Origin of the sequence: Enterobacter sp. 22499 (assembly GCF_052044815.1) — a bacterium.
Taxonomy (GTDB): domain Bacteria; phylum Pseudomonadota; class Gammaproteobacteria; order Enterobacterales; family Enterobacteriaceae; genus Enterobacter; species Enterobacter bugandensis.
Window position 1 is genome coordinate 1 of sequence record NZ_JBQENR010000003.1, and the last position, 57,315, is coordinate 57,315.

Annotated in this window: 52 protein-coding genes (1 of these 52 only partly in view); 33 read left to right on the plus strand and 19 right to left on the minus strand. The window is 58.7% G+C overall.

What is annotated here, in order from left to right; all coding sequences use genetic code 11:
• Nucleotides 1-53: 53 nt before the first annotated feature.
• From ACTJI7_RS11185 to ompR, 3 genes are all read right to left on the minus strand, one after another.
• Entirely contained in the window at nt 54-1,196 is a 1,143-nt protein-coding gene (locus ACTJI7_RS11185) for an IS481 family transposase (RefSeq protein WP_028013617.1), read from the minus strand.
• A gap of 124 nt (nt 1,197-1,320) precedes the next feature.
• The gene (envZ, locus tag ACTJI7_RS11190; RefSeq protein WP_028014672.1) at nt 1,321-2,667 is read right to left on the minus strand and encodes a two-component system sensor histidine kinase EnvZ; all 1,347 of its coding nucleotides are present in this window, start codon (nt 2,665-2,667) and stop codon (nt 1,321-1,323) included.
• On the minus strand, nt 2,664-3,383 hold the full coding sequence (gene ompR, locus ACTJI7_RS11195; protein WP_001157751.1) for an osmolarity response regulator transcription factor OmpR: 720 nt from the start codon (nt 3,381-3,383) through the stop codon (nt 2,664-2,666). The genes envZ and ompR overlap by 4 nt, the downstream gene beginning before the upstream one ends.
• 228 nt (nt 3,384-3,611) lie before the next feature.
• On the opposite strand from ompR, the gene greB reads away from it, so the two are divergent.
• The 5 genes from greB to feoC all read left to right on the plus strand — a co-directional run bounded on the left by greB (nt 3,612) and on the right by feoC (nt 9,628).
• Complete coding sequence (greB, locus tag ACTJI7_RS11200; protein WP_014885539.1) at nt 3,612-4,085, plus strand: transcription elongation factor GreB; 474 nt, start codon at nt 3,612-3,614, stop codon at nt 4,083-4,085.
• 86 nt (nt 4,086-4,171) lie between these two features.
• Nucleotides 4,172-6,502, plus strand: a complete 2,331-nt coding sequence (locus ACTJI7_RS11205; protein ID WP_028014673.1) for a Tex family protein — start codon at nt 4,172-4,174, stop codon at nt 6,500-6,502.
• Nucleotides 6,503-6,802: 300 nt separating this feature from the next.
• The gene (gene feoA, locus ACTJI7_RS11210) at nt 6,803-7,030 is read left to right on the plus strand and encodes a ferrous iron transporter A (protein ID WP_006177893.1); all 228 of its coding nucleotides are present in this window, start codon (nt 6,803-6,805) and stop codon (nt 7,028-7,030) included.
• Nucleotides 7,031-7,060: 30 nt separating this feature from the next.
• A complete protein-coding gene (gene feoB / locus ACTJI7_RS11215) occupies nt 7,061-9,379 on the plus strand; it encodes a Fe(2+) transporter permease subunit FeoB (protein ID WP_440670428.1) in 2,319 nt (772 codons plus the stop codon).
• Between the two features lie 12 nt (nt 9,380-9,391).
• Nucleotides 9,392-9,628, plus strand: a complete 237-nt coding sequence (feoC, locus tag ACTJI7_RS11220) for a [Fe-S]-dependent transcriptional repressor FeoC (RefSeq protein WP_048960506.1) — start codon at nt 9,392-9,394, stop codon at nt 9,626-9,628.
• A gap of 33 nt (nt 9,629-9,661) precedes the next feature.
• Here feoC and ACTJI7_RS11225 read toward each other — a convergent pair whose 3' ends face one another.
• Nucleotides 9,662-9,931 carry a YdgH/BhsA/McbA-like domain containing protein gene (locus ACTJI7_RS11225; protein ID WP_028014676.1) on the minus strand — a complete coding sequence of 90 codons (270 nt, stop codon included), beginning with the start codon at nt 9,929-9,931 and terminating at the stop codon, nt 9,662-9,664.
• A gap of 111 nt (nt 9,932-10,042) precedes the next feature.
• A complete protein-coding gene (gene bioH, locus ACTJI7_RS11230; RefSeq protein WP_048960504.1) occupies nt 10,043-10,816 on the minus strand; it encodes a pimeloyl-ACP methyl ester esterase BioH in 774 nt (257 codons plus the stop codon).
• 36 nt (nt 10,817-10,852) lie between these two features.
• On the opposite strand from bioH, the gene gntX reads away from it, so the two are divergent.
• The 3 genes from gntX (at nt 10,853) to gntT (ending at nt 13,795) form a co-directional block, all read left to right on the plus strand.
• Nucleotides 10,853-11,536, plus strand: coding sequence for a DNA utilization protein GntX (gene gntX, locus ACTJI7_RS11235; RefSeq protein ID WP_063155499.1), 684 nt, complete (start codon nt 10,853-10,855; stop codon nt 11,534-11,536).
• 61 nt (nt 11,537-11,597) lie between these two features.
• Nucleotides 11,598-12,173, plus strand: a complete 576-nt coding sequence (gene nfuA, locus ACTJI7_RS11240; RefSeq protein ID WP_003861601.1) for a Fe-S biogenesis protein NfuA — start codon at nt 11,598-11,600, stop codon at nt 12,171-12,173.
• A gap of 305 nt (nt 12,174-12,478) precedes the next feature.
• Entirely contained in the window at nt 12,479-13,795 is a 1,317-nt protein-coding gene (gntT, locus tag ACTJI7_RS11245) for a gluconate transporter (protein ID WP_048960500.1), read from the plus strand.
• Between the two features lie 59 nt (nt 13,796-13,854).
• Here the strand turns inward: gntT and malQ are convergent, their stop codons facing one another.
• The gene (malQ, locus tag ACTJI7_RS11250; RefSeq protein ID WP_049138134.1) at nt 13,855-15,936 is read right to left on the minus strand and encodes a 4-alpha-glucanotransferase; all 2,082 of its coding nucleotides are present in this window, start codon (nt 15,934-15,936) and stop codon (nt 13,855-13,857) included.
• A 9-nt stretch (nt 15,937-15,945) separates the two neighbouring features.
• Entirely contained in the window at nt 15,946-18,339 is a 2,394-nt protein-coding gene (malP, locus tag ACTJI7_RS11255; protein WP_028014682.1) for a maltodextrin phosphorylase, read from the minus strand.
• A 585-nt stretch (nt 18,340-18,924) separates the two neighbouring features.
• Here malP and malT point away from each other — a divergent pair.
• Entirely contained in the window at nt 18,925-21,630 is a 2,706-nt protein-coding gene (malT, locus tag ACTJI7_RS11260) for an HTH-type transcriptional regulator MalT (RefSeq protein ID WP_047367202.1), read from the plus strand.
• A 61-nt stretch (nt 21,631-21,691) separates the two neighbouring features.
• On the opposite strand, the gene ACTJI7_RS11265 is transcribed toward malT, so the two are convergent.
• From ACTJI7_RS11265 to glpE, 3 genes are read right to left on the minus strand one after another with little or no spacing between them, the layout of a single operon-like run.
• Nucleotides 21,692-22,450 (minus strand): DeoR/GlpR family transcriptional regulator, encoded by a 759-nt coding sequence (locus ACTJI7_RS11265; RefSeq protein WP_063155498.1) that lies wholly within the window; start codon nt 22,448-22,450, stop codon nt 21,692-21,694.
• Nucleotides 22,451-22,466: 16 nt separating this feature from the next.
• Entirely contained in the window at nt 22,467-23,297 is an 831-nt protein-coding gene (gene glpG / locus ACTJI7_RS11270) for a rhomboid family intramembrane serine protease GlpG (protein WP_063155497.1), read from the minus strand.
• 47 nt (nt 23,298-23,344) lie between these two features.
• The gene (glpE, locus tag ACTJI7_RS11275) at nt 23,345-23,677 is read right to left on the minus strand and encodes a thiosulfate sulfurtransferase GlpE (protein ID WP_028014686.1); all 333 of its coding nucleotides are present in this window, start codon (nt 23,675-23,677) and stop codon (nt 23,345-23,347) included.
• Nucleotides 23,678-23,865: 188 nt separating this feature from the next.
• On the opposite strand from glpE, the gene glpD reads away from it, so the two are divergent.
• On the plus strand, nt 23,866-25,374 hold the full coding sequence (gene glpD / locus ACTJI7_RS11280) for a glycerol-3-phosphate dehydrogenase (protein WP_041911900.1): 1,509 nt from the start codon (nt 23,866-23,868) through the stop codon (nt 25,372-25,374).
• Between the two features lie 36 nt (nt 25,375-25,410).
• Here the strand turns inward: glpD and glgP are convergent, their stop codons facing one another.
• The 6 genes from glgP to asd all read right to left on the minus strand — a co-directional run bounded on the left by glgP (nt 25,411) and on the right by asd (nt 36,122).
• The gene (glgP, locus tag ACTJI7_RS11285) at nt 25,411-27,858 is read right to left on the minus strand and encodes a glycogen phosphorylase (protein ID WP_440670424.1); all 2,448 of its coding nucleotides are present in this window, start codon (nt 27,856-27,858) and stop codon (nt 25,411-25,413) included.
• A gap of 18 nt (nt 27,859-27,876) precedes the next feature.
• On the minus strand, nt 27,877-29,310 hold the full coding sequence (gene glgA / locus ACTJI7_RS11290) for a glycogen synthase GlgA (RefSeq protein ID WP_063155496.1): 1,434 nt from the start codon (nt 29,308-29,310) through the stop codon (nt 27,877-27,879).
• Nucleotides 29,310-30,605 (minus strand): glucose-1-phosphate adenylyltransferase, encoded by a 1,296-nt coding sequence (gene glgC, locus ACTJI7_RS11295; RefSeq protein WP_028014690.1) that lies wholly within the window; start codon nt 30,603-30,605, stop codon nt 29,310-29,312. The genes glgA and glgC overlap by 1 nt, the downstream gene beginning before the upstream one ends.
• A gap of 17 nt (nt 30,606-30,622) precedes the next feature.
• Nucleotides 30,623-32,596, minus strand: a complete 1,974-nt coding sequence (gene glgX, locus ACTJI7_RS11300) for a glycogen debranching protein GlgX (RefSeq protein WP_028014691.1) — start codon at nt 32,594-32,596, stop codon at nt 30,623-30,625.
• Nucleotides 32,593-34,779, minus strand: a complete 2,187-nt coding sequence (gene glgB / locus ACTJI7_RS11305) for a 1,4-alpha-glucan branching enzyme (protein ID WP_045259374.1) — start codon at nt 34,777-34,779, stop codon at nt 32,593-32,595. The genes glgX and glgB overlap by 4 nt, the downstream gene beginning before the upstream one ends.
• Nucleotides 34,780-35,018: 239 nt before the next feature.
• Nucleotides 35,019-36,122, minus strand: a complete 1,104-nt coding sequence (gene asd, locus ACTJI7_RS11310; RefSeq protein WP_022649649.1) for an aspartate-semialdehyde dehydrogenase — start codon at nt 36,120-36,122, stop codon at nt 35,019-35,021.
• Between the two features lie 177 nt (nt 36,123-36,299).
• Between asd and yhgN the strand changes: the two genes are divergently transcribed.
• Nucleotides 36,300-36,893 (plus strand): NAAT family transporter YhgN, encoded by a 594-nt coding sequence (gene yhgN / locus ACTJI7_RS11315; protein ID WP_003861574.1) that lies wholly within the window; start codon nt 36,300-36,302, stop codon nt 36,891-36,893.
• Between the two features lie 64 nt (nt 36,894-36,957).
• On the opposite strand, the gene tusA is transcribed toward yhgN, so the two are convergent.
• The gene (gene tusA / locus ACTJI7_RS11320) at nt 36,958-37,200 is read right to left on the minus strand and encodes a sulfurtransferase TusA (RefSeq protein ID WP_008503071.1); all 243 of its coding nucleotides are present in this window, start codon (nt 37,198-37,200) and stop codon (nt 36,958-36,960) included.
• Between the two features lie 167 nt (nt 37,201-37,367).
• On the opposite strand from tusA, the gene ACTJI7_RS11325 reads away from it, so the two are divergent.
• Both ACTJI7_RS11325 and ACTJI7_RS11330 read left to right on the plus strand, forming a co-directional pair.
• Complete coding sequence (locus ACTJI7_RS11325; RefSeq protein ID WP_028014693.1) at nt 37,368-38,033, plus strand: 7-cyano-7-deazaguanine/7-aminomethyl-7-deazaguanine transporter; 666 nt, start codon at nt 37,368-37,370, stop codon at nt 38,031-38,033.
• A gap of 72 nt (nt 38,034-38,105) precedes the next feature.
• Nucleotides 38,106-38,663 carry a DcrB family lipoprotein gene (locus tag ACTJI7_RS11330; RefSeq protein ID WP_028014694.1) on the plus strand — a complete coding sequence of 186 codons (558 nt, stop codon included), beginning with the start codon at nt 38,106-38,108 and terminating at the stop codon, nt 38,661-38,663.
• Between the two features lie 4 nt (nt 38,664-38,667).
• On the opposite strand, the gene ACTJI7_RS11335 is transcribed toward ACTJI7_RS11330, so the two are convergent.
• Nucleotides 38,668-39,885: an MFS transporter gene (locus tag ACTJI7_RS11335; RefSeq protein WP_041911894.1), complete on the minus strand. Its 1,218-nt coding sequence runs from the start codon at nt 39,883-39,885 to the stop codon at nt 38,668-38,670.
• A 145-nt stretch (nt 39,886-40,030) separates the two neighbouring features.
• On the opposite strand from ACTJI7_RS11335, the gene ACTJI7_RS11340 reads away from it, so the two are divergent.
• The 20 genes from ACTJI7_RS11340 to acpT all read left to right on the plus strand — a co-directional run bounded on the left by ACTJI7_RS11340 (nt 40,031) and on the right by acpT (nt 57,078).
• Nucleotides 40,031-41,080 carry an AI-2E family transporter gene (locus tag ACTJI7_RS11340; RefSeq protein WP_041911893.1) on the plus strand — a complete coding sequence of 350 codons (1,050 nt, stop codon included), beginning with the start codon at nt 40,031-40,033 and terminating at the stop codon, nt 41,078-41,080.
• Nucleotides 41,081-41,401: 321 nt separating this feature from the next.
• A complete protein-coding gene (locus ACTJI7_RS11345; RefSeq protein WP_028014697.1) occupies nt 41,402-41,791 on the plus strand; it encodes a hypothetical protein in 390 nt (129 codons plus the stop codon).
• 68 nt (nt 41,792-41,859) lie between these two features.
• Nucleotides 41,860-42,924 carry a class I SAM-dependent methyltransferase gene (locus ACTJI7_RS11350; RefSeq protein WP_048998999.1) on the plus strand — a complete coding sequence of 355 codons (1,065 nt, stop codon included), beginning with the start codon at nt 41,860-41,862 and terminating at the stop codon, nt 42,922-42,924.
• A 47-nt stretch (nt 42,925-42,971) separates the two neighbouring features.
• Nucleotides 42,972-43,694, plus strand: a complete 723-nt coding sequence (locus ACTJI7_RS11355) for a beta-ketoacyl synthase chain length factor (protein WP_063155495.1) — start codon at nt 42,972-42,974, stop codon at nt 43,692-43,694.
• Entirely contained in the window at nt 43,691-44,506 is an 816-nt protein-coding gene (locus ACTJI7_RS11360) for a lysophospholipid acyltransferase family protein (protein WP_063155494.1), read from the plus strand. The genes ACTJI7_RS11355 and ACTJI7_RS11360 overlap by 4 nt, the downstream gene beginning before the upstream one ends.
• Nucleotides 44,487-44,744 carry a phosphopantetheine-binding protein gene (locus tag ACTJI7_RS11365; protein ID WP_028014701.1) on the plus strand — a complete coding sequence of 86 codons (258 nt, stop codon included), beginning with the start codon at nt 44,487-44,489 and terminating at the stop codon, nt 44,742-44,744. The genes ACTJI7_RS11360 and ACTJI7_RS11365 overlap by 20 nt, the downstream gene beginning before the upstream one ends.
• Before the next feature lie 10 nt (nt 44,745-44,754).
• On the plus strand, nt 44,755-45,006 hold the full coding sequence (locus ACTJI7_RS11370) for an acyl carrier protein (RefSeq protein WP_024908875.1): 252 nt from the start codon (nt 44,755-44,757) through the stop codon (nt 45,004-45,006).
• Nucleotides 45,007-45,012: 6 nt separating this feature from the next.
• The gene (locus ACTJI7_RS11375) at nt 45,013-45,600 is read left to right on the plus strand and encodes a hypothetical protein (protein WP_063155493.1); all 588 of its coding nucleotides are present in this window, start codon (nt 45,013-45,015) and stop codon (nt 45,598-45,600) included.
• Nucleotides 45,593-46,954, plus strand: coding sequence for an acyl-CoA synthetase (locus tag ACTJI7_RS11380; RefSeq protein ID WP_059355347.1), 1,362 nt, complete (start codon nt 45,593-45,595; stop codon nt 46,952-46,954). The genes ACTJI7_RS11375 and ACTJI7_RS11380 overlap by 8 nt, the downstream gene beginning before the upstream one ends.
• Nucleotides 46,941-47,294, plus strand: a complete 354-nt coding sequence (locus tag ACTJI7_RS11385; protein ID WP_063155492.1) for an ApeI family dehydratase — start codon at nt 46,941-46,943, stop codon at nt 47,292-47,294. The genes ACTJI7_RS11380 and ACTJI7_RS11385 overlap by 14 nt, the downstream gene beginning before the upstream one ends.
• Nucleotides 47,285-48,976, plus strand: coding sequence for a glycosyltransferase family 2 protein (locus ACTJI7_RS11390; RefSeq protein WP_063155491.1), 1,692 nt, complete (start codon nt 47,285-47,287; stop codon nt 48,974-48,976). The genes ACTJI7_RS11385 and ACTJI7_RS11390 overlap by 10 nt, the downstream gene beginning before the upstream one ends.
• A 3-nt stretch (nt 48,977-48,979) precedes the next feature.
• The gene (locus tag ACTJI7_RS11395; protein ID WP_045259382.1) at nt 48,980-49,402 is read left to right on the plus strand and encodes an acyl-CoA thioesterase; all 423 of its coding nucleotides are present in this window, start codon (nt 48,980-48,982) and stop codon (nt 49,400-49,402) included.
• Nucleotides 49,399-50,004, plus strand: a complete 606-nt coding sequence (locus tag ACTJI7_RS11400; RefSeq protein ID WP_045631452.1) for an outer membrane lipoprotein carrier protein LolA — start codon at nt 49,399-49,401, stop codon at nt 50,002-50,004. The genes ACTJI7_RS11395 and ACTJI7_RS11400 overlap by 4 nt, the downstream gene beginning before the upstream one ends.
• Nucleotides 49,973-52,297, plus strand: a complete 2,325-nt coding sequence (locus tag ACTJI7_RS11405) for an MMPL family transporter (RefSeq protein WP_440670417.1) — start codon at nt 49,973-49,975, stop codon at nt 52,295-52,297. The genes ACTJI7_RS11400 and ACTJI7_RS11405 overlap by 32 nt, the downstream gene beginning before the upstream one ends.
• Nucleotides 52,294-52,872, plus strand: a complete 579-nt coding sequence (locus ACTJI7_RS11410) for a DUF3261 domain-containing protein (RefSeq protein WP_049138150.1) — start codon at nt 52,294-52,296, stop codon at nt 52,870-52,872. The genes ACTJI7_RS11405 and ACTJI7_RS11410 overlap by 4 nt, the downstream gene beginning before the upstream one ends.
• 1 nt (nt 52,873) lies before the next feature.
• Nucleotides 52,874-54,043 (plus strand): beta-ketoacyl-[acyl-carrier-protein] synthase family protein, encoded by a 1,170-nt coding sequence (locus ACTJI7_RS11415; RefSeq protein ID WP_063155489.1) that lies wholly within the window; start codon nt 52,874-52,876, stop codon nt 54,041-54,043.
• On the plus strand, nt 54,040-54,513 hold the full coding sequence (locus tag ACTJI7_RS11420) for an ApeP family dehydratase (RefSeq protein ID WP_045259387.1): 474 nt from the start codon (nt 54,040-54,042) through the stop codon (nt 54,511-54,513). The genes ACTJI7_RS11415 and ACTJI7_RS11420 overlap by 4 nt, the downstream gene beginning before the upstream one ends.
• On the plus strand, nt 54,510-55,241 hold the full coding sequence (locus ACTJI7_RS11425) for a 3-ketoacyl-ACP reductase FabG2 (protein ID WP_028014712.1): 732 nt from the start codon (nt 54,510-54,512) through the stop codon (nt 55,239-55,241). Before ACTJI7_RS11420 ends, ACTJI7_RS11425 begins: the two co-directional genes overlap by 4 nt.
• A complete protein-coding gene (locus tag ACTJI7_RS11430) occupies nt 55,238-56,467 on the plus strand; it encodes a beta-ketoacyl-ACP synthase (protein WP_048960810.1) in 1,230 nt (409 codons plus the stop codon). The genes ACTJI7_RS11425 and ACTJI7_RS11430 overlap by 4 nt, the downstream gene beginning before the upstream one ends.
• 2 nt (nt 56,468-56,469) lie before the next feature.
• Entirely contained in the window at nt 56,470-57,078 is a 609-nt protein-coding gene (gene acpT / locus ACTJI7_RS11435) for a 4'-phosphopantetheinyl transferase AcpT (RefSeq protein ID WP_028014714.1), read from the plus strand.
• Here acpT and arnF read toward each other — a convergent pair.
• Nucleotides 57,035-57,315: the 3' portion of a 4-amino-4-deoxy-L-arabinose-phosphoundecaprenol flippase subunit ArnF gene (arnF, locus tag ACTJI7_RS11440; protein ID WP_440670414.1), read on the minus strand. It continues 100 nt past the right edge of the window; the window shows 281 of its 381 coding nt (coding positions 101-381); its start codon lies beyond the right edge, outside the window; the stop codon is at nt 57,035-57,037. The genes acpT and arnF overlap by 44 nt on opposite strands.

A 57,315-nucleotide genomic window follows, 5' to 3' on the forward strand; every position in this document is an offset into this window, starting at 1 on the left:
TGTACAGTCCGGGGACATGGTAGACAGGTGTTCGGGGACATGGTGAACACTTTTTAACATCCTTTACCCATGGTGATCGACTTTTTCTTCAGGTCGATCACCCCCACTTTCGTGCTGTACCACCACACTTCATAGCAGCCGTCATCCTGCGTCTCCCTCAGCCCGACCCGTTCTCCCCTGAACGCCTTGCCTGCGCTCAGACTGACACCCTGTATGCTCAGCTTTCCGCTGACATCCACTTTCCTGACCTTCACCCCTTCATCGTACTCAGGTGGCGTTACGCTGCCGCTGTACTGCCGGGCAGACGGCTGATAACGCGAGGCCGGTACCGCCATATCCAGCGCCTCGTGCGGGCGTTCAAGGTTGTACACCGTGCGCCAGTGATCGAAAGCGCGTTGCAGCTCTCCGCTGTCCGCGAACCATTTTCCCTGCAGCACTTCCGCCTTCAGGCTGCGGTGAAAACGCTCCAGCTTGCCCTGCGTCTGCGGATGATAAGGCCGGGAGTGCCCCACCCGGATACCGTGGCGCATCAGCCACAGCTCCAGCGCCGTCCAGGTGCCGGTGGTGTCGCCCCACGGTGAGCCGTTGTCCATCGTCATCCTGTCCGGCAGGCCGTAGCGTTCAAACGCGCTGACCAGCTGCTGCTGCACGGTCTCGCGCCGTTCATCGGTACAGTGCGCCAGGCACAGGGAAAAACGGGAGTGGTCGTCCAGCAGGGTGAGCGGATGGCAGCGGCCACCGCCAAAGGGAAAGTGGCCCTTAAAATCCATCTGCCAGAGCCGGTTCGGCGCGTCATGTTCGAAGCGTCCCGTAGCCGGAACGCCCGGTGATGCGCCCGGCAGCAGACCGTGACGGGCCATCAGATTATGGACGGTGCTGAAGGCGGGCATACGGTGCCCCTGGTCTTCAAGCCAGCGCTTAATCTTGCGGGCGCCCCAGCGTTGATGACGGTCATGCGCCATGCGCAGCAGGGCCGTGATGTCGTCAGATGAGCGGTTCGGGGAATGATGAGGTGCGCGGGAGCGGTCCTGAAGACCGGAGGCACCTTCCTCAGCCCAGCGCTGAAGCCACTTGTAGCCGGTGGCAGGAGAAATGCCGAACTGACGGCAGAGGAAACGGATGTTCGCCCCGTCCTGCGAGGCGAACAGCACAAACTCGGTACGTAATGACATGGTATCTCTCGCATCCCAGGGCATAAGCGACTCCATAAACGGGTTCTTATGCCTCAGTTGTAAGTGTCTACCATGTCCCCGAACAAGTGTTCACTATGTCCCCGGACCGTACACAGGGAGAGGGCCGGGGTGAGGGCATCAGACCGCACTATCCCTCTTTCACCTGCCCTCGCGTCACCGGAACCGGCAACCAGGCGCGAATGCTCAACCCGCCCCGCTCGCTGGTACCAATCTCCAGCAATCCGTTATGGTTATCCACAATACGCTGCACAATCGCCAGGCCTAAGCCCGTACCGCTGGTGCTGCGCGCGCTATCGCCGCGCACAAATGGCTGGAACAGATGCTTACGCTGCTCGGGCTTAATGCCCGGGCCGTCGTCTTCCACCTGGAACCAGGCGCGGTTGAGTTCAGACCCGCTGCTAACCTTAATCCAGCCGTTACCGTAGCGCGCCGCGTTAACCACCATATTGGCCACCGCACGCTTAATGGAAAGCGGGTGCATACGAACCTGAATTTCACCGTCCTGAAGGTCAGTATCAATTTCACGCTCATAACCACTTTCTGCGGCCACCACTTCGCCCAGCACCGCGTTCAGATCGGCCATTTCCATCGGCATCTCCTGACCGGTGCGCAGGTAGTCGATGAACTGCTCGATGATGGCGTTACACTCTTCGATGTCCTTGTTAATAGACTCGGCGAGATAACCGTCCTCTTCACCCATCATCTCCGTCGCCAGACGAATACGCGTTAGCGGGGTGCGCAGGTCATGACTGACGCCGGCCATCAGCAGCGTACGGTCATCCGCCAGCTGCTTAACGCCTGCCGCCATGTGGTTAAACGCGCGCGTTACTGAACGCACTTCAGAGGCACCATATTCACGCAGTGGAGGAGGAATAATGCCTTTACCGACCTGCAGCGCAGCGTGCTCCAGGTCGACCAGCGGTCGGTTCTGGATACGGATAAACAGCCACGCGCCGCCTATCGCCAGCAGCATAATGGCAAGGGTGTAGCGGAACAGCGGCGAGAAATCGCCCTGATGGATTTCAGTCAGCGGAACGCGCACCCAGATGTTGGGTGACAGCCAGGTTTTCAGCCAGACGACTGGCGAGCTTTTGTTGACCTCAACGCGCACTTCCGTCGGGCCACCCAGCTGCTGCGCCATCTGCTGGCTGAGGAATTCATAGTGCTGCGCCCAGCGCAGGCCAGCATCTTCCGCCGCTTCATTGGAGTAAAGCGAAATGCCCAGTTCACGGTAGATTTCACGGCGAAATGCCGGGGGAACAACCAGCTGCGTGCCGTCCTCCAGCTGCAGCTTATCGGTCATCAGCATACGCACTTCGTAGGCCAGGACCTTATTAAACTGCTGGAGGCTCGGCAGAATCGCAAAGTTCAACACCACCAGGTAGGTCGTCACCAGGCTGACGAACAGCAGGGTGACGATCAGTAAGAGGGTGCGGGCAAACGAGCTTCGCGGCGAGAAGCGCATTCGCCTCATGCTTTAGAGCCGTCCGGAACGAACACGTAGCCCAGACCCCATACGGTCTGAATATAACGAGGATGCGCCGGATCTTCTTCCACCATGCGGCGCAGGCGGGAGATCTGCACGTCGATGGAGCGTTCCATTGCGGAGTATTCGCGACCGCGCGCCAGGTTCATCAGCTTGTCGCGTGAAAGCGGCTCGCGCGGATGGCTGACCAGCGCTTTCAGTACGGCAAACTCGCCGCTGGTGAGCGGCATTGGCTCATCTTCACGGAACATCTCGCGCGTGCCGAGGTTCAGCTTGAACTTGCCGAAGGCAATCACCGCCTCTTCCTGGGACGGCGCGCCCGGCAGTTCATTCGCCTGACGGCGCAGCACGGCACGAATACGCGCCAGCAGCTCGCGCGGGTTAAACGGTTTTGGAATGTAGTCGTCGGCGCCGATTTCGAGGCCCACGATACGGTCAACCTCTTCACCCTTCGCGGTCACCATGATGATCGGCATCGGGTTGCTTTGGCTGCGCAGACGGCGGCAGATAGAAAGCCCGTCTTCACCCGGCAGCATCAGGTCGAGAACCATCAGATGGAAAGATTCGCGGGTCAGCAGACGGTCCATCTGCTCAGCGTTCGCGACGCTACGAACCTGGAAGCCCTGCTCGGTCAGATAACGCTCAAGCAGCGCGCGCAGGCGCATGTCGTCATCCACGACCAGAATTTTGTAGTTTTCTTGCATTGTGTGTACTCCCAAAGGTTCGGATAGTCTTTGTAACAGCGTATTCTAAAAAAGTGCACGTATTCGACCAGTTAATTCTGGTATAAATTCTAGTCGAAATTGTTACAAAGCATATTTAACAGCAGCTTATCTGTTCATTTCATCACATAAATCATTATTAATCCTGTCTGTTACACTGTGTGGTACGTATTGTGCGCAAAACAGAGAACCGTCAGCAAAGGCAGCACCATGAAAACGCCCCTGATCACCCGCGAAGGGTACGAAAAGCTCAAAAAAGAGATGGATTACCTGTGGCGCGAAGAGCGTCCTGAAGTAACCAAAAAGGTGACCTGGGCGGCGAGCCTGGGCGATCGCAGCGAAAATGCTGATTATCAGTACAACAAGAAGCGGCTGCGCGAAATTGACCGCCGGGTACGCTATCTGACGAAGTGTCTTGAGAATCTAAAAATCGTCGATTACTCCCCGCAGCAGGAGGGCAAAGTGTTCTTCGGCGCGTGGGTGGAGATTGAAAACGACGATGGGGACACCCTGCGTTTTCGCATCGTCGGTTACGATGAAATTTTTGGTCGTAAAGATTACATTTCTATCGACTCCCCGATGGCCCGCGCGCTGTTGAAAAAGGAAGTGGGCGATTTAGCCGTCGTTCAGACCCCAGCCGGTGAAGCCAGCTGGTACGTCAATGAGATCGTCTACGTAAAATAGTCCGAGAGCGCCCTCCCCGGCTGGCATTTTGCCGTGTCAGCCCGTATAACTATCCCCTGATTTTTGACCCACAAGATGATAAAGCCATGATGAAAGATTCGCTCTGCCGCATTATTGCGGGTGAACTTCAGGCCAGAGCCGAACAGGTAGAAGCTGCCGTTCGCCTGCTTGATGAAGGGAACACCGTGCCGTTTATTGCACGTTATCGTAAGGAAGTCACAGGCGGTCTGGATGACACGCAGCTGCGTAACCTGGAGACCCGCCTGGGCTATCTGCGCGAGCTGGAAGAACGTCGTCAGGCGATCCTCAAATCTATCGGCGAACAGGGCAAGCTGACCAGCGAGCTGGAAAGCGCCATTAACGGCACCCTGAGCAAAACCGAACTCGAAGATCTCTATCTGCCGTACAAACCGAAGCGCCGTACCCGCGGGCAGATTGCGATTGAGGCGGGCCTTGAGCCGCTGGCAGAGCTGCTGTGGAATGAGCCATCTCACGACCCGGAAACCGAAGCGGCGAAATTCGTCGACGCCGACAAAGGTGTCGCTGACACCAAGGCCGCTCTGGACGGCGCGCGCTACATCCTGATGGAGCGCTTCGCGGAAGACGCCGCCCTGCTGGCTAAAGTGCGTGATTATCTGTGGAAGAACGCCCACATCGTCTCTACCGTCGTAGCGGGCAAAGAGGAAGAAGGCGCGAAGTTCCGCGACTACTTCGATCACCACGAACCGATTTCGACCACCCCTTCTCACCGCGCGCTGGCGATGTTCCGCGGCCGCAACGAAGGCGTGCTCCAGCTCTCCCTGAACGCCGACCCGCAGTTTGACGAGCCGCCGAAAGAGAGCCACTGCGAGCAGATTATCATCGACCATCTCGGCCTGCGCCTGAACAACGCCCCGGCGGACAGCTGGCGCAAAGGCGTGGTGAGCTGGACGTGGCGCATCAAGGTGCTGATGCACCTGGAAACCGAGCTGATGGGCACCGTGCGCGAGCGAGCGGAAGACGAAGCGATCAACGTCTTCGCCCGTAACCTGCATGACCTGCTGATGGCCGCTCCTGCGGGCCTGCGCGCCACCATGGGGCTCGATCCGGGCCTGCGTACCGGCGTGAAAGTGGCGGTCGTTGACGGCACCGGCAAGCTGGTCGCCACCGATACCATTTACCCGCACACCGGCCAGGCAGCGAAAGCCGCCGTCGTGGTGGCGGCGCTGTGCGAGAAGTACAACGTGGAGCTGGTTGCCATCGGTAACGGCACCGCATCACGCGAAACCGAGCGTTTCTACCTCGACGTGCAGAAGCAGTTCCCGAAAGTGACGGCACAGAAAGTGATCGTCAGCGAAGCGGGCGCATCGGTCTATTCCGCCTCTGAGCTGGCGGCGCAGGAATTCCCTGACCTGGACGTTTCCCTGCGCGGCGCGGTCTCCATCGCCCGTCGTCTGCAGGATCCGCTGGCGGAGCTGGTGAAGATCGATCCGAAATCCATCGGCGTGGGCCAGTATCAGCACGACGTGAGCCAGACGCAGCTGGCGCGCAAGCTGGACGCGGTCGTGGAAGACTGCGTAAACGCCGTCGGCGTGGACCTGAACACCGCTTCCGTTCCTCTGCTGACCCGTGTAGCGGGCTTAACCCGCATGATGGCACAGAACATCGTCGCCTGGCGCGATGAGAACGGCCAGTTCCAGAACCGTCAGCAGCTGCTGAAAGTGAGTCGCCTGGGGCCGAAAGCGTTTGAGCAGTGCGCGGGCTTCCTGCGCATCAACCACGGCGATAACCCGCTGGATGCCTCTACCGTTCACCCGGAAGCGTACCCGGTTGTTGAGCGCATCCTGGCCGCCACCCAGCAGGCGCTGAAGGATCTCATGGGCGACAGCAGTGCTCTGCGTAACCTGAAAGCCGTTGATTTCACCGACGACAAATTTGGTGTACCAACTGTCACCGATATCATCAAAGAGCTGGAAAAACCGGGCCGCGATCCGCGTCCTGAGTTCAAAACGGCGACCTTTGCTGACGGCATCGAGACCATGAACGATCTCCTGCCGGGCATGGTGCTGGAAGGCGCGGTGACCAACGTCACCAACTTCGGCGCGTTTGTGGATATCGGCGTGCACCAGGACGGTCTGGTGCATATCTCTTCCCTTGCCGACAAGTTCGTTGAAGACCCGCACACCGTGGTCAAAGCGGGCGACATCGTGAAGGTGAAAGTGCTGGAGGTGGATCTGCAGCGCAAGCGTATCGCCCTGACCATGCGTCTGGATGAGCAGCCGGGCGACACCAGCGCGCGCCGTGGCGGCAACGGCGGAGGCCGCGAGCAGCAGCGTCCGGCCACGAAAGCCACAAAACCGCGCGGGCGTGACGCGCAGCCTGCGGGCAACAGCGCGATGATGGACGCGCTGGCGGCGGCGATGGGTAAGAAACGCTAAGGTAACCCCCCTCACCCTAACCCTCTCCCCAATGGGGAGAGGGCCGGGGTGAGGGGAATAAAATCCTCTCAAATATATGAAACCGATTGCACACCCATATTTAAACCGCTATTTATCACTCCATTAACAAATACGCTTTTTATTCCTTCCCGGGTAATTCTGCCAATATTGAGCAAGGTCAATCAGACCGCAAATTAATACGATTAACAACATCCCGTCACATTTTTATTATTGCTGATAAAAACTATTCTCATTATCATCGCAGTGTAGATTATTTAACCTCTCGTGGAATCAGGCATTATGCAATTCACTCCAGACAGTGCATGGAAAATTACCGGTTTTACCCGCGAAATTAGCCCGGCCTATCGGCAGAAGCTGCTGTCACTTGGCATGCTGCCCGGCTCATCATTCCAGGTCGTGCGTGTGGCGCCGTTGGGCGATCCTGTTCATATCGAAACCCGGCGCGTAAATCTGGTTCTGCGCAAAAAAGACCTCGCATTAATTGAAGTTGAATCTTTATCCCGTTAACAAGCCAGCGGTTTCGGTGGGTCTAATACAATGAAAAAATTAACTATTGGCTTAATTGGCAATCCTAATTCCGGCAAGACAACCTTATTTAATCAGTTAACCGGCGCGCGCCAGCGCGTGGGAAATTGGGCAGGCGTAACGGTTGAACGTAAAGAAGGCCAGTTCACGACAACGGACAATCAGGTCGCCCTGGTTGACCTTCCCGGCACCTACTCCTTAACCACGATTTCATCCCAGACTTCGCTCGATGAGCAAATTGCCTGCCACTACATTCTTGGCGGCGACGCGGATCTGCTGATCAACGTGGTCGACGCTTCGAACCTCGAGCGAAACCTTTACCTGACGCTACAGCTGCTGGAGCTGGGGATCCCCTGCATCGTGGCGCTCAACATGCTCGACATTGCGGAAAAACAAAAGCTGCGCATCGACGTCGATGCGCTCTCCGCGCGCCTGGGCTGTCCGGTGGTTCCGCTGGTTTCGACCCGCGCTCGCGGTATCGACGCCCTGAAGCTGGCGATTGACCGCCACGCGGGAAACCGCGACGTTGAGCTGGTGCACTACGCCCAGCCGCTGCTACGCGAAGCCGAACTGCTGGCGCAGGAGATGGACAGCAGCATGCCTGCAAAACAGCGCCTGTGGCTCGGCCTGCAGATGCTGGAAGGGGATATCTACAGCCGCGCCTATGCCGGACACGCGGCGGATAAGCTGGACGTGGCCCTCGCCCGTCTCAGCGACGAGCTGGACGACCCGGCGCTGCACATCGCCGATGCGCGTTATCAGGCCATTGCGTCAATTTGCGACGTGGTCAGCAACGCCCTTACCGCAGAGCCCAGCCGCTTCACGGCGGCGGTGGATAAGATTGTGCTCAACCGCTTCCTCGGCTTACCCATCTTCCTGCTGGTGATGTACGTGATGTTCCTGCTCGCGATTAACATCGGTGGCGCGCTGCAGCCGATTTTTGACGCCGGTTCTGTCGCGGTCTTCGTACACGGTATTCAGTGGGTAGGTTACACCCTGCACTTCCCGGAATGGCTGACCATCTTCCTTGCCCAGGGGATTGGCGGCGGTATCAACACCGTTCTGCCGCTGGTACCGCAGATCGGCATGATGTATCTGTTCCTCTCGTTCCTCGAAGATTCCGGCTACATGGCGCGCGCCGCCTTCGTGATGGACCGCCTGATGCAGGCGCTGGGCCTGCCGGGCAAGTCCTTCGTCCCGCTGATCGTCGGCTTCGGCTGTAACGTGCCGTCGGTAATGGGCGCGCGCACCCTGGATGCACCGCGTGAACGCCTGATGACCATTATGATGGCGCCGTTTATGTCCTGCGGTGCCCGACTGGCGATCTTTGCGGTCTTCGCGGCAGCCTTTTTTGGCCAGCAGGGCGCGCTGGCGGTCTTCTCGCTGTACGTGCTGGGCATCGTGATGGCCATCCTGACCGGCTTAATGCTGAAACACACCATCATGCGTGGTGAAGCGTCACCGTTCGTGATGGAGCTGCCGGTGTACCACGTTCCCCATCTGAAAAGCCTGGCGATCCAGACCTGGCAGCGCCTGAAAGGCTTTGTGCTGCGCGCCGGTAAGGTGATTGTTATTGTCAGTATTTTCCTGAGCGCGCTGAACAGCTTCACCCTCACCGGTCAGGCGGCAGATAACATCAACGCCTCTGCCCTCGCCTCCGTCAGCCGCGTCATCACGCCGGTCTTCAAACCGATTGGCGTGCAGGAGGATAACTGGCAGGCGACCGTGGGCCTGTTCACCGGTGCGATGGCGAAAGAGGTGGTCGTCGGGACCCTGAACACGCTCTACACCGCAGAGAACATTCAGGAGCAGGAATTTAACCCGGCGGAGTTCCACCTCGGTGACGAACTGCTGGGGGCCGTAGAGGAGACCTGGCAGAGCCTGAAAGACACCTTCAGCCTGAGCGTGCTGGCTAACCCGATTGAGGCCAGCAAAGGCGATGGCGAAATGGCGACCGGTGCCATGGGCGTGATGGGCGAGAAGTTTGGCAGCGCGTCAGCGGCCTACAGCTATCTCATCTTCGTTCTGCTCTATATTCCGTGCATCTCGGTGATGGGGGCGATTGCCCGTGAGTCCAGCCGCGGCTGGATGGGCTTCTCCATTCTGTGGGGGCTGAATATCGCCTACTCGCTGGCGACGCTGTTTTACCAGACCGTTAACTTCAGCCAGCATCCGCGCTACAGCCTGGTCAGCATCCTGGCGGTCATCCTGTTTAACGTGATTGTGATTGGCCTGCTGCGCCGGGCGCGAAGCCGCGTTGATATCAACCTGCTGGCGACGCGTAAAACCCCGGCCACCTGCTGCAACAGCCCGGCTGGCGACTGTCACTAAGGGGAAAAACAGATGGCATCGTTGATTCAGGTTCGTGACTTACTGGCATTGCAGGGACGCATGGAGGCAAAACAGCTCAGCCTTAGCCTGCATACGCCGCAGCCGATGATCGATGCCATGCTGGAGCGCCTGGAAGCCATGGGTAAAGCCGTGCGGATTCAGGACGAAGCGGAGGGTTGCCTCTCCGGCAGTTGTAAAAGCTGTCCGGAAGGAAAGGCCTGTCTCAGGGAGTGGTGGGCACTGCGCTAATAAAGCCGGGCATTGCTGCCCGGTTTTATCGTATTACTTATAGACGTCCGCAGTAGCGCGTACGTTTTTGGTCTGTTTTTCTGCGCTGGTGACGACGAAGTATGTCCCGCCCAGCTCATCCGCTTTCTTCGACAGCTCTTTTCTTGCATCCATCGGCGCGGTGGTGTCAGACGTAGAAATCTCACCAATTTTCGTCAGATTCATCCCGGCAACTTTATCTTTTTCCAGCTCTTTTGCCGCAAAAACGCCAAATGACAGTGACCCAATAACCAGAGAAGTGACAATACCTGTAACAAGTTTCATAGCCTGACTCTCCATAGGATTGTTGTTTTGATCATCGTAGGCAGAACAACCGCAACGACATCTGGAGTATGGTTGCGGTGTGTAACTTTTTCCAGGCTGGATAGAAAATAATCAGTCTAAACGTTGACTTAACGCAACCAACGCTGAACAAAACTCCGTCGGATGAGAGATAAACGGCGCATGCGCGGCTTTTGCTATGACCTGTGATTCGCTGTCCGGCCAGAGGGAATCCAGAAGTGGGACCACTTTGCGCGGCACCAGCCCGTCGAGATAGCCATAGATGCGCAGGTGCGGCATGCTCAGCCCGGCCAGCGGCTCGCGCAGATCGGCCGTTTTCAGGATCTCCAGACCGCCGTTAAGCACCTCAACGTCCGGCATCGGCAGGGAGAGCACCACCTGCTTTAACGCTCTGGCATCCTGACGCGCGGTTTCGGTGCCCATCGTCTGCAAGGCGAGGAATCGCTCGACGGTCCGCTGGAAATCGTCGCTCAGCTGCTGCTGGAAGCCCGCCAGAACGTCAGGTTTGATGCCGGGCCACGCCTCTTTTGCGCTAAAGCATGGCGACGAGGCCACGGTGACCAGCGCCCTAACGCGCTCGGGCCAGGAGAGCGCAATCTGGCTTGCCACCAGCCCTCCCAGACTCCAGCCCAGCCAGATGGCATTTTGCGGCGCGGCGTCTACAACGTGCTGCGCCATTTCATCAAGCGACATCGCGCCAAAGCCACGGCTGCGACCATAGCCCGGCAGATCAACCAGATGTAACGTAAATTGCGAGGCAAGTTCCTCGCTTATGCAATGCCACACTTCCGCATTCAGGCCCCATCCGTGCAGCAGCACAAGATGGCAATTTCCTGTCCCTACGGTCTGCCACCACAGCGTCTTCATCAGTTACTGTTCTCTTTTTTCACATGGAGGTTGCACATGCTAACAGTGCCTGGCTTGTGCTGGCTATGCAAAATGCCGCTTGCCCTCAGCGCGTGGGGCGTCTGTTCCGTCTGCACGCATTCGCTGGAAAGGCATATCACAACCTGCCCGCAATGTGGTTTACCGGCGGCGAACCGCGATTTGCCCTGCGGCCGCTGCCTGAAAAAATCCCCGCCGTGGAGCGCGCTGGTGGCCGTGGATGATTATGTTCCGCCGCTGAGCGGGCTTATTCACGCCCTGAAGTTTTCCGGCCAGAGTTCGCTGGCGCAGCCCCTTGCCCGCCTGCTTTTGCTGGCCGTTTTACAGGCGCGACGAACCCGCGCTTTGCCGAAAATCGACATGGTGGTGAATGTCCCCTTATACCGACGCCGACACTGGCGGCGCGGCTATAATCAAAGCGACCTGCTCTGCCGCCCGCTCGCCCGGTGGCTGGGTTGTCGCTACGATGCCAGCGCGCTTACCCGCGTTCATGCCACCGCCATCCAGCATCAGCTCAACGCCCGGCTTCGCAAAAGGAACCTGAAAAACGCCTTTCGCCTTGAATTGCCAGTCCACGGCCTCCATATCGCCATCGTGGATGACGTCGTCACCACAGGCAGTACCGTTGCTGAACTTTCCCGACTGCTTTTGCAAAGCGGCGCCGCGTCGGTTCAGGTATGGTGTCTGTGCCGTACCTTGTAGCCCTTCTTCAATGGGCGTATGATTATACCCAGGTAATTTAGTCAACTATTAGGCCAAAGCTATGATCCGTATTTCCGATTCTGCACAAGCGCACTTTGCCAAACTGCTGGCAAATCAGGAAGAAGGGACGCAGATCCGCGTGTTTGTGATCAATCCAGGCACTCCGAATGCAGAATGTGGTGTCTCTTATTGTCCTCCGGACGCTGTGGAAGCAACTGACACTGCCCTTAAATTTGAACAGCTCACCGCTTACGTCGATGAACTGAGCGCGCCGTATCTTGAAGATGCGGAAATCGACTTTGTCACCGACCAGCTGGGTTCTCAGCTGACCCTGAAAGCGCCAAACGCCAAAATGCGTAAAGTTTCTGACGATGCGCCACTGATGGAGCGCGTTGAGTATCTGCTGCAGTCCCAGATCAACCCACAACTGGCCGGCCACGGTGGTCGCGTTTCCCTGATGGAAATCACGGAAGACGGCCTGGCGATCCTGCAGTTCGGCGGCGGCTGTAACGGTTGCTCCATGGTCGACGTGACACTGAAAGAAGGGATCGAGAAGCAGCTGCTGAACGAATTCCCGGAACTGAAAGGCGTGCGCGACCTGACCGAGCACCAGCGCGGCGAGCACTCTTACTACTAATTCAGTACCCGTCTGTATTGCCCGGTAGCGCTGCGCTTACCGGGCCTGACTCCCTTGCCTTCCCCTCTATATGTTGACCTGCGTCTCATAATTCAAATTTTGCCTCACCGGGTGATTCTCAACCACGACATGTTACCCGTATCATTCTCGTGGGCACTCAACACCCTTATAACAGCCGACTAAACTTAACTGTTTCGCAGGCATCAGTATGAGTGCCGTTAACCACTCTGTTCCCAGTTGGGACAACCGGAATTTGTCGTTGAAACAATGACGTTACCCATAACAATTCAAAGGCCAGGTAAATCATGCCATTAGTCATCGTTGCTATCGGTGTTGTGTTATTACTGCTCTTGATGATCCGCTTCAAAATGAACGGATTTATCGCTCTGGTTCTGGTGGCACTTGCAGTCGGTCTGATGCAGGGGATGCCGCTGGTTAAAGTTATCAGCTCTATCAAAGCCGGTGTCGGCGGCACGCTCGGCAGCCTGGCGCTGATTATGGGCTTCGGCGCCATGCTCGGTAAAATGCTGGCGGACTGCGGGGGCGCGCAGCGTATTGCCACCACCCTGATTGCCAAATTCGGTAAACAGCACATTCAGTGGGCAGTGGTGTTAACCGGTTTTACCGTCGGTTTCGCGCTGTTCTATGAAGTGGGCTTCGTGCTGATGCTGCCGCTGGTGTTCACCATCGCCGCCGCGGCCAACATCCCGCTGCTGTTCGTGGGTGTACCAATGGCTGCTGCGCTGTCCGTGACCCACGGCTTCCTGCCGCCGCACCCGGGTCCAACCGCCATCGCCACCATCTTCCACGCCGATATGGGTAAAACCCTGCTGTTCGGTACGATTCTGGCGATCCCGACCGTAATTCTGGCAGGCCCGGTGTATGCCCGCTTCCTGAAAGGCATTGATAAGCCTATTCCGGAAGGTCTGTACAGCGCCAAAACCTTCACTGAAGAAGAGATGCCAGGCTTTGGCGTCAGCGTCTGGACCTCGCTGGTACCGGTGATCCTGATGGCAATGCGCGCCGTGGCGGAGATGATCCTGCCGAAAGGCCACGCTTTCCTGGCCGTTGCCGAGTTCCTCGGCGACCCGGTGATGGCAACGCTGATTGCGGTATTGATTGCGATGTTCACCTTCGGCCTGAACCGTGGCCGCTCCATGGATCAGATCAACGACACGCTGACCTCGTCCATCAAAATCATTGCCATGATGCTGCTGATTATCGGCGGTGGCGGTGCGTTCAAGCAGGTGCTGGTCGACAGCGGCGTGGACAAATACATCGCTTCCATGATGCATGAAACCAATATCTCTCCAATCCTGATGGCGTGGTCTATTGCTGCCGTGCTGCGTATCGCGCTGGGTTCTGCAACCGTTGCGGCGATTACAGCGGGCGGTATCGTTGCGCCGCTGATTGCCACCACGGGCGTCAGCCCTGAGCTGATGGTTATTGCGGTAGGCTCCGGCAGCGTGATTTTCTCTCACGTAAACGATCCGGGCTTCTGGCTGTTCAAGGAGTACTTCAACCTGACCATCGGTGAGACCATCAAGTCCTGGTCAATGCTGGAAACCATTATTTCGGTCTGCGGCCTGGTAGGGTGTCTGCTGTTGAATATGGCTCTCTGACTCTCCTGCTCGATCGGTTCCCTCTCCCCTTTGGGGAGAGGGCTAGGGTGAGGGGCAAATTACGACTTCTTACCCACCGCCTTTCTGCGCTTATCCAAATCCTTAATCAGCCTGTTCACCCCGTCATCGGCAAACATCGTCTCAAGCGTTGTGGACAGCTTGCGGCGCCAGTTCTTGTACTGATAGCTGGTGCCCGGAACGTTCACCGGCTCCGCCATATCAATCCAGTCTTCCGGCTGCAGACCGAGCAAAGCGCTGTTGCTGTCGGCAATATAGCGCTGCAGGCCACGGTTGAGCGTTGGGGTCATTGCCATCAGCGACGCCTTATGTCCGGCACGCTTCGGCAGACAGCCATGCTTGTGCAGCGCGTCCAGCAGCCCCTGCTTCGCCAGCTCGCGGTCCTGATACAGTCCGCGCAGAACCTCTTCATCTGGATAGAGGCCCAGCGTTTTGCCGAGGGTTAGATCGCCGCTTTCCCAGTAGCCTCTGAGCGTAGGAAGATCATGCGTCGTCGCGACTGCCATTGACTGTTCAGGGTACGCTTTCGGCGCGCGGAAGGTTTTCTCATGGTCGTTTTCAAAATAGAGCACTTTGTAGGAATAAACCCCGCTGTCGCGGAGCTTGCTGACAATTTCCACCGGTACGGTACCGAGATCTTCACCGATCACCATGCACTGATGACGTTTACTCTCCAGCGCCAGGATCGACAGCAGATCGTCCACCGGATACTGCACGTACGCCCCGTGATCGGCCGTTTCACCGTACGGGATCCACCACAGGCGCAGCACGGACATCACGTGGTCGATGCGCAGCGCCCCGCAGTTCTGCATGTTCGCGCGCAGCAGGTCGATAAACGGCTCGTAGGCGCGCGCCGCCATCACGTGCGGATCCATTGGCGGCAGGCCCCAGTTCTGACCGAGCGGGCCGAGGATATCCGGCGGCGCGCCGACGGATGCTTTCAGGCAGTAAAGCTCACGGTCACACCAGGTTTCCGCGCCGCCTTCCGCCACGCCCACGGCCAGATCGCGATACAGGCCGATCGGCATCTTATAGCCCTGGCTCACCTGCCAGCAGGCGGCAAACTGGCTGTACGCCAGCCACTGCAGCCACAGGTAGAAGTCCACCTCGTCGGCATGATTTTTACAGAAGGCTTTGACTTCAGGGGTATCCACGGTCTGATACGCTTCCGGCCAGACCGGCCAGCCCCAGCGCATTTCGTCCTCTTTCACCTGATACGCGTGCAGCGCATCAAATGCCGCCTGCCAGTAGAGGCTTTCACCTTCCTGCATCACGAACTGGCGGAAGGCCGCCATCTGCTCGTCGTCGCGCTTCGCAAAGCCTTTCCACGCCAGGCGCAGAGCCGCCATTTTCAGCGCGGTCACGGAGGCATAATCTACCCAGTCCGCATCGCGGGCCTGCTTCAGCAGCTGCTGGGTGGTCTCAAGCTTCCACCACGCCTGTGCCTCTTTGCTGTTTTTGAAATCGTCTAACGCGTTAACGTCGATGTAAATCACGTTTAGCCAGCGTCGGGAAGACGGGCTGTACGGGCTGGCGCTTTCCGGGTTGGCCGGATAGAGCGCGTGGATCGGGTTGAGGCCGATAAACGCGCCGCCGCGCTCACCAACAGATGCCAGCATCTTTTTCAGATCGCCAAAATCGCCGATGCCCCAGTTGCTGTCTGAACGCAGCGTATAGAGCTGCACGCAGGCGCCCCACAGTTTTTTGCCTTCGAGCAGCGCCTGCGGCTCATAGCAGCGTTTTGGCGCGACGATCACCCGGCAGTGAAAACGCTGTTCGTCCTGGGTGAGCGTCAGGCTGTGGTAGCCCTCCGGCAGCTTTGCCGGAAGGTTTAACGTTTTGCCGCCGGTGGCGTGGCCTTTATGCTGATGCCCCTCTTCGGTGGTGAGCAGCCAGCTATACTCGCCGCGCCCCTCCACCGCCAGCGGCATCTTTTTGCCTGCGGTAAAGACCTTCACGTTTGGCACCGGAGCAACCGACGCGTTCGCGTCGGTTTTATGCATGGCATCCAGCAAACGTCTTTTGGTGTCCGCACCAATAGACTGCGGTTTGCCGTGCGCATTGATGTAACTGAGGCTAATTCCCGCCGCCTGCGCGGCACTGTCCAGACGTTTACTCTCCATCGCGCTTCCTTAGCGTTTTGCCTGCCAGATACGGGCCTGATAATCACGGATTGAGCGGTCAGAGCTGAACATGCCGCAGCGCGCGGTGTTCAGAATGCACGCCCGGGTCCACGCCTCCTGGTCGCGGTACAGCACGTCGACCTGTTTCTGCGCTTCAACGTAGGCCGTGAAGTCCGCCATCACCAGGTACGGGTCGCCGCCGTGTTTGTCCATGCTGTGCAGCATCTGGTCAAACGCGTGCTTGTCGCCATCGCTGTATTTGCCGCTTTCCAGCTCCTTCAGCACCGCATCCAGCACTTTGTCTTTTTTACGCCATTTCACCGGGTCGTAACCTTTGGCCTTGATGGCTTTCACTTCTTCAACAGTATGGCCGAAGATAAAGATGTTCTCTTCACCGACCTTCTCGGCGATTTCGACGTTCGCACCGTCCAGCGTGCCGACGGTCAGCGCGCCGTTCAGCGCCAGCTTCATGTTGCCAGTACCGGACGCTTCTTTCCCTGCGGTCGAGATCTGCTCGGAGATATCCGCCGCCGGGATCAGCATTTCCGCCGCCGAGACGCAGTAATCCGGCAGGAACACGACCTTCAGCTTGTCGCCCACTTTCGGATCGCTGTTGATCGCCGCCGCCACTTTATTGATGGCGAGGATAATGTTTTTCGCCAGGTAGTAGCCCGGCGCCGCCTTCGCACCGAACAGGAACACGCGCGGCACGCGGTCGGCCTGCGGGTTCTCGCGGATCTCTTTGTACAGCGCCAGAATGTGCAGCAGGTTCAGGTGCTGACGCTTGTACTCGTGCAGGCGTTTGATCTGGATATCGAAAATCGCGTTCGGGTTGATCTCAATCCCGGTACGCATTTTCACAAACTCCGCCAGGCGAACCTTGTTCTCCAGCTTGATCGCGCGGTACTGCTCGCGGAATTTCGCATCGTCGGCGTATTTTTCCAGGTTAATCAGCTGGTCCAGATCGTTGGCCCACTCTTTCTTCAGGGTCTTATCCAGCAGGCCGGCCAGCAGCGGATTGCACTGCTTGATCCAGCGACGCGGCGTAATGCCGTTGGTCACGTTGTGGAACTTGGTCGGCCACAGCTGGTGATATTCCGGGAACAGATCTTTCACCACCAGATCGGAGTGCAGCGCCGCCACGCCGTTCACGGCAAAGCCGCTCACCACGCACATGTTCGCCATACGCACCTGTTTGTCGTGCACCACCGCCAGCTTCGCCCAGACGGCTTTGTCGCCCGGCCAGGTTTTCTCCACCAGCGTTTTGAACTGGTCGTTAATCTTATTGATGATCTGCATATGGCGCGGCAGCAGCGTTTTCACCAGCTTCTCATCCCAGCACTCGAGCGCTTCCGGCATCAGGGTGTGGTTGGTATAGGCGAAGGTGCGGCTGGTGATGGCCCAGGCGTCGTCCCAGCTCAGCTGATGCTCGTCAATCAGCACGCGCAGCAGTTCCGGGATGGCAATAGTCGGGTGCGTATCGTTAAGCTGAATGACTTCGAAGTCCGGCAGCTGCGCCAGCTTGCGGCCCGCCAGGTGATGGCGACGCAGAATGTCCGCCACGGAGCAGGCGCACTGGAAGTACTGCTGCATCAGACGCAGCTTTTTACCCGCCAGGTGGTTATCGTTCGGATAGAGGACTTTGGTCAGCTTCTCGGCGTCGATGCCCTGCTGCTCGGCGCGCAGGAAATCGCCGTCGTTGAATTTGGTCAGGTTGAACGGATGCGCGTGCTTCGCCTGCCACAGACGCAGCGGCTGCGCCACGCCGTTACGGTAGCCGAGCACCGGCAGGTCCCAGGCTTCGCCGGTAATAGTGAACGCCGGTTCCCAGAGCCCCTGCTTCGTCACTTTCCCGCCGATGCCGACCTGCACGTCCAGCTGCGCGTTGTGGCGGAACCACGGGTAGGTATTGCGATGCCAGTCGTCCGGCGCTTCCATCTGGTGGCCGTCGGCAAACGACTGACGGAACAGGCCGTACTGGTAGTTCAGGCCATAGCCAATCGCCGACTGGCCGACCGTTGCCATAGAGTCAAGGAAACAGGCCGCCAGACGCCCCAGTCCGCCGTTGCCCAGCGCCGGGTCGATCTCTTCTTCCAGCAGGTCGGTCAGGTTAATGTCGTGCTCTTTCAGCACATCACCCACCTCCTGATACCAGCCAAGGTTCAGCAGGTTGTTGCCGGTCAGGCGGCCAATCAGGAACTCCATCGAGATATAGTTAACGTGACGCTGGCCTTTGACGGGCTTCGCCACGGGCTGAGCATCCAGCTGCTCTGCGAGCGCCCCGCTCACCGCCTGCCACCACTGGTGAGGCGTCATCTCGTTTGCAGCATGAAGGCCAAAACGCTGCCACTGACGCGTCAGGGCAGCCTGGAATTGAGCTTTGTTGAAGGTAGGCTGTGACATAGGGGATCGGCATCCTTTAGAAAGAAAACACAAGTTGGCGCTAGTGTGCCTGGCTCATTTCACCTCTTCCTCCTCCCGTGGGGGATTAGACAGGGAGGAGTAGCGGGGATGAGCGTAAAAGTGTGATCGAGGCCACTCTGAGAGCATAGCTGGAGTGTGCCCGGAAGATAAAAAAGTAACCGGGGAGAATGTCAAAGAAATGAAATGCGGTTTTGGATGAAATTAATCCATGCGGAAATGATTGCTTACGGAGAATAATATTTCAGCAATCGGGTCCTGCCTAAGGAGATTATTAATCTCACTCAACTTTACCCGAAGTTTATTAAATTCGATGTCATTATACCTTTCTGAAACCAGTTTCAGCCCAGCCTCGTGACATCCATACAAGCCAGCATTGACGCGGCATCAAAGCCTTTTCAAAAAAGTTCCAGTACTGACCGGAATGTTTTGTGACAGAGTGCAAATTCAGAGCCACAAAAGCCAGACATAACTTGCAATAGTTCTCTTTCTGACCGACCTTATAGCTATTAATTACGAAGCGCAAAAAAAATAAATTCTCTCGTTCCCCACAGTGAAGTGAAACCTATGTTGATTCCGTCAAAATTAAGTCGCCCGGTTCGTCTTGACCATACAGTGGTCCGCGAGCGTCTGCTGGCTAAACTTTCCGGCGCGCATAATTTCCGACTGGCGCTGGTTACGAGCCCTGCAGGTTATGGAAAAACAACGCTCATTTCACAATGGGCCGCAGGTAAGAGCGATCTTGGCTGGTACTCTCTCGACGAGGGCGATAACCAGCAAGAGCGTTTTGCCAGCTATCTGATTGCCGCTATTCAACAGGCAACCAACGGACACTGCGTCGCCAGCGAGGCAATGGTGCAAAAGCGCCAGTACGCCAGTCTGTCCTCCCTTTTCTCTCAGCTGTTTATCGAACTGGCCGAATGGCATCGCCCGCTGTACGTGGTGATTGATGACTATCATCTGATCACGAACCCGGTTATCCATGAGTCGATGCGCTTCTTCCTGCGCCACCAGCCGGAAAACCTGACCCTGGTCGTGCTGTCACGCAACCTGCCGCAGCTCGGTATTGCCAACCTGCGCGTGCGCGATCAGCTTCTGGAAGTGGGCAGCCAGCAGCTGGCCTTTACCCACCAGGAAGCGAAACAGTTCTTTGACTGCCGCCTGACCTCACCCATTGAGGCCTCCGAAAGCAGCCGCCTGTGTGATGATGTCGCGGGCTGGGCCACGGCGCTGCAGCTGATTGCCCTTTCTGCCCGGCAAAACAACAGCCCGACGCACCAGTCCGCGCGCCGTCTGGCCGGCATCAACGCCAGCCATCTTTCGGATTACCTGGTGGATGAGGTGCTGAACAGCGTCGATCCCTCCACCCGCAATTTCCTGCTGAAAAGCTCCCTGCTGCGCTCCATGAACGACGCGCTGATTGTGCGCGTAACAGGCTGTGAGAACGGTCAGCTGCAGCTGGAAGAGATTGAACGTCAGGGCCTGTTCCTGACGCGCATGGACGACCCCGGCGAGTGGTTCAGCTATCACCCGCTATTTGGCAGCTTCCTGCGCCAGCGCTGCCAGTGGGAGCTGGCAACGGAATTGCCGGAAATCCACCGCGCCGCCGCCGAAAGCTGGATGGCGCAAGGCTTCCCGAGCGAGGCCATTCACCACGCGCTTGCCGCCGGTGACGCCAGCATGCTGCGCGATATCCTGCTTAACCACGCGTGGGGGCTGTTTAACCACAGCGAACTGACGCTGCTGGAAGAGTCGTTGAAAGCCCTGCCGTGGGAGAGCCTGCTGGAGAACCCGCGCCTGGTGCTGCTCCAGGCCTGGCTGATGCAGAGCCAGCACCGCTACAGCGAAGTGAATACCCTGCTGGCGCGCGCCGAGCAGGAGATGGAAAGCGAAATGGATATCACCCTGCACGGCGAATTTAACGCCCTGCGGGCGCAGGTCGCGATTAACGACGGCGATGCGGATGAAGCGGAACGGCTGGCGATGGTCGCGCTGGATGAACTGCCGCTGGCGAATTTCTACAGCCGGATTGTGGCTACCTCGGTGCACGGCGAAGTGCTGCACTGCAAGGGCGAACTGACGCGCTCCCTTTCGCTGATGCAGCAAACCGAGCAGATGGCGCGCCGCCATGATGTGTGGCACTACGCCCTGTGGAGCCTGATCCAGCAAAGCGAGATTTTATTCGCACAGGGGTTCCTGCAGGCCGCCTGGGAAAATCAGGAAAAAGCGTTCCAGCTGATTCGTGAACAGCACCTGGAACAACTGCCGATGCACGAGTTCCTGTTGCGTATTCGCGCTCAACTGCTGTGGGCATGGTCGCGTCTGGATGAAGCAGAAAGCTGCGCCCGTCAGGGTGTGAACGTGCTCTCTGGCTTCCAGCCTCAGCAGCAATTGCAGTGTCTGGCCCTGCTGGTGCAGTGCTCGCTGGCGCGTGGCGATCTGGATAACGCCCGCAATCACCTTAACCGTCTGGAAAACCTGCTCGGCAACGGTCAGTACCACAGCGACTGGGTATCTAACGCCGACAAGGTTCGGGTGATTTACTGGCAGATGACGGGGGACAAAAAATCCGCCGCCAACTGGCTGCGCCAGACGCCTAAACCGGAATTTGCCAATAACCACTTCCTGCAAAGCCAGTGGCGCAACATCGCCCGCGTGCAGATCCTGCTGGGTGACTTTGAGCCTGCCGAAATTGTGCTGGAAGAGTTAAACGAAAACGCCCGCAGCCTGCGTCTGATGAGCGACCTGAACCGCAACCTGCTGCTGCTCAACCAGCTTTACTGGCAGGCGGGCCGCAAAAATGACGCCCAGCGCGTGCTGCTGGAAGCCTTGCAGCTGGCGAACCGAACCGGGTTTATTAGCCACTTCGTGATTGAAGGTGAAGTGATGGCGCAGCAGCTGCGCCAGCTGATTCAGCTCAACACGCTGCCGGAGCTGGATCAGCATCGCGCCCAGCGCATTCTGCGCGAGATTAATCAGCACCATCGCCACAAGTTTGCGCATTTTGACGAGAACTTTGTTGAACGCCTGCTGAACCACCCGGAAGTGCCGGAGCTTATTCGCACCAGCCCGCTCACCCAGCGCGAATGGCAGGTGCTGGGGCTGATCTATTCAGGCTATAGCAACGAGCAGATTGCCGGTGAGCTGGCGGTGGCGGCAACCACCATCAAAACGCACATTCGCAATCTGTATCAGAAGCTGGGCGTGGCGCACCGTCAGGATGCGGTACAGCATGCGCAGCAGCTGTTGAAGATGATGGGGTACGGTGTTTAGTTTTGTGCGGCCTGATGCCCTCGCCCCGGCCCTCTCCCACAGGGAGAGGGAGAACGGCTTTTCAACACAACTCTAACTGCAAATTATTATCCTTAATCACCTGCATTACGCCCGCTGGCGGCATCACGTCGGTGTAGACCGCATTCACCATGCTGATGCTGCCCATGTTCACCATCGCGTTTCGGCCAAACTTCGAATGGTCCACCACCAGCATCACGTGGCGCGAGTTCTCAATAATCGCGCGCTTGGTGCGCACCTCGTGATAATCAAACTCCAGCAGCGAGCCGTCGGTGTCGATGCCGCTGATCCCCAGAATGCCGAAGTCGAGGCGGAACTGAGAGATAAAGTCGAGCGTCGCTTCGCCGATAATCCCGCCGTCGCGGCTGCGCAGTTCGCCGCCCGCGAGGATGATACGGAAATCATCTTTCTGCATCAACGTGTTGGCGACGTTCAGGTTGTTGGTCACCACGCGCAGGTTTTCGTGATCCAGCAGCGCATGGGCAACCGCTTCCGGCGTGGTGCCGATGTCAATAAACAGCGTCGCACCGTTCGGGATTTGGCTCGCCACTTTACGCGCAATGCGCTCTTTCTCTGCCGTCTGCGTGGCTTTACGGTCGTGCCAGGAGGTGTTGACCGAGCTGGACGGCATCGCCGCGCCGCCGTGGTGGCGCAAAATACGGTTCTGATCGGCCAGATCGTTCAGGTCACGACGGATGGTTTGCGGGCTGACGGCAAACTGCTCCACCAGCTCTTCGGTGCTGACGTATCCCTGTTTTTTGACCAGTTCGATAATGGCGTCATGACGTTGTGTTTGTTTCATCAATTATCCCTGAGAATTATGTTCGTTTTCGCGCATGGAGCGTGTCGGCAAGCGCCATTGCAAGACCGACGGCGAGGCCGGTGACGTGCGCACCATTGGCGATAGACATACCAAACAGATCAAACCATCCGGCAATTAGCCATATTAACGCAAAGGCTATTAATCCGCGTTGTAAATAGATGCCGCTTTCCGGGTCGCGCTCCCCGCGAAGCCAGACGTAGCCCATCAAAGCGTAGACGACACCCGACAGCCCGCCGAACCACGGGCCGCTGAATTTATGCTGTACATAGCCGCTCAGCAGGGCGCTGATTACGGTGATGACAATCAGCTTGCCGCTGCCGAGCCGCTTCTCAACGATACCGCCGAGATACCACCACCACAGCAGGTTAAAGAGGATATGCATCACCGAGAAATGCATCAGCGCGTGGGTAAAATAGCGCCAGACGTCAAAATCCAGCGACGGGTCATACGGCCACGCCAGCGCGATCATCACGCTCTGGTCGCCCACCACGTTCATAATAATGAAGACGATAATGCAGGTTGCCATCAGCAGCAGCGTAAACGGGCCCGCGCGCTCGCGAATCGTGGCAAGGAAGGGAAAGCGGCTGTAATGCAGTCCGCTGCCGGTCTGTCCGGATTGCCAGCTGGCCGCCAGATAGCGCGGGTCGCCGGGGTTCTCAAGGAAACGCGCCAGCTCCTCGTTGACCCGCGCAGCCTGGCTCTCGTCGGCCAGCCAGACGTCGGTCTGAGTATGTTGCTGAATGGTCAGAATAACGCCCTGCGTCGCCATATAGTCGACAAACGCCTGGGCGACGCGCGGGTTGGTAAAAGAGGTGATCATCAACATGGGCAGCGGTCGCTTATTTCCACACAAAAGGGGACAGTATAGCGGGATTAGCGCTCAAACGCGTATTCCACTTCTGCCGGGAAATGACGATGCCAGGCATCAAAGCCGCCGTCGACGCTGTATACCGCGTCATAGCCTTGCTGAATCAGATACTGCGCCGCGCCTTTGCTGCTGTTGCCGTGGTAGCACATGACCATAACGGGCGTTTCGAAGTCGTTATCGCGCATAAACGCGCCCAGCGTGTCGTTGGTCAGATGAAACGCGCCCGGCGTGTGGCCCATGGCAAAACTCTGCGGGTCGCGGATGTCCACCAGCACCGCTTTTCCCTGGTGCATCTTCTGGTGGGCTTCTTCTACGTTAATACATTCAAACTGATCCATGGTGTTCTCTTTACAGTGGTCAACGACAAGATTTTACCCCGTAGTGTACGTCCTGGCGGCGGGTAAACGCCATTATGTTATCCATATCACTCTAAATTGTTTTTTTGATGTTACCAAAAGCGCGTTCCTTTGCTATTATGAGCGATATCGAACATTTTTGAGCTTTAACGAAAGTGCATGAGGGTGTTATGGAAACCAAAGATCTGATTGTGATAGGCGGTGGCATCAACGGTGCCGGTATTGCGGTTGATGCCGCAGGACGCGGTTTATCCGTGCTGATGCTGGAAGCTAACGATCTCGCCTGCGCGACGTCGTCCGCCAGCTCCAAGCTGATCCACGGTGGCCTGCGCTACCTGGAACACTACGAATTCCGCCTGGTCAGCGAAGCGCTGGCCGAACGCGAAGTGCTGCTGAAAATGGCCCCGCATCTGGCGATCCCGATGCGCTTCCGCCTGCCGCACCGTCCGCACCTGCGTCCGGCGTGGATGATCCGCATCGGCCTGTTTATGTACGATCATCTGGGCAAACGCACCAGCCTGCCGGGTTCGAACGGTTTGCGTTTTGGCTCAGAATCGGTCCTTAAGCCGGAAATCGTGCGCGGTTTCGAATATTCAGACTGCTGGGTGGACGATGCGCGTCTGGTTCTGGCGAATGCGCAGATGGTCGAGAAGAAAGGCGGCGAGGTGAAAACCCGGACCCGCGCGACCGCCGCCCGTCGTGAAAACGGCCTGTGGATTGTCGAAGCGGAAGACGTGGATACCGGCGAGAAGTTCAGCTGGAAGGCGCGCGGCCTGGTGAACGCCACCGGCCCGTGGGTGAAGCAGTTCTTCGACGACGGCATGCACCTGCCTTCCCCGTACGGCATCCGCCTGATCAAGGGCAGCCACATTGTGGTGCCGCGCGTGCATACCCAGAAGCAGGCTTATATCCTGCAAAACGAAGATAAACGCATCGTGTTTGTGATCCCGTGGATGGACGAATTCTCCATCATCGGCACCACCGACGTGGAGTACAAAGGCGATCCGAAAAACGTCGAGATCGACGAGAGCGAAGTGAACTACCTGTTGAAAGTGTATAACGCGCACTTTAAGAAACAGCTGTCGCGCGACGACGTGGTCTGGACCTACTCTGGCGTGCGTCCGCTGTGCGATGACGAGTCTGACTCACCGCAGGCCATCACCCGCGACTACACGCTTGATATCCACGACGTAGACGGTCAGGCACCGCTGCTGTCGGTGTTTGGCGGCAAGCTGACTACCTACCGCAAGCTGGCCGAGCACGCGCTGGAAAAACTGGCGCCGTACTACAAAGGTATTGGCCCGGCGTGGACCAAAGAGGCAGTGCTGCCCGGCGGAGATATTGGCGGAAACCGCGACGATTACGCCGCGAAGCTGCGCCGTCGCTTCCCGTTCATTACCGAAGGGATGGCGCGCCACTACGCCCGCACCTACGGCAGCAATACCGAGCTGTTCCTGGGCGACGCGAAATCGCTTGCCGATCTGGGTGAACATTTCGGCCACGAGCTGTACGAGGCCGAGCTGCGCTACCTGGTTGAGCACGAGTGGGTTCGCCGCCTTGAAGATGCGATCTGGCGTCGTACCAAAGAAGGGATGTGGCTCAACGCCGAACAACAGTCTCGCGTGGCGCAGTGGCTGCAGCAGCATGCGGGGAAGCGTGAATTATCATTGGCGTCGTAAATGAAAAAAGCCCGGTGGCGCCACCGGGCTTTGTTTTTACAACCGCACCGGATCAATATGCCAGATGTTCTCGGCATACTCCTTGATGGTCCTGTCAGACGAGAAATATCCCATGTTGGCGATGTTGTGCATCGCCGCGCTGGTCCACTTCTCCTGCTGACGGTACAGCTCTTCCACTTTATCCTGGCAGTCCACGTAGCTGCGATAATCCGCCAGCACCTGATAGTGGTCGCCAAAGTTAATCAGCGAATCCACCAGATCGCGATAGCGGCCCGGCTCGTCGGGGCTGAACACACCGGTCGCAATCTGCGTCAGGACCTGACGTAGCTCTTCATCCCCTTCATAGAACTCACGCGGGGAGTAGCCTTTCCTGCGCAGCGCCTCCACTTCTTCGGTGGTATTGCCGAAGATAAAGATATTCTCTTCCCCTACGTGCTCCAGCATCTCGACGTTCGCCCCGTCCAGGGTGCCGATGGTCAGCGCGCCGTTGAGGGCAAACTTCATGTTGCTGGTGCCGGACGCTTCTGTTCCCGCCGTGGAGATCTGCTCGGAGAGATCTGCCGCCGGGATGATCAGCTGCGCCAGGCTGACGCTGTAGTTCGGGATGAATACCACCTTCAGCTTGTCGCCAATCTCCGGATCCTGGTTCACCACCTTCGCCACGTCGTTGATCAGGTGAATAATGTGCTTCGCCATATAGTAAGCGGAAGCCGCCTTACCGGCGAAGATCTTCACGCGCGGCACCCACTCTGCGGTTGGATCGGCCTTAATGCGGTTGTAGTGGGTGATCACGTGCAGCACGTTCATCAGCTGACGCTTGTACTCGTGGATGCGCTTGATCTGCACGTCAAACAGCGCTTTCGGGTTTGCGACCACGTTGAGGTGCATCGCCAGCCAGACCGCCAGACGTTTCTTGTTCAGCAGCTTGGCTTCCCGCACGGCCTTGTTCACCGTCGGGAAATCAATATGCTGCTTAAGCTCGCTCAGCTGGCTCAAATCGGTGCGCCAGGTGCGTCCGATATTCTCATCCAGCACGTCAGAGAGCGGCTGGTTGGCCAGCGCCAGCCAGCGGCGCGGCGTAACGCCGTTGGTGACGTTGCAGAAGCGCGTCGGGAAGATCTTCGCGAAGTCCGCAAACAGGGACTGCACCATCAGGTTCGAGTGCAGCTCGGACACCCCGTTGACCTTGTGGCTGATGACAACCGCCAGCCAGGCCATGCGCACGCGACGACCGTTGGATTCATCAATGATCGAGGCACGGCTCAGCAGCCCGGTATCGTTCGGGTACTGCTCCTGCAGCGTCTTGAGGAAGTAGTCGTTGATCTCGAAGATGATTTGCAGGTGGCGCGGCAGAATTTTGCCGAGCATGTCCACCGGCCAGGTCTCCAGCGCTTCGCTCATCAGGGTGTGATTGGTGTAGGAGAACACCTGGCACGTCACCTCAAACGCGTCGTCCCAGCTGAACTTGTGCTCGTCGATCAGCAGGCGCATCAGCTCGGGAATGGAGAGCACCGGATGGGTGTCGTTAAGGTGAATCGCGGTTTTCTCCGCCAGGTTGGCGTAGGTTTTGTGCAGCTGATGGTGGCGGCTGAGAATGTCCTGAATCGTCGCGGAGACGAGGAAATACTCCTGACGCAGGCGCAGCTCGCGCCCGGAGTAGGTTGAGTCATCCGGGTATAGCACGCGGGAGACGTTCTCGGAGTGGTTTTTATCTTCCACCGCCGCAAAGTAGTCGCCCTGGTTAAATTTACCGAGGTTGATTTCGCTACTCGCCTGGGCGTTCCACAGGCGCAGCGTATTGGTCGCATCGGTGTCATAGCCGGGGATGATCTGATCATAGGCCACGGCGAGGATCTCTTCGGTTTCCACCCAGCGGGACTTTTTCCCTTCCTGCTGAATGCGTCCGCCAAAGCGCACCTTGTAGCGCGTGTTGTGGCGCTTGAACTCCCACGGGTTGCCGTATTCCAGCCAGTAGTCCGGGGACTCTTTCTGGCGACCGTCAACGATGTTCTGCTTGAACATGCCGTAGTCGTAGCGAATACCGTAGCCGCGCCCCGGCAGCGCCAGCGTTGCCAGCGAGTCAAGGAAGCAGGCGGCAAGACGCCCGAGACCGCCGTTACCCAGCCCCGGGTCGTTCTCTTCGTCAATCAGCTCTTCTAAATCCAGCCCCATCTCTTCCAGCGCGGTTTTGACGTCGTCGTAGATACCGAGCGACAGCAGCGCGTTGGAGAGGGTGCGGCCAATCAAAAATTCCATCGACAGGTAGTAAACCTGCCGCGTCTCCTGCGAAAGCTGGGCGCGGTTAGAGCGCAGCCAGCGTTCGACCATGCGGTCACGCACCGCAAACAGGGTGGCGTTCAGCCACTCGTGCTTGTTGGCGATGACCGGATCTTTCCCGATGGTAAACATCAGCTTGTAGGCGATGGAATGCTTTAACGCCTCAACGCTGAGCGTGGGGGAAGAGTAGCTAAATGGAGCGTTCATATCAGTAACTTCGCCTCGTTACATCAAGCGTTGATAAAGGTCGCGGTACGACTGCGCCGCAACGTGCCAGCTAAAGTCCATGGACATCGCCTGACGCTGAACGTAACGCCACAGAGATGGACGGGACCACAAGACGAACGCACGCCGAATCGCCCGAAGCAGCGACCAGGCATTACTGTCTTCAAAGACAAACCCGCTGGCGATACCGTCCGCCAGGTTTTCCAGAGAGCTATCCGACACCGTATCCGCCAGCCCGCCCGTGCGGCGCACCAGCGGCAGCGTGCCGTATTTCAGGCCGTAGAGCTGCGTCAGGCCGCAGGGTTCGAAACGGCTTGGCACCAGAATCACGTCCGCGCCGCCCATAATGCGGTGCGAGAACGCTTCGTGATAGCCAATCTGCACGCCCACCTGCCCCGGATGTTCCGCGGCGGCGGCGAGGAAACCTTCCTGCAGCACCGGGTCGCCCGCGCCGAGCAGCGCCAGCTGTCCGCCCTGCTCCAGTAAACCGGGCAGCGCCTCCAGCACCAGATCCAGCCCTTTCTGGCTGGTCAGGCGGCTGACCACCGCAAACAGCGGCACCTTGTCGTTGACCTTCAGCCCCATCGCAATTTGCAGCTGGCGTTTGTTCTCGGCTTTATCTTCCACCGAGTCGCGGCCATAGCGCGAGGCCAGCAGGAGATCGGTTTCAGGGCTCCAGATCTGCTCATCCACGCCGTTCAGAATGCCCGACAGGCGGCCTTCACGATGGCGCTGCTGCAGCAGCCCTTCCATACCGTAACCGAACTCCGGCTGGGTAATTTCACGCGCGTAGGTGGGGCTCACCGCCGTGATGTGGTCGGCGTAGTACAGCCCGGCCTTCAGGAACGAAATTTGCCCGTTGAACTCCAGCCCGTGCATGTTATAGAACGACCATGGCAGATCGATGTCATTCATATGATGCGCATAGTACATGCCCTGATACGCCAGGTTGTGCACCGTAAACACCGATTTTGCCGGATGCCCTTTTGCCGCCAGATACGCTGGCGTCAGCCCGGCGTGCCAGTCGTGCGCGTGGACCACATCCGGACGCCAGAATGGATCCAGCCCGACGGCCATCTCCGCCCCCACCCAGCCGAGCAGCGCAAAGCGCAGCACGTTGTCGGTATAGGCGAACAGGTTGGTATCGTGATACGGGCTGCCCGGACGGTCGTACAGATGCGGCGCGTCGATCAGGTAGATCCCTACGCCGTTGTAATGCCCAAACAGCAGGGTGATGCGTCCGGCAAACGTTTCACGGCGGGTCACGACCTTTGCATCAGGTATGCCGCGCCGGATATCCGGGAAGGCGGGCAGCAGGACGCGGGTATCGACTCCACCGGCGATTTGCGCCGCCGGTAATGCACCAAGAACATCCGCCAGGCCGCCCGTTTTTAACAACGGGAACATCTCAGAACATACGTGTAAAACCTGCATCATCGCTCCTGTTTGATCTGCAGCTTCCGCAACATTTCCCGTGTGACTAACACGATCCCCTCTTCAGAACGGTAGAAGCGACGCGCATCTTCTTCCGCGTTTTCACCAATCACCATTCCCTCAGGAATGACGCAGGCGCGGTCGATCACGCAGCGACGCAGACGACACGAACGCCCTACCCAGACATCCGGCAGCAGAACCGCCGAATCGATATTACAGAATGAGTTTATACGCACGCGCGGGAACAGCACGGACTGCACCACCACCGAACCTGAGATGATGCACCCGCCGGAGACCAGCGAGTTCAGGGTCATGCCGTGGCTGCCGGAGCGGTCCTGCACGAACTTCGCTGGCGGCAGGGATTCCATGTGGGTACGAATCGGCCAGTTCTGGTCGTACATATCCAGCTCAGGCGTCACGGACGCCAGATCGAGGTTGGCTTTCCAGTACGCTTCCAGGGTTCCCACATCACGCCAGTAAGGCTCCGCATTCGGGTCGGACTGCACGCAGGACAATGGGAAGGGATGTGCATAAGCCATGCCAGCTTTGGTAATTTTCGGGATGATGTCTTTACCGAAGTCGTGGCTGGAGCTTTCGTCTTTGTCGTCTTCTTCGAGCAGCTCATAAAGATAATCTGCATCAAAGACATAGATCCCCATGCTGGCGAGCGATTTGGTGTCATCGCCCGGCATGGTTGGCGGGTTCGCCGGTTTTTCAACGAAGTCGATAATCTTGTCGTCCGCATCCACGTGCATCACGCCAAACGCCGTCGCCTCGGCAACGGGCACCGGCAGACACGCCACGGTGCAGCGCGCTCCTTTTTCGACGTGATCGATCAGCATGTGCGAGTAATCCTGCTTGTAGATATGGTCACCCGCGAGGATCACGATGTATTCCGCGCTGTAGCGGCGAATAATGTCGAGGTTTTGGGTCACCGCATCCGCCGTGCCGCGGTACCAGTTTTCCCCGTGTACGCGCTGCTGCGCCGGGAGCAGATCGACAAACTCGTTCATCTCTTCGCTGAAGAATGACCAGCCGCGCTGAATGTGCTGCACCAGGGTGTGCGACTGATACTGAGTAATGACGCCAATGCGGCGAATGCCCGAGTTCAGGCAGTTTGAGAGCGCAAAGTCGATAATGCGGAACTTACCACCAAAGTGAACGGCCGGCTTGGCGCGCTTGATGGTCAAATCTTTCAGACGGGTACCACGCCCGCCCGCAAGTATCAGGGCAACGGTTTTTAATGGTAGCTGGCGCGCCAACATTAACGGATCGTTCTTCTCTAATCTAACCATGACTAACTCCTTTTTTATCATCTTTGGAATACGCACACTCCGTGCGCAGGCCCGTGCCAGACAGCCATTACTACCGGATTATCCGCTCCGGCAAAGGGGGGAACAGCTCGCCACTCCCCGTCAGGTAAAACAATCTCTGCGACGTCGTCCGTCGCGTTCAGCGTCACCAGCCACTTATCCGAAAGCAGGATTTGCAGGCAGGTGATGCCGTGTTGCCACTCTTGCGCGCTCAACGGCTGCGCGTCTTTATTCAGCCAGCTAACGTTGCCGTCGCCCTCTTCCCACCAGCTGTCGGCGGTAAGGGCGGGGATCTGCTGGCGAAGGTGGATCAGCGCCGCGGTGAAATGGGTCAACCCGCTGTTCGCCTCCCCCCAGTCGAGCCAGGTTAAGGTATTGTCCTGGCAATAGGCGTTGTTATTGCCGTGCTGGCTGTGGCCGTGCTCGTCGCCCGCCAGCAGCATCGGCGTGCCCTGAGACAGCAAAAGCGTCGTCAGCAGCGCATGAACGCTGGCGCGTCGCCGCTCGATCACATCCAGACTTCCGCCTAACCCTTCTATACCATGATTGAAGCTATGGTTATTGTTAGTGCCATCGCGATTCTCTTCGCCGTTGGCCTCATTGTGTTTCTGATTGAAACAAACGCAGTCGCGCAGCGTAAAACCGTCATGCGCCGTCACCAGGTTGATGGTGGCCGACGGACGTTTTCCGTCGCGCTTAAAGAGATCGCTGGAGCCGGCAAAGCGTCCGGCGAACTCGCCCAGCGACAAATCGCGCGCCAGCCAGAAGCGGCGGATGGCATCGCGGTAGTGGTCGTTCCACTCGGCAAACAGCGGCGGGAAGTTCCCCACCTGATAACCGCCTTCACCGATGTCCCACGGCTCTGCGATGAGCTTCACCGTTGAGAGCACCGGGCAGTTTTTGATCGCCTCAAACAGCGGTGCCTGCTGGCTAAATGCTGGAGTGCGCCCCATCACCGGCGCCAGGTCGAAACGAAAACCGTCCACGTGGAACGTCTCTACCCAGTATTTCAGGCATTCGTACGCGTAATGCGTAACGGCCGGATGGCTGAGGTTGAGGGTATTACCGCACCCGGTCCAGTTCTCGTAATCGCCATCTTCCCTGATCCAATAATAGCTACGGTTATCGATTCCGCGCTGTGAGAGCGTCGGGCCGTCAAGATCGCTTTCCGCACTGTGGTTCAGCACCACGTCCAGAATGACCTCAATGCCCGCGGCGTGGAGTGCCTTCACCGCGTCGCGAAACTCGTCCCGCGCTTTCTCCGGATGCACCGCGTAGCGCGGGTCGAGAGCGAACATCGCCAGCGGGTTGTAGCCCCAGTAGTTGCTTAACCCAAGGCGCTGAAGACGCGGCTCGCTGGCGAAATGCGCCACCGGAAGCAGCTCCAGCGCGGTGATGCCCAAATGCTTCAGGTAAGCGACCATGGTCGGATGCCCCAGCGCTTTGTAGGTGCCGCGCATCTCTTTGGGGATCGACGGGTGCAGGTAGGTCAGCCCTTTGACGTGCGCTTCATAGATGACGGTGTTACCCCACGGCGTGCGCGGCGGGGCATCGTCTTCCCAGTCGTAGAGATCGTGCACCACCGCGCTTTTCGGCGCGACGGGCGCGCTGTCGCGGTGGTCCGGTTCGCCGTAGCCGACGTGGAACAGCGGGTCGTCTTTAAACTCGCCGTCCACGCGGCGCGCGCACGGGTCAATCAGCAGCTTCGCCGGGTTAAACCAGTGCCCCTGAGAAGGCTCCCACGGGCCGTGTACGCGAAAACCGTAGTGCATTCCCGGACGCCCGCCGGACAGGTAACCGTGCCAGATGTCTCCCGTGCGGGACGGTAAATCGTAACGGTGCTCGTTACCCTCCCCGTCGAACACGCAGAGCTCCACCCGCTCCGCGTGAGCAGAAAAGAGCGTGAAGTTCACCCCCTTTCCGTCAAAACTCGCGCCGAGCGGTTCGGGTTTACCTGCCGTAAGCTGCGTCATTCTCCCTCCCGCATCAGCCAGATGGTGCCAAGCGGCGGCAGCGTCAGGCTCAGGGAGTTTGGACGCCCGTGGCTTTCAATCGCATCGCTCTGCACCAGCCCGCCGTTACCGGCGTTACTGCCGTGGTAATGCATGGAATCGGTATTCAGGATCTCGCGCCATTTGCCCGGCTGGTTAATGCCGAAGCGGTAGTGTTCGCGCGGCACCGGCGTAAAGTTGCTGGCGACGATAATCTCGTTGCCCGCTTTATCGCGACGTACAAAGACAAACACCGAGCGCTCGTGGTCGTCCACCACCAGCCACTCAAAGCCGTACGGATCAAAGTCCAGCTCGTGTAGCGCTTTGTGGTGGCGGTAGGTCAGGTTCAGGTCGCGCACCAGACGCTGTACGCCGTGGTGCCAGTTGTCGCCGCCCTCCAGCAGATGCCAGTCGAGGCTGGTGTCGTGGTTCCACTCGCGACCCTGGGCGAACTCATTGCCCATAAACAGCAGCTTTTTGCCCGGGAAGGCAAACATCCAGCCGTAGTAGGCGCGCAGGTTGGCAAACTTCTGCCACGCGTCGCCCGGCATGCGGTCGAGAATGGATTTTTTGCCGTGCACCACTTCATCATGCGACAGCGGCAGCATGAAGTTTTCGGTGTAGTTGTAGAGCAGCCCGAAGGTGAGCTTATCGTGGTGATACTGACGATAAACCGGGTCGAGCTTCATGTAGTCGAGCGTGTCGTGCATCCAGCCCAGGTTCCACTTGTACCAGAACCCCAGGCCGCCTGATGACGGAGGGCGGGAGACGCCCGCAAAGTCCGTCGACTCTTCCGCCATGGTCACGGCGCCTTCCACCTGCTCGCCGATGATGCGGTTGGTGTTGCGCAGAAATTCAATCGCTTCGAGGTTTTCACGGCCGCCATACTCGTTCGGGATCCACTCCCCCTCTTTGCGGCTGTAGTCGCGGTAGATCATCGAGGCCACCGCATCCACGCGCAGGGCATCAATGCCGAAGCGTTCGATCCAGTACAGCGCATTCCCCACCAGGTAATTCGACACTTCACGGCGACCGTAGTTGTAGATCAGCGTGTTCCAGTCCTGGTGATAGCCTTCGCGCGGGTCGCTGTGCTCGTACAGCTTCGTGCCGTCGAACTCTGCCAGCGCAAAATCGTCCGACGGGAAATGGCCCGGGACCCAGTCGAGGATCACGTTCAGCCCGGCGGCGTGCGCGGCATCAATGAAATAGCGGAAATCATCGCGCGTGCCGAAGCGCCGCGTGGGCGCATACAGCCCGGTGGGCTGATAGCCCCAGCTGCCGTCGAACGGGTGCTCGTTAACCGGCAGCAGTTCGAGGTGGGTAAAGCCCATCCATTTGGCGTACGGCACCAGCTGGTCGGCGAGCTCCCGGTAGCTGAGCCAGAAGTTGTTATCGGTGTGGCGGCGCCAGGAGCCGAGATGCACTTCGTAAACGGAGATCGGCGCATCAAAGCGGTTGGCCTGCTTGCGCTCCTCGGTCTGAACGACCTTCTCCGGCAGGCCGCAGATCAGCGATGCGGTATCCGGGCGCATCTGCGCCTCAAAGGCGTACGGGTCGGCTTTAATGCGCAGCTTGCCGTGCGCGTCGATCATCTCAAATTTGTAGAGCTGGCCATTATGCGCCCCGGGGATAAACAGCTCCCAGATGCCCGTCTCACGGCGCAGGCGCATCGGGTGGCGGCGACCGTCCCAGTAGTTGAACTGCCCAACGACGGAGACGCGCTGGGCGTTTGGCGCCCATACGGCAAAGCGCGTGCCGGTGATACCGTCCATGGTATCCGCGTGGGCACCCAGCGTTTCGTAAGGGCGTAAATGGGTCCCTTCGGACAGCAGCCAGGCGTCCATCTCTTTTAAGAGCGGCCCAAAGCTGTAGGGATCGTCAATCAGGTTTTGCTGGCCATGCCAGATAACGGCGAGCTGATAGCGAAAGGGGTTTTTACGGCGGGGCATGACGCCCGAGAAAAAGCCGCGCGAGTCGAGGCATTCCAGATTACCCACCTTGCGGCCGGTTTTGGGTTCAATAACCCACACTTCTGTCGCATCCGGCAACAGCGCCCGAACTTCCAGTCCGGCCTCTGTACGGTGCATCCCTAGCACAGAAAAGGGGTCGGCAAAATGACCCGCAATAAGCGCATTAATCACGTCTCTCGAAATACGATCGGACATGGTATTCATCCTGTTTTTTTATGTCGCCCTTTTTACGCGCTCCGGGACGACTTTTAATGTGACCTAAACGGTGCAGTTGATCCTCTCTGCTCCGCCCTACCCTCAGGTGAGAAATAAATCTTCCTTAAAGCATAGCCAACGTCGTGGTTCCTCCTGATAAAAAATAAGACATCTGCGTTTTACTCCATGTAGTACGCAAAAAAAGGGGGTGACAATCACCCCCTGTGTTTAACAAATTATTACGCCAGCTGGCGCAGCATGCGGCGCAGCGGCTCGGCGGCCCCCCACAGGAGCTGGTCGCCGACGGTGAACGCGGAGAGATACTCCGGCCCCATGTTCAGCTTGCGCAGGCGGCCAACCGGCGTGGTCAGCGTGCCGGTAACGGCAGCCGGGGTCAGTTCACGCATGGTGATATCGCGATCGTTTGGTACCACTTTCGCCCACGGGTTGTGCGCGGCCAGCAGCTCTTCCACGGTCGGAATAGACACATCTTTTTTCAGTTTAATGGTGAAGGCCTGGCTGTGGCAGCGCAGCGCGCCGATACGCACGCACAGACCGTCAACCGGAATGGTATTCGCGGTGGCGAGGATTTTGTTGGTCTCCGCCTGGCCCTTCCACTCTTCGCGGGTCTGGCCGTTATCCAGCTGTTTGTCGATCCACGGGATCAGACCGCCGGCCAGCGGTACGCCGAAGTTATCCACCGGCAGCTCGCCACTGCGGGTCAACTGAGTGACTTTGCGCTCGATGTCGAGGATGGCGGACGCCGGGTTTGCCAGCTCGGTCGCGACGCTTTGGTGCAGCTGGCCCATCTGGGTCAGCAGCTCGCGCATGTGGCGCGCGCCGCCGCCGGACGCGGCCTGGTAGGTCGCCACGGAGACCCACTCCACCAGGTCCTGCGCGAACAGGCCGCCGAGGGACATCAGCATCAGGCTGACGGTGCAGTTACCGCCAACAAATGTTTTCACGCCGTTGTTCAGGCCGTCGGTGATGACGTCCTGGTTAACCGGGTCGAGAATAATGATGGCATCGTCTTTCATGCGCAGTGAAGAGGCCGCGTCAATCCAGTAGCCCTGCCAGCCGCTTTCACGCAGCTTTGGATAGATTTCGTTGGTATAATCGCCGCCCTGGCAGGTCACAATAATGTCGAGTGCCTTCAGCGCTTCCAGATCGTAAGCGTCCTGCAACGTGCCTGTGGTACCACCAAAGGACGGAGCAGCCTGGCCGAGCTGGGAAGTGGAGAAGAAGACCGGGCGGATAGCGTCGAAATCGCGCTCTTCAACCATGCGTTGCATGAGTACAGAGCCGACCATACCGCGCCAGCCGATGAAACCAACGTTTTTCATAGCATTTTTTTCCTGCTGAGGGTGTGTGCTGATTGTGCAAGCCAGTATTGAACTGGGATATGCTTCACATTACAAAATGCTGCCAAAGTCGCAAGCGAAATTAATCGATGATTGCCCGGCAATCAGAAATACAGCTAATTATCATAATAACCATAGAGAGTTTCAGGGATAATTTACATGAGTGAAATCATTTCAGCAGCGGTTTTATTGATCCTGATAATGGATCCACTGGGCAACCTGCCCATCTTCATGTCGGTGCTGAAGCACACCGAGCCGAAGCGCCGCCGGGCGATCATGATCCGCGAGCTGCTTATCGCCCTGCTGGTGATGTTTATCTTCCTGTTTGCCGGTGAAAAAATCCTCGCGTTCCTGAACCTGCGCGCCGAAACGGTCTCCATTTCCGGCGGGATTATTCTGTTCCTGATTGCCATTAAGATGATCTTCCCGAGCGCCGAAGGCAGCAGCAGCGGCCTGCCCGCGGGCGAAGAGCCGTTTATTGTGCCGCTGGCGATTCCCCTCGTCGCGGGGCCAACCATTCTGGCGACGCTGATGCTGCTGTCGCATCAGTATCCGAATCAGATGAGCCATCTGGTCATTGCCCTGCTGATTGCCTGGGGCGGAACATTTATTATTCTGCTGCAGTCGTCGCTGTTCCTGCGCCTGCTGGGTGAGAAAGGGGTGAACGCGCTGGAGCGTCTGATGGGGCTGATTCTGGTAATGATGGCGACGCAGATGTTCCTGGACGGGATCAGGGCGTGGATGAAAGGATGACTTTCTCCCTCTCCCCGTGGGAGAGGGCCGGGGTGAGGGCTTCAGGCCGCAGAGGACAGCCCACCTACCCCTTACGAATCAAATACCGATACGGCAGCGCCTCGGTCTGCTGCGCCACCAGTTCATGCTCCATAAAGGTACAAAAACCGGGAATATCGCGCGTGGTGGCCGGATCGTCGGCAATAATCAGCAGCGTTTCACCGGTCTGCATGTTACGCACGGTCTTACGTACCATCATTACCGGCTCCGGGCAGCGAAGGCCCTGGGCATCAAGGGTGTGGTCTGGGCTGGAAAACAGGTCGGTCATGATCTTCTCGGTCAGATAAAAACGGCAGTAGTTTACGCCCCGGCGCGGGCAATGCAAACCAGGTTAACGATTGCGCAAAAACTAACCATTGCAATGTCCAGCCAAAGCAGTATCATGCTGCGGTTTTTATTGGGTTCCCTCACCCCAACGTATAAAAAGGTCACAATATGACGCAGTTCTCTGAATCACAGCGCGTAAAAGCGTTGTTCTGGCTTTCGCTTTTCCATTTGCTGGTGATCACCTCCAGCAACTACCTGGTACAGCTCCCGATCTCCATTTTTGGTTTTCATACCACCTGGGGCGCGTTCAGCTTTCCGTTTATTTTCCTCGCCACCGATCTGACCGTGCGTATCTTCGGCGCACCGCTGGCACGCCGCATTATCTTTGCGGTCATGCTTCCGGCGCTGTTCATCTCGTACGTGATCTCCTCCCTGTTTTACATGGGAAGCTGGCAGGGCTTTGAGGCGCTGACACACTTCAACCTGTTTGTCGCCCGTATCGCCGCGGCAAGCTTTATGGCCTACGCGCTGGGGCAGATCCTCGACGTGCACGTGTTTAACCGCCTGCGTCAGAATCACCGCTGGTGGATGGCGCCGACCGCGTCCACGCTGTTCGGCAACGTAAGCGATACGCTGGCCTTCTTCTTCATCGCCTTCTGGCGCAGCCCGGATGCCTTTATGGCCGAGCACTGGATGGAGATCGCGCTGGTGGACTACTGCTTCAAGGTGCTCATCAGCATTGTTTTCTTCCTGCCGATGTACGGCGTGCTGCTGAATATGCTGCTGAAAAGGCTGGCAGATAAATCTGAAATCACGGCATTGCAGGCTGGTTAAGGGTTCGCTTTATCAGTTGTGATAAGATGGGTGAATGAGCCGCTATGGCCGTTTATCGAAAGGAAGAAGTCAATGCGCAATCTGGTTAAATATGTCGGGATTGGCCTGCTGGTTGTGGGTCTTGCAGCCTGTGATAACAGCGACACGAAAACGCCTGCTCAGGGCGCATCCGCAGAAAGCAACGCGACCGGTCAGCCGGTGAATCTGATGGATGGCAAACTCAGTTTCTCTCTGCCAGCCGATATGACTGACCAGAGCGGCAAGCTGGGCACCCAGGCGAATAACATGCACGTTTACTCCGACGCAACCGGCCAGAAAGCGGTCATTGTGATTGTGGGCGACGACACCAGCGAAGACCTGGCCGTCCTGTCCAAACGTCTGGAAGATCAGCAGCGCGGCCGCGATCCGCAGCTGCAGGTGGTAACCAATAAATCCATCGAGCTGAAAGGCCATAAGCTGCAGCAGCTGGACAGCATCATCTCCGCGAAAGGCCAGACCGCCTGGTCTTCTGTGGTGCTGGGTAAGGTTGATAACAAACTGCTGACCCTGCAGATCACCCTGCCAGCGGAAGATCAGCAGAAAGCGCAGACGGCTGCTGAAAACATCATTAACACCATCGTGATCCAGTAACCCTTCACGACGATGACGTGGCCTCCGGTGCCTGCACCGGGGGCCATTTTTTTAGCCGCCACGTCAGCAGCAGGGCAATTATCACCAGACCCGCCGCGGCAAGATAGATCACCGGTACCCCCGCCCAGGCCATCACCAGCCCCGCCAGCGGCCCGGTTATGCCTAAAGACATATCCATAAATACCGTATAGGTCGCCAGCGCCGCCCCCTGATTCTGCTGCGGCACCGCTTTAACCGCCACCACGCCCAGCGCCGGGAAGACCAGCGAGAAACCGGCTCCCGCCAGGAAGACGCCAATTTTCGCCATCCAGGGCGCGCTGGCGATGCCGGTTAACAGCAGCCCGACAATCTCTACCGTAAAGCAGATCATCGCCACGTTCAGCCCGCCCAGACGGTTGATACCGTTCGGGAAAAGCAGGCGTGCGCCAACAAACGCACCGCTGAAGAGGGTTAACGCAAAGGCCGCGCCCTCCCAGCCTTTGGCGTCATAAAAGAGGGTAATGAAGGTCGCAATGACGCCGAAGCCGGTGGTCGCCAGGGCCAGCGCCATGCCGTACGGCCAGACGCGCCCCAGCACGGCCCGAAACGGCAGCGGCTTGCCCTTGCTGGCCTTCACCTTCGGGCGCGGCAGCGCAAACAGTATCGCCACAAGCGCGACCGCTATAATGGTCAGCGACAGTCCATACAGACCGCCAAAGGCGTAACAGGCCACGCCAAGCGGCGCGCCGAGCGCCATCGCCCCGTAGGTGACGATCCCGTTCCACGAGATAACCCGGCCAATGTGTGGTGCACCGACAACCCCCACACCCCATAGCGTCGAGCCGGTTCCTGCCAGGCTTTGCCCAATCCCGAGAATGACGCGGCCCAGGCAAAGCAGCGCCAGGCTGACCAGCGGCCAGTGGCTGGTAGCGGCAGCCAGCAGGTAGCTCAGACCACTGAGGAAACAGCCGCACAATCCCACTACCACAATGCTTTTGGGACCGAACAGGTCGGCGTAGCGCCCGGCGTGCGGGCGGCTAAGGAGCGTGGCGAAATACTGCAGGCTGATGACCAGCCCCGCCCAGAACGCGCTAAAACCCATCACGTCATGGACGTAGCCCGGCAGAACCGCCAGCGGCAGGCCGATCGTTAAATAGCTGGCAAAGTTGAAGATAACGACGGAAACAATGCGCAGATTGAGGCGCAATCCGCTCAGCGCCGGTTCGGCGGCAGGTTCTGGCATGGGGTTCTACCTGAATTTTTTGCAACAGTGTTTCACTATTACCACGGAGCAATAAGAAAATCAGCCCCGACTTTCAGATTATCGGTGCCAGACGAAGCGGCCCTAAGGCACTACACTTATCGGGTCATCTTACTAAGGAACACGCATGTTAGCTCCCCAGCCTGATAAAGCAGGACTCCACATCTTATTAAAACTCGCCTGTCTGGTGGTTATCCTTGCGGGTATACATGCTGCCGCTGACATTATCGTCCAGCTCCTGCTGGCGCTCTTTTTTGCCATTGTCCTCAATCCGCTGGTGACCTGGTTTTTACGCCGGGGCGTGAGCCGCCCGGTGGCCATCACCATCGTGGTTATCGTGATGCTGATTGGCCTGACGGCGCTCTTCGGCGTACTGGCGGCATCGCTGAGCGAATTCTCCACCATGTTGCCGCAGTACAATAAAGAGCTGACGCGTAAAATCGTCGCGCTGCAGGAGATGATGCCCTTTCTTAACCTGCATATTTCGCCAGAACGGATGCTGCGCAGGATGGATTCCGAGAAGGTCATGACCTACGCCACCACGCTGATGACCGGCCTTTCCGGCGCGATGGCCAGCATTTTGCTGCTGGTCATGACGGTGGTGTTTATGCTGTTCGAAGTGCGCCATGTTCCGTATAAGCTGCGCTTTGCTTTAAATAACCCGCAAATACACATTGCCGGCCTACACCGCGCCTTAAAGGGCGTCTCCAAATATCTGGCGCTGAAAACGCTGCTGAGCGTCTGGACCGGGATTATTGTCTGGCTGGGGCTGATGCTGATGGATGTTCAGTTCGCGCTGATGTGGGGGGTGCTGGCGTTTCTGCTGAACTACGTGCCGAATATTGGCGCGGTGCTTTCCGCCGTGCCGCCGATGATTCAGGCGTTTCTGTTTAACGGTTTCTACGAATGTATGCTGGTCGGAGCGCTGTTCCTCGTCGTGCATATGGTGCTGGGCAACATTCTTGAACCGCGCATGATGGGGCACCGGCTGGGCATGTCGACGCTGGTGGTGTTTTTATCCTTGCTGATTTGGGGATGGCTGCTGGGCCCTGTCGGCATGCTGCTGTCGGTCCCGCTGACCAGCGTATGTAAAATCTGGATGGAAACCACCAAAGGGGGCAGCAAGCTGGCGATCCTGCTTGGGCCGGGGCGGCCGAAAAGCCGGTTGCCGGGGTAATGTATCTGTCTGTGTAAACGGGTTTATACCGTCAAATACCGCGACGCTCACCGTCGCGGTATTTTTATTTGCGTTAAGGCTTATTCCTTCCGTTTTTTTATCAACTCACCCAGATTTCGCTTAAATGCAACACCCCCCTTAAAGCAAATTAAAAAAAACGGAATGATTAATTATTTTGCGTGATATTATACCCCGCCTTAGCGACGACGTAATGTAAACATTAATATTGATTAAAACACACCTGACTTAATCCCTAAGCCTGGTGATGCTTATTTGTAAAAAACACTACCTTTAATTGTTATTATTGATATGGAGTTGTTGATGAAAAAGCTCGTTAAATGGTGCACTGCCGCCGTATTCGTTGGCGCACTGGCTGGCTGTGCGCGTACCGCCCCTATTGCTCAGGTTCACTCTGTCGTGAGCGCCGGTCATACTGCCGATCAGGTGAAAACAGCCATTTTGAAAGCAGGCCAGAAGCGTGACTGGATCATGACGGAAGCGGGCCCGGGCGTGATTAAGGGCCGTCTACAGGCACGCGATCACTCGGTCCAGGTGCGTATTCCCTACTCTGCGACAAGTTATTCAATTAATTACGAAAGCAGCCTGAACCTGAAAGCGGCAGACGGTAAAATTCACAAAAATTATAACCGCTGGGTGAACAACCTCGACCATGATATTCAGCTGAACCTTTCTGCGGGTGCCGCGCTGTAATATTTTTCTAAAGTCGGGCCGGACATGGCCCGATAACCTCATTTCTTACCCTGAAAGGTTACGCAACAATGTACGAAAAGGACACGCTCAGCGCGCTGGATGCCATTACCGAAGCGCAACGCATCGCTTTTGCGCCGATGTTATTTCAGACCGCGCTTTGTCTGCGTAACTCGGGCGTTCTCGCCTGGCTCGATAAACAGGGTAATAAGGGGGCGAGCCTCGACGAAATAACCGAAAACAGTACCCTGAGCAGTTATGCCGTCAGCGTATTGTTAGACATGGGATTAAGCGGGCGGATAATTACTTATAAAGAAGGTCGTTATTTCCTGGCGAAAGTGGGCCATTTCTTACTCCACGATCCCATGACCCGCGTTAATATGGATTTCACGCAGGACGTCTGTTACCAGGGGTTATTTCATCTGGCCGATGCCCTGCAGAAAGAAAAACCGACTGGATTATCCGTGTTTGGCGACTGGCCAACCATCTATCCGGCTTTATCCCAGCTTCCTGCCCCGGCAAAAGAGAGCTGGTTTGCCTTCGATCATTACTATTCCGACGCCGCTTTTGACGCTGCGTTGCCATATATATTCGCAAGCTCGCCGACAAAATTGTACGATGTGGGCGGAAATACAGGTAAATGGTCGTTACGCTGCTGCCGCTATGACGACAATGTTGCCGTGACGATCCTCGATCTCCCGCAGCAGATAGCGCTGGCGCAGGAAAACATCGAAAAAGCAGGTTTTTCTCATCGTATTGGATTCCATGCTGTCGATATGCTTAGTCCGTCGGCATTGCCGGGAGATGCCGACGTCTGGTGGATGAGCCAGTTCCTCGACTGTTTCTCTCCGGATCAGATTGTCGCCATGCTGACGCGCGTCGCAGAGGTCATGAAGCCTGGCGCACGGTTGTGCATCATGGAGCTTTTCTGGGATGCCCAGAAATATGAAGCGGCGGCTTTCAGCCTGAATGCCACCTCGCTCTATTTCACCTGTATGGCGAATGGCAATAGCCGGTTTTACAGCGTAGAGAAGTTTTATCACTACCTGGAAAGGGCGGGCTTCAGCATAGCACAGCGGCTGGATAACCTTGGGGTAGGTCATACCCTGTTAATTTGCACCAAACGTGAACAATAGCGCAGCCTGGCTGCCCTTTGAATACGGTATTCCGCGGACGCGCGTAGATGAAATTTTCACTGAACATTATTGACTGGCAGGCAAGAGCGCCAGGACTAAGCGATGCCGCAGAGTGGCAGGCGTGGTCGCGCCTGCAGTCGACCATCGACCCGACGGCTCCTCTACCCCGCCTGACCGCGTTACCCATGATGACCGCGCGCCGCCTTAACTCAGGCAGTAAGCTGGCGGTGGATATTGGTCTTGCCATGCTGCAAAGCCACGCCATAGACGCCGTCGTCTATTCCAGCCGCCACGGCGAGCTGGAGCGCAATTACCGTATTCTGCATACGCTGGCGACCGGGCAGGCCGTCTCGCCTACCGACTTCGCCATGTCCGTGCACAATTCCGCGGTGGGCAATCTCACGATCGCCGCTCGCCAGCCTGTTGTCTCGTCATCCATTTCCGCCGGGCTGGACACCTTCCAGCAGGCCCTGTGTGAAGTGCTGAGCCTGCTGCATACGGGCTACTCCCGCGTCCTGCTGGTGGATTTTGACGGCGCGCTGCCGGAATTTTACCATCCGGCGTTACCGCCGCAGATGCCTACCTGGCCTTACGCGGTGGCGCTGGTGATTGAAGCCGGCAGCGAATGGCAGTGCGAAACCCGCAGCGGCAGCACGGGCGAGGAAGCCGCCCTGCCGCAAAGCCTGATGTTCCTGCAACGCTATCTCCGTGAGGAACAACAGTTTGTGGTGCCCGGCGAACGTTTGCTGTGGCAGTGGGCGCGCCAATGAACCGCCTGACCGCCCGGATCAACTGGCTATGGCGTCTGGCCATGACCGGATTCTGCTTCGTGCTGTTTGGCGCGGGCGGGCTGCTGTTGTCGCTGGTCTGGTTCAACCTGCTGCTGATTGCCCAGCGCGATCGCGCCAAACGCCGTCGCCTGGCGCGCCGCAGCATCGCGGCCAGCTTCCGCTTCTTCTTAACCGTTGCCCGCGGCACCGGGGTGCTGGACTATCGCATCCACAATCTTGATGCCCTGCGCGGCGATCGGGGCTGCCTGGTGGTGGCTAACCACCCTACGTTAATTGACTACGTGATTCTGGCGTCGGTAATGCCCGAAACCGACTGTCTGGTGAAAAGCGCGCTGCTGCGCAATCCGTTTGTCAGCGGCGTTATCCGCGCGGCAGATTATCTGATTAACAGCGAAGCCGAGCCCCTGCTCACCGCCAGCCAGCAGCGTCTGGCCCAGGGCGACACGCTGTTAATCTTCCCGGAAGGGACGCGTACCCGCCCAGGTGAGGCGATGTCCCTCCAGCGCGGCGCGGCAAATATCGCCGTGCGCTGCCGCAGCGATCTGCGGATCGTACTCATCCACTGCAGCGAGCACCTGCTGGATAAAAAAAGCCGCTGGTATGATGTACCGCCCGCAAAACCTGTCTTTACCGTCGATGTGCGCGATCGCGTGAACATCGACGAATTTTACGATGCAAGGCAACAAGAACCGGCACTGGCGGCAAGGCAGTTAAACCGGCACCTGCAGCATCGATTAACATCAGGCCTTCAATCTTTGTCAGGAATTAATGATGCAAGCGCTTTATCTTGAAATTAAGAATCTCATTATCACCACGCTGAATCTGGACGAGCTTACCGCAGAGGATATTGATACCGATGCCGCGCTGTTTGGCGACGGGCTGGGTCTCGACTCTATCGACGCGCTGGAGCTGGGTCTGGCGGTGAAAAACCAGTATGGCGTGGTGCTTTCTGCCGAAAGCGAAGAGATGCGCCAGCACTTCTTTTCCGTCGCCACCCTGGCGTCCTTTATCCACGCCCAACGCGCCTGAGATGTGAACTATGACCGAACAAGAAACCATTTATCAGGAAGTCTGCGGCCTTCTGACCAAACTCTTTGAAATCGACCCGCAGGACATTACGCCCGAAGCCCGTCTTTACGAAGACCTGGAGCTGGACAGCATTGACGCGGTGGACATGATTGTCCATCTGCAGAAGAAAACCGGTAAGAAAATCAAGCCGGAAACCTTCAAATCGGTTCGTACCGTTCAGGATGTGGTAGACGCCGTCGAACAGCTGCTGCGCGAAGAGTAAGACACCGTGCGTGGTGGACGGACGTTCCCGGTCATCCCACTCCTGACGGGGCTGATGCTGCTGGCGTGGCCCTTCCTGATTGGATTTGGGCTGACGCATAACAGCCTGCCGTGGCTGCTGCCGGTGATGGCGCTGCTGTTGCTGCTGCGGCTGCGCCAGGCGCGGCGTAACACCGGCCCGATGCGGTATGTGGTGCAGTGCGTGGCGCTGGCGGGGATCGCGCTCTGCGCGGCAAGCTACCTGCTGAAAACCCACCAGTGGCTGCTGTTTTACCCTGTGGTCGTTAATCTTGTGATGCTCGCCGTGTTCGGCGGTTCGCTCTGGACAGCGATGCCGCTGGTCGAACGCCTGGCGCGCTTACGTGAGCCAAATTTGCCGCCGGAGGGCGTGCGCTATACCCGCAGGGTGACCCTCGTCTGGTGCGGATTTTTCATCGGCAACGGGGCGATGGCGCTGTATACCGTCCTGCACGGCGACATGCATCTGTGGACGCTGTGGAACGGTATGGTGGCTTACATCCTGATGGGGACGCTGATGGCGGCAGAGTGGCTGGTGCGCCAGCGGGTGATAAAAAAAGAGATACACAATGAATAACCCCCTTCCGCTGGGCCAGTGGTTAAACGCGCCCCGCCCTGACGACACGCCCGTTGCCTGGCTCGACGATCGTACCTGGACGCTGGGCCAGCTGCGTCACGACGTGACGTTACTGGTCGACACCCTGCGTCAGCAGGAAGGCGAGCGCTGGGCGCTGTGCTTTGAAAACAGCTACCTGTTTATTGTTGCGCTGCTGGCCTCGCTGCATGCCGGTAAAACGCCGGTCATTCCCGGCCATAGCCGCGTTTCGCTGCTTGAGGAGCAGCAGCCGCTGTTTAGCGGCGTCCTGAGCGATCGGTCCCTCGATATCGACGGGCAGCTGATTGTGGTAGCCTCCCGCCACCAGACGATCGCCCGCTGGGTACCCCTGCCGGAGATTAACGAAAACCGCTTCGTCGAGCTGTTCACCTCCGGCTCCACGGGAACGCCGCGCCGGGTGGTTAAGCACATCGTCAGCCTGGATCGCGAAGCCCGCCTGCTGGCTGACCGCTTCGGCGAACGCCTGGCTGGCTGTAGCGTTGTGGCCTCCGTCGTCCCGCAACATCTCTACGGCCTGACATTTCGCATCGTCCTGCCGATGGCGATGGGCCTGCCGCTGCATGCCGCGATGCTCTACTACGCAGAGCAGCTGGCCGCCCTTCCTCATGACCGGCATTACCTGTTCATCAGCAGCCCTGCGTTCCTGAAGCGCCTGGATACCGAACTGGCCGCGCCGCCCGTCAGGATGCTGATTTCCGCGGGCGGAATGCTGCCCTGGCGTGACGTCTCCACCACGGTTGGCTGGCTTAACATCTGGCCGGACGAAATTTATGGCAGCACCGAAACCGGGATCCTCGCCTGGCGCCATCGCGTGGAAGATAACCTGCCGTGGCTACCCTTCCCCGGCGTAAACTTCCATCAGGAAGATGACGCCTGCCGCGTCACTTCGCCACTTATCCATGAGGCTGAAGGACTCCAGCTGGACGATATCCTCCACTTCGACAGTGAGGGGCTGTTTAGCATCGCCGGTCGTCGCGGACGGGTGGTCAAAATTGAAGAAAAGCGCATCTCGCTTAACGAGATTGAGCGTCGCCTGCTGGAGCTTGACGGCGTTTGCGAGGCGGCTGCGCTGCCGGTTACGCGCGGGGGCCGTCAGGGGATTGGCGTCCTGCTGGTGCTGGATGAGGCGGTTCGTCAGCGCTGGCATCTGCAGGATAAAAAAGCCCAGGAGTTCGCCTGGCGACGCGCCCTGCTGCCGTGGCTTGAGCCGGTCGCCGTTCCACGCTACTGGCGCATTGTCGATGAGATGCCGGTAAACAGTATGAACAAGCGTGTCTATGCGCAGTTAGAGGAGTTATTTCATGAAAATTCATGAAATCGAGCGCCATCAGGCACAGCCGGAGAAGCTGGAGATCGTGTTGCATCTCGACGCCTCTCTGTTCTGGTTTCAGGGCCATTTTGCCGTACAGCCGCTGCTGCCCGGCGTTGCGCAGGTTGACTGGGTGATGCACTACGCAACGACTTTACTGGCACCGGGCTACCGCTTTCACAGCATTCAAAACGTGAAGTTCCAGGCGCCTCTGCTGCCGGAAACCACGGTGACGCTGGTGCTTGAGTGGCATGCCGGGCGCAAACTGCTGACCTTCAGCTACCTGCGTCATGACGGGGCTGAACGCCATACCGCCAGCAGCGGGAAAATTCGTCTATGTCAGTAACCTTCCGCCCCTGCGTGCTGATCCCGTGCTACAACCACGGCGCCACGATGGCCAGCGTGCTGTCGCGCCTCTCGCCGTTTGGCCTGCCGTGCCTGGTGGTGGATGACGGCAGCGAAGCCGCCACCCGCCAGGAGCTTGAGCGGCTGGCGGCGGAGCAGCCGCAGATGACGCTGGTCCGTCTGGCGCAAAACGCCGGCAAAGGTGCCGCGGTCATCAGGGGGCTGGAGGAGTGCGCGCGTGCGGGCTATACCCACGCCCTGCAGGTGGACGCGGACGGCCAGCATGCCATCGAAGATATTCCCAAAATGCTGGCGCTGGCGGAGCGCCACCCGGACGCGCTGATTTCCGGCCAGCCCGTTTACGATGATTCTATCCCGCGCTCGCGGCTCTACGGGCGCTGGGTCACCCACGTCTGGGTATGGATTGAGACCTTATCCCTGCAGCTTAAAGACAGCATGTGCGGCTTTCGGGTCTACCCGGTCTCGCCCACGCTGCGGCTCGCCGCGCGTGAAACGCTCGGTAAACGGATGGATTTTGACACCGAAGTGATGGTCCGTCTCTACTGGCAGGGTAACACCAGCGTCTTTCTGCCCACCCGCGTGACCTATCCGCAGGACGGGTTGTCCCACTTCGACGCGTTGAAAGATAACGTGCGGATCTCCCTGATGCATACCCGGCTGTTCTTCGGCATGCTGCCCCGCATTCCCGGCCTGCTCTTCCGTCGACGCGGCCAGCACTGGGCGCAGCAGGACGAGGTTAAAGGCCTGTGGGGCATGCGCCTGATGCTGCGCGTCTGGCAGCTGCTGGGGCGGCGGGCGTTTACCGTGCTGCTGTGGCCGGTGATCGGCGTCTACTGGCTGATCGCGCGTCCGGCGCGGCAGGCTTCGCGGCAGTGGATTGCACGCGTGAAGCAGGTGCTGATGCAGCGGAACATGCCTGTTCCAGCACGTCTCAACAGCTTTTTCCATTTCATGCGCTTCGGCAACGCGATGCTGGACAAAGTCGCCAGCTGGCGCGGCGAGCTGAAGTTTAAGCGCGACGTGGTCTTTGCTCCCGGCGCGAGCGAAACGCTTAATATCGCGGCGCCGCAGGGCAAGCTGCTGCTGGCCTCGCATCTTGGCGACGTAGAAGCCTGCCGGGCGCTGGCCCAGTTGGACGGCAGCAAAACCATCAACGCCCTGGTCTTCAGCGAGAACGCCCGGCGCTTTAAGCAAATTATGCGCGAAATGGCGCCCCAGGCCGGCGTGAATTTGATGTCGGTCACCGACATCGGCCCGGACACCGCCATTGCCATCAAAGAGAAGCTTGAGCGCGGAGAATGGGTCGCGATCGTGGGCGACCGCATCGCCGTCAACCCGCAGCGTGGCGGCGAGTGGCGGGTGATCTGGAGCCCGTTCATGGGCCAGCCCGCACCGTTCCCTCAGGGGCCGTTTATCCTGGCCTCCATTCTGCGCTGTCCGGTGGTGTTGATTTTCGCCCTGCGCCAGCAGGGTAAGCTCGTCCTGCACAGCGAGCCGTTTGCCGACCCGCTGATCCTGCCGCGCGGGGAACGCCAGCAGGCGCTGCAGGCTACCGTCGATCGCTACGCGCAGCGGCTGGAGCATTACGCCCTGATGTCGCCGCTCGACTGGTTTAATTTTTTCGATTTCTGGCATCTGCCAGAGTCCAGAGAGAAGGAGTAAAGGGTGCTGACCGATCCCCGCTTTACGACTGAAGTTGAGATCACCGTTCCGTTCCACGACGTCGATATGATGGGCGTGGTCTGGCACGGCAACTATTTTCGCTACTTTGAGATCGCCCGCGAGGCGCTGCTCAATCAGTTTGACTATGGCTATCGCCAGATGAAAGCCTCCGGCTACGTCTGGCCCGTTGTCGACACGCGGGTGAAATACCGCGATGCGGTGACCTTTGAGCAGCGCATTCGCGTTCGCGCGCAGATTGAAGAGTATGAAAACCGCCTGCGCATTGCCTATCAAATTTTCGATGCGCAGAGCGGCAAACGCACCACCACCGGCTACACCATCCAGGTAGCGGTAGAAGAAGCCACCCGCGAAATGTGCTTTGTCAGTCCGGCAGTACTGTTTGAACGTATGGGAGTCACGCCATGAAATGGTTGCCTTTGCTGGCGCTGATCGTCAGCCCGCTGGTCAGCGCCGTGACGCTGGATGAACTGCAGCAGCGTTTCACCGAGCAGCCCGTGGTGCGCGCGCACTTCGAACAGGTCCGCACGATAAAAGATATGCCACAGCCGCTGCGCTCGCAGGGCGAGATGCTGATCGCCCGCGACAGCGGCCTGCTGTGGGATCAAAAAGCGCCGTTTCCGATGACGCTGCTGCTGGACGACAAGCGGATGGTTCAGGCGATCAACGGCCAGCCGCCGCAGACCATCACCGCCGACAATAATCCGCAGATGTTCCAGTTCAACCACCTGCTGCGGGCCCTGTTCCAGGCCGACCGCAAGGTGCTGGAAGAGAACTTCCGCATCGATTTTAAAGACCTGGGCGCGGGCCGCTGGTCGCTGGTGCTTACCCCAAAAACGACGCCGCTGGACAAGATTTTCGCCACCCTCGATCTGGGCGGCGCGACCTATCTTGAGACGATCCGCCTGAACGACAGGCAGGGCGACCGTACCGATATCGCCCTTTCAAACCACCAACTGACGCCCGCCAGCCTGACCGATGACGAACGCCAACGCTTTGCCGCACCGTAAATCCCTGCGCCCGGCACTGCTGTGGGCCACGGTATGTCTGGTTATGCTGGGCGTGCTGCTGTCGCTGCTGCCCGGCGCGCGGCTGAACAGCAGCGTGCTGGCCATGCTGCCGAAGCAGACGCTGGGGGCGATCCCTCCGGCGCTCAACGACGGGTTTATGCAGCGTCTCGACCGCCAGCTGGTCTGGCTGGTCAGCCCCGGCAAAGAACCCGATCCGCGCGTGGCGCAGCAGTGGCTTGAACTGCTGCACGGCAGCGACGCGCTCCGCGAGGTCAAAGGCCCGATGGACGCCGCCGGGCAAAAGGCCTGGGGAGAATTCTTCTGGCAGCACCGCAACGGGCTGATTGATCCGGCCACCCGCGCCCGCCTGCAAAACGGCGGAGAAGCGCAGGCGCAGTGGATTTTATCCCAGCTCTACTCCGCCTTCTCCGGCGTCAGCGGTAAAGAGCTGCAAAACGATCCGCTGATGCTGATGCGCGGCTCGCAGCTCGCCCTGGCGCAAAACGGCCAGAAGCTGCGGCTGATGGACGGCTGGCTGGTCACGCAAGATGAAGCGGGAAACTACTGGTATCTGCTGCACGGCGAACTGGCGGGCTCATCATTTGATATGCAGCAGACCCACCGGCTCGTGACGACGCTTAACGCGCTGCAACAGACGCTGAAAGCGCGTTACCCGCAGGCGCAGCTGCTTTCGCGCGGGACGGTGTTCTACAGCGATTATGCCAGCCAGCAGGCTAAACGTGACGTCTCAACGCTGGGCATCGCCACCCTGCTTGGGGTGTTCCTGCTGATCGTGGCGGTGTTCCGCTCTCTGCGCCCGCTGCTGCTGAGCGTGCTCTCCATTGCCATCGGCGCGCTGGCGGGCACGGTGGTGACGCTGCTGCTCTTTGGCGAACTGCACCTGATGACGCTGGTGATGAGCATGAGCATCATCGGTATTTCGGCCGACTATACGCTTTACTACCTGACCGAACGGATGGTGCACGGCGCTGAGCTCTCTCCCTGGCAAAGCCTGGCCAAAGTGCGCAATGCGCTGCTGCTGGCGCTGCTGACGACCGTCGCCGCCTACCTGATTATGATGCTGGCCCCCTTCCCCGGGATCCGCCAGATGGCGGTATTTGCCGCGACGGGGCTGAGCGCCTCCTGCCTGACGGTGATTTTCTGGCATCCGTGGCTGTGCCGGGGTTTGCCGGTGCGCCCGGTTCCCTTTATGGTCCTGATGTTGCGCTGGCTGGCCGCCTGGCGACGCAGTAAAAAACTGTCCGTTGGTCTGCCCGTCGCGCTGGCGCTGCTCTCCGCCGTGGGAATGAGCACCCTGAAGGTGGACGACGACATCGCCCAGCTGCAGGCGCTGCCGAAAGATATTCTGGCGCAGGAGAAAACCATTACCGCCCTGACCGGCCAAAGCGTCGATCATAAATGGTTTGTGGTGCACGGCGCTTCTCCCCAGCAAACGCTGGAGCGGCTGGAAGCCTTTACTCCCGCGCTGGCCGAGGCGCAAAAGGCGGGGGATCTCACCCGCTGGCGCACCCTGCCGCTGAACTCGCTGGCCCGCCAGAAAAGCGACCTTGCGCTACTGCGGAACGCCGCGCCTGCGGTGACGAACGTGCTGAAAAGCGCAGGGCTCAACGCCGTTTCCCCCAATCTGGACGCCATGCCGGTCAGCGTGGACGCGTGGCTTGAAAGTCCGGCCAGCGAGGGCTGGCGCCTGCTCTGGCTGACCCTGCCCGATGGGGAAAGCGGCGTGCTCGTGCCGGTGGACGGCGCAAAAAACAGCGCGGCGCTCGGTGAGCTGGCCGCGCGCCATGACGGCGTCGTCTGGGTGGACCGCAAGGCCAGCTTTGACAGCCTGTTTGCCCTCTACCGCACGCTGCTGACGGGGCTACTGTTTGCGGCGCTGGCGGTGATTGCCTGCGGGGCGATGCTGCGCCTCGGCTGGCGCAAAGGGCTGATCAGCCTGGTGCCGTCCGCACTGTCGCTGAGCTGCGGGCTGGCCGCGCTGGCCGCAACGGGCCACCCGGTAAATCTGTTTTCACTGCTGGCGCTGGTACTGGTGCTCGGCATTGGCATTAACTACACGCTGTTCTTCAGCAACCCGCGCGGTACGCCGCTGACTTCGATGCTGGCGATTACCCTGGCCATGATGACCACCCTGCTGACGCTGGGCATGCTCGTCTTCAGCGCCACCCAGGCTATCAGCAGCTTTGGTATTGTGCTGGTGAGCGGTATTTTCACCGCCTTCCTGCTGGCACCGCTGGCGATGCCGGATAAGAAAGAGAGAAAACGTAAATGAACGCTGTTTATCGCGCCGTCGCGCTGGCCGCGGTGTTGCTGCTGGCAGGCTGCAGCCATTCGACCGATACCAAAGAGACGCGGCCTCAGGCCTGGCTTCAGCCTGGCACCAAAGTCACTCTGCCGCCGCCCGGCATCAGCCCGGCGGTAAGCTCCCAGCAGCTGCTGACCGGCAGCTTTAACGGGCAAACGCAGTCCCTGCTGGTGATGCTCAACGCGGATGCGCATAAGGTCACGCTGGCCGGCCTCTCTTCCGTGGGCATTCGCCTGTTCCTGGCAACGTACGACGAGAGCGGTATTCATACCGAGCAGTCGATCGTCGTGCCGCAGCTGCCGCCCGCCAGCCAGGTGCTGGCCGACGTGATGCTCAGCCACTGGCCGATTAGCGCCTGGCAGCCGCAGTTGCCGAAGGGCTGGACGTTAACGGACAATGGCGATCGGCGCGAGCTGCGCAACGCCAGCGGCAAGCTGGTGACGGAGATTGTCTACCTCCAGCGCAAAGGCAAGCGCGAGCCGATCAGCATCGAGCAACACGTATTCAAATACCACATCACCATTCAATATCTGGGTGACTGAGATGATTTATATATCCGCTGTTGGCATGGTCAACGCGCTGGGCAACTCGCCTGATGAAATTGCCGCCAACCTGGCTGCGGGCGTGGCGCCGGGCATGCACGCCCGGACCGGCTGGCTGCAGGGAATGCCCGAAGCGGTACTGGGCGGGGTGGAAGGCGAACTGCCGCTCATCCCGGACACCTTCTCTGCACACCGCACCCGCAACAACCAGCTGCTGCTGGCCGCGCTGGCGCAGATTCAGCCCGCCGTCGACGAGGCCATCGCCCGTGTTGGTCGCGACCGCGTGGCCGTGGTGCTGGGAACCAGCACCTCCGGGCTGGATGAAGGCGATGAGCACGTGCGTCTCATGACCGATGGCGAGACCAGCACGCGCTGGCAGTATCCGCAGCAGGAGCTGGGCGATCCGTCCCGCTTTCTCGCCAACTGGCTGCAGCTTGAAGGCCCGGCCTATACGATCTCCACCGCCTGCTCCTCCAGCGCGCGGGCGATGATCGGCGGCAAACGCCTGATCGAAGCCGGGCTGGTGGATATCGCCATTGTCGGCGGAGCAGACACCCTGAGCCGGATGCCCGTGAACGGCTTTAACAGTCTTGAATCCTTCTCCCCCACGCTCTGCGAGCCGTTTGGCCGGGACCGCCGGGGGATCACCATCGGTGAAGCGGCGGCGCTGATGGTATTAAGCCGGGAACCCGCGGACGTGGCGCTGCTCGGCACGGGCGAATCCAGCGATGCGTACCATATTTCCGCCCCGCATCCGCAGGGCGACGGGGCGATAAGGGCTATCACTCAGGCGCTCAGCGAAGCGGGCATGCAGCCGGACGACATCGGCTACATCAACCTGCACGGCACGGCCACGCCGCTCAACGATCAGATTGAATCACAGGTGGTTCACGATCTCTTCGGAGAAAGCGTGCCGTGCAGTTCAACCAAACACCTTACCGGCCACACGCTGGGCGCTGCCGGCATTACCGAAGCGGCTTTGAGCTGGCTTATCCTGACGCGCGATCTGCCCTTGCCGCCGCAGGATTTTTCCCGCTACGCTCCGGACGAGACGCTGGCGCCGTGCGGCCTGCTGCACCAGAGCACCGCCCTGAAAAAGCCGGTGATTTTGTCTAACTCGTTCGCGTTTGGCGGCAATAACGCCAGCATTCTGCTGGGGAGAACGTCATGAGCTATCTATCACCCGAAGCCTATTTGCCGCACGATGCGCCCATGATGCTGCTGGGGTCCGTTGAAAATGTGACGGATGACATGGCGGTCTGCCGCGTGGCGGTTGACAGGCAAAGCGTGCTGGCGCCGTTTCTCAATGCCGATGGCGACCTGCCGGGCTGGTACGCGCTCGAGCTAATGGCGCAGACCGTTGGCGTCTGGTCGGGCTGGCATCGTCAGCAGCAGGGGCAGGAACATATCGCGCTGGGCATGGTGCTCGGTGCGCGCGAGCTGGTCTGCGCCAGCGGGCGTTTCGCCAAAGGCTTAACGCTGGACATTACCGTTAAGCTGCTGATGCAGGACGAACGCTTCGGCAGTTTTGAATGCACGATTTGCGCAGGTGAAGAGACGCTGGCCACGGGCCGGGTCAATACCTTCCAGCCGACTGCAGAAGAATTAACATCGCTTTTTAATCAGGGATCCCACGCATGAGTCGTTCCGTACTGGTCACAGGGGCCAGCAAAGGCATTGGTCGCGCCATCGCCCGCCAGCTTGCCGCTGACGGGTTCACCGTCGGCGTGCATTACCATCGTGATGCCGCAGGCGCGCAGGAGACGCTGGACGCCATCACGCAGGCGGGCGGCAGCGGCCGTTTACTCTCGTTTGACGTAGGCAACCGCGAGCAGTGCCGTGAAGTGCTTGAACAGGAAATTGATGCCCATGGCGCATGGTATGGCGTGGTCAGCAACGCCGGAATTACCCGCGATGGCGCTTTTCCGGCACTGAGTGAAGACGACTGGGACAGCGTGATCCACACCAATCTCGACAGTTTTTATAACGTCATACACCCCTGCATTATGCCCATGATCGGCACCCGTCAGGGCGGGCGCATTATTACCTTATCCTCCGTCTCCGGCGTGATGGGCAACCGCGGCCAGGTGAACTACAGCGCGGCCAAAGCGGGCATTATCGGTGCCACCAAAGCGCTGGCGATCGAGCTGGCAAAACGCAAAATCACCGTGAACTGCATTGCGCCAGGGCTGATTGATACCGGCATGATTGAGATGGAGGAGGCCGCGCTGAAGGAAGCGATGTCCATTATCCCAATGAAACGTATGGGCCAGGCTGAGGAGGTCGCCGGGCTGGCAAGCTATCTGATGTCGGATATCGCGGGCTATGTCACCCGCCAGGTCATTTCGATTAACGGAGGAATGCTATGACGCGTCGCGTGGTGATTACGGGCATGGGCGGCGTCACCGCCTTTGGCGAGAACTGGCAGTCCGTTTCCAGCCGGCTGCTGGCGTATGAAAACGCCGTGCGTAAAATGCCGGAATGGCAGGTTTATGATGGCCTGCACACCCTGCTGGGCGCGCCGATCGACGATTTCACGCTGCCGGAACACTATACCCGCAAGCGTATTCGCGCCATGGGCCGCGTGTCGCTGATGTCGACCCGCGCCACCGAGCTGGCGCTGGAGCAGGCGGGGCTGATTGGCGAAGCGGTGCTCACCAACGGGCAAACCGGCATCGCCTACGGTTCTTCAACAGGCAGCACCGGCCCGGTCAGCGAATTCGCGACCATGCTTACCGAAAAGCACACCAATAACATCACCGGGACAACCTACGTCCAGATGATGCCGCACACCACCGCGGTGAATACCGGCCTGTTCTTTGGACTACGTGGCCGCGTGATCCCAACGTCGAGCGCCTGTACCTCCGGCAGCCAGGCGATTGGCTACGCCTGGGAGGCAATTCGCCACGGGTATCAGACCGTGATGGTCGCGGGGGGCGCGGAAGAGCTTTGTCCGTCTGAAGCGGCGGTGTTTGACACGCTGTTTGCCACCAGCCAGCGCAACGACGAACCCAAAACCACCCCCTCGCCGTTCGATACGCAGCGCGATGGTCTGGTGATTGGGGAAGGCGCAGGCACCCTGATTCTGGAGGAGCTTGAGCACGCCAGAGCGCGCGGGGCCACCATCTACGGTGAGATCGTGGGCTTTGCCACCAACTGTGACGCGGCCCATATCACCCAGCCGCAGCGTGACACCATGCAGATTTGCATGGAGCAGTCGCTGGCGATGGCGGGGTTAAGCGCCCGGGATATGGGGTATATCTCCGCGCACGGTACCGCCACCGACCGCGGCGATATCGCCGAAAGCCAGGCCACGGCCGCCATCTACGGTGACAGCGTGCCGGTTTCCTCGCTGAAGAGCTATTTTGGCCACACGCTGGGGGCCTGCGGCGCGCTGGAAGCGTGGATGAGCCTGCAGATGATGCGCGAAGGCTGGTTTGCCCCGACGCTCAATTTAACGCAGCCGGATGAGCAATGCGGGGCTTTAGATTATATTATGGGAGAAGCCCGTCAGATTGACTGCGAGTATCTGCAGAGCAATAACTTCGCGTTTGGCGGCATCAATACCTCGATTATCATTAAACGCTGGGCGTAACTATGTACCGGTTTGTACTGGGAAAAATTTCCACCCTTTGCGCGGACCCGCTGGCGTCAACGCTTGCAGATAAGGCACCTCAGGGTGCACGACAGGCCTCCTGGCTGGCTGGCCGGACGCTGCTCGCCAGAACATTATCCCCTCACCCGCTCCCCGACATCATTTACGGCGAGCAGGGGAAGCCGGCATTTGCGAAGGGGGATCCGCTGTGGTTCAACCTGAGCCATAGCGGTGATGATATCGCTCTGCTGATGAGCGATGAAGGCGAAGTGGGCTGCGATATCGAAGTGATACGCCCCCGCAAGAACTGGCAGGCGCTGGCCAACGCCGTTTTCAGCCTGACAGAGCATGACGAGCTGGAGCGTGAAGCGCCCGAGGAACAGCTTTCTGCCTTCTGGCGTATCTGGACGCGCAAAGAAGCGATTGTGAAACAGCGCGGCGGCAGCGCCTGGCAGATTGTCAGCATCGACAGCACGGCGCAGTCGCACTCGGTCAGCCAGCTGCAGCTCGGTTCTCTGAGCCTTGCCGTCTGTACCTCGACCCCTTACACCCTGACCACCGAGTCGATTATTCACGTCGGGGCAGGAAAATCACCAGTACACCCAGCATAATCAACGCGACGCCCAGCAGCCCATGCCAGGAGAAGTGCTCCCCCCTGCCGGGCAGCAGGATTGCCGCGCCCCACACCAGGATATAGCTGAGGCTCAGCAAGGCATACGCTTTGCTGAGCGCCATGCGATGCAGCGCCAGATACCAGCAGCCCATGGAGGCAACGTATCCCGTTAACCCCAGCAGCAGCGCGCCCGTGCCGGACGAAACGTGCCACAGCGCAGAGATAAACGTCAGAA

Coding starts and splice junctions, on each gene's coding strand:
- nfuA (WP_003861601.1), top strand. CDS start 11,598: ATGATCCGTATTTCCGATTCTGCACAAGCGCACTTTGCCAAACTGCTG.
- ACTJI7_RS11225 (WP_028014676.1), bottom strand. CDS start 9,931: ATGAAACTTGTTACAGGTATTGTCACTTCTCTGGTTATTGGGTCACTG.
- glgX (WP_028014691.1), bottom strand. CDS start 32,596: ATGACGCAGCTTACGGCAGGTAAACCCGAACCGCTCGGCGCGAGTTTT.
- glgP (WP_440670424.1), bottom strand. CDS start 27,858: ATGAACGCTCCATTTAGCTACTCTTCCCCCACGCTCAGCGTTGAGGCG.
- ACTJI7_RS11265 (WP_063155498.1), bottom strand. CDS start 22,450: ATGAAACAAACACAACGTCATGACGCCATTATCGAACTGGTCAAAAAA.
- ACTJI7_RS11335 (WP_041911894.1), bottom strand. CDS start 39,885: ATGCCAGAACCTGCCGCCGAACCGGCGCTGAGCGGATTGCGCCTCAAT.
- glpE (WP_028014686.1), bottom strand. CDS start 23,677: ATGGATCAGTTTGAATGTATTAACGTAGAAGAAGCCCACCAGAAGATG.
- ACTJI7_RS11345 (WP_028014697.1), top strand. CDS start 41,402: ATGAAAAAGCTCGTTAAATGGTGCACTGCCGCCGTATTCGTTGGCGCA.
- asd (WP_022649649.1), bottom strand. CDS start 36,122: ATGAAAAACGTTGGTTTCATCGGCTGGCGCGGTATGGTCGGCTCTGTA.
- gntX (WP_063155499.1), top strand. CDS start 10,853: ATGCTAACAGTGCCTGGCTTGTGCTGGCTATGCAAAATGCCGCTTGCC.
- ACTJI7_RS11400 (WP_045631452.1), top strand. CDS start 49,399: ATGAAATGGTTGCCTTTGCTGGCGCTGATCGTCAGCCCGCTGGTCAGC.
- ACTJI7_RS11330 (WP_028014694.1), top strand. CDS start 38,106: ATGCGCAATCTGGTTAAATATGTCGGGATTGGCCTGCTGGTTGTGGGT.
- ACTJI7_RS11370 (WP_024908875.1), top strand. CDS start 44,755: ATGACCGAACAAGAAACCATTTATCAGGAAGTCTGCGGCCTTCTGACC.
- ACTJI7_RS11365 (WP_028014701.1), top strand. CDS start 44,487: ATGCAAGCGCTTTATCTTGAAATTAAGAATCTCATTATCACCACGCTG.
- ACTJI7_RS11360 (WP_063155494.1), top strand. CDS start 43,691: ATGAACCGCCTGACCGCCCGGATCAACTGGCTATGGCGTCTGGCCATG.
- glpG (WP_063155497.1), bottom strand. CDS start 23,297: ATGTTGATGATCACCTCTTTTACCAACCCGCGCGTCGCCCAGGCGTTT.
- ACTJI7_RS11420 (WP_045259387.1), top strand. CDS start 54,040: ATGAGCTATCTATCACCCGAAGCCTATTTGCCGCACGATGCGCCCATG.
- ACTJI7_RS11410 (WP_049138150.1), top strand. CDS start 52,294: ATGAACGCTGTTTATCGCGCCGTCGCGCTGGCCGCGGTGTTGCTGCTG.
- ompR (WP_001157751.1), bottom strand. CDS start 3,383: ATGCAAGAAAACTACAAAATTCTGGTCGTGGATGACGACATGCGCCTG.
- ACTJI7_RS11385 (WP_063155492.1), top strand. CDS start 46,941: ATGAAAATTCATGAAATCGAGCGCCATCAGGCACAGCCGGAGAAGCTG.
- tusA (WP_008503071.1), bottom strand. CDS start 37,200: ATGACCGACCTGTTTTCCAGCCCAGACCACACCCTTGATGCCCAGGGC.
- glgA (WP_063155496.1), bottom strand. CDS start 29,310: ATGCAGGTTTTACACGTATGTTCTGAGATGTTCCCGTTGTTAAAAACG.
- feoA (WP_006177893.1), top strand. CDS start 6,803: ATGCAATTCACTCCAGACAGTGCATGGAAAATTACCGGTTTTACCCGC.
- envZ (WP_028014672.1), bottom strand. CDS start 2,667: ATGAGGCGAATGCGCTTCTCGCCGCGAAGCTCGTTTGCCCGCACCCTC.
- ACTJI7_RS11205 (WP_028014673.1), top strand. CDS start 4,172: ATGATGAAAGATTCGCTCTGCCGCATTATTGCGGGTGAACTTCAGGCC.
- malQ (WP_049138134.1), bottom strand. CDS start 15,936: ATGGAGAGTAAACGTCTGGACAGTGCCGCGCAGGCGGCGGGAATTAGC.
- ACTJI7_RS11380 (WP_059355347.1), top strand. CDS start 45,593: ATGAATAACCCCCTTCCGCTGGGCCAGTGGTTAAACGCGCCCCGCCCT.
- acpT (WP_028014714.1), top strand. CDS start 56,470: ATGTACCGGTTTGTACTGGGAAAAATTTCCACCCTTTGCGCGGACCCG.
- ACTJI7_RS11415 (WP_063155489.1), top strand. CDS start 52,874: ATGATTTATATATCCGCTGTTGGCATGGTCAACGCGCTGGGCAACTCG.
- feoC (WP_048960506.1), top strand. CDS start 9,392: ATGGCATCGTTGATTCAGGTTCGTGACTTACTGGCATTGCAGGGACGC.
- gntT (WP_048960500.1), top strand. CDS start 12,479: ATGCCATTAGTCATCGTTGCTATCGGTGTTGTGTTATTACTGCTCTTG.
- yhgN (WP_003861574.1), top strand. CDS start 36,300: ATGAGTGAAATCATTTCAGCAGCGGTTTTATTGATCCTGATAATGGAT.
- malT (WP_047367202.1), top strand. CDS start 18,925: ATGTTGATTCCGTCAAAATTAAGTCGCCCGGTTCGTCTTGACCATACA.
- feoB (WP_440670428.1), top strand. CDS start 7,061: ATGAAAAAATTAACTATTGGCTTAATTGGCAATCCTAATTCCGGCAAG.
- ACTJI7_RS11350 (WP_048998999.1), top strand. CDS start 41,860: ATGTACGAAAAGGACACGCTCAGCGCGCTGGATGCCATTACCGAAGCG.
- ACTJI7_RS11425 (WP_028014712.1), top strand. CDS start 54,510: ATGAGTCGTTCCGTACTGGTCACAGGGGCCAGCAAAGGCATTGGTCGC.
- bioH (WP_048960504.1), bottom strand. CDS start 10,816: ATGAAGACGCTGTGGTGGCAGACCGTAGGGACAGGAAATTGCCATCTT.
- ACTJI7_RS11390 (WP_063155491.1), top strand. CDS start 47,285: ATGTCAGTAACCTTCCGCCCCTGCGTGCTGATCCCGTGCTACAACCAC.
- glgB (WP_045259374.1), bottom strand. CDS start 34,779: ATGTCCGATCGTATTTCGAGAGACGTGATTAATGCGCTTATTGCGGGT.
- ACTJI7_RS11405 (WP_440670417.1), top strand. CDS start 49,973: ATGACGAACGCCAACGCTTTGCCGCACCGTAAATCCCTGCGCCCGGCA.
- ACTJI7_RS11430 (WP_048960810.1), top strand. CDS start 55,238: ATGACGCGTCGCGTGGTGATTACGGGCATGGGCGGCGTCACCGCCTTT.
- ACTJI7_RS11185 (WP_028013617.1), bottom strand. CDS start 1,196: ATGCCCTGGGATGCGAGAGATACCATGTCATTACGTACCGAGTTTGTG.
- malP (WP_028014682.1), bottom strand. CDS start 18,339: ATGTCACAGCCTACCTTCAACAAAGCTCAATTCCAGGCTGCCCTGACG.
- ACTJI7_RS11355 (WP_063155495.1), top strand. CDS start 42,972: ATGAAATTTTCACTGAACATTATTGACTGGCAGGCAAGAGCGCCAGGA.
- ACTJI7_RS11340 (WP_041911893.1), top strand. CDS start 40,031: ATGTTAGCTCCCCAGCCTGATAAAGCAGGACTCCACATCTTATTAAAA.
- ACTJI7_RS11325 (WP_028014693.1), top strand. CDS start 37,368: ATGACGCAGTTCTCTGAATCACAGCGCGTAAAAGCGTTGTTCTGGCTT.
- greB (WP_014885539.1), top strand. CDS start 3,612: ATGAAAACGCCCCTGATCACCCGCGAAGGGTACGAAAAGCTCAAAAAA.
- glgC (WP_028014690.1), bottom strand. CDS start 30,605: ATGGTTAGATTAGAGAAGAACGATCCGTTAATGTTGGCGCGCCAGCTA.
- glpD (WP_041911900.1), top strand. CDS start 23,866: ATGGAAACCAAAGATCTGATTGTGATAGGCGGTGGCATCAACGGTGCC.